This is a genomic window from Leptospira adleri (assembly GCF_002811985.1).
In the GTDB taxonomy this organism is placed as follows: Bacteria; Spirochaetota; Leptospiria; order Leptospirales; family Leptospiraceae; genus Leptospira; species Leptospira adleri.
Genome location: NZ_NPDU01000013.1, coordinates 1 through 57,671, shown reverse-complemented (window position 1 = coordinate 57,671; position 57,671 = coordinate 1). Strand labels below are relative to the sequence as shown.

Genomic DNA, 57,671 nt, shown 5'->3' with positions numbered 1-57,671 from the left:
ACGCGCTTTCGGTGGCGACGGAAGGAATCATTCATCTTTCCGGCGGAGGAGTTACGTTGTATTTAAAATTCTACAATGGCGCCTTGGAAGTGAACAGCGGCCCCAGTGATTTTAAAAGTAACGCCTATTCTACCAATGCGGCTCATGTTCTTACGATGCAGTTCTCCGGCACCGGAACCACTTTTTATTTGAACGGCAGTCTGCAGAAAAACACGACGAACGTATACAATGCGGCAGGTAATAATTTAACGTATTTGGGCGTGTATGCCGGAGGGGCCGGTCTTGACGGGAGGGTCTCCGAAGGTTTGATTTACAACCAAGGCTTGAGCGCGGCCGACCGTATTAAAACTGAATGCTATCTGAGTTTTAAATACGCGATTTCCGTTCCTCACGTATGTAATTAAAATTTAAGAATATTCTAAAAATTGAATATTCTTTTGTTCTATCCCTATCTATTGTAGACGTAAATCGCCCCGGAATCCGGTTTTAGTTCGTTCCAGCTCTGAAGCGGACCGTCCGTGTTTGCGGTTTGGCCGCCGTCTTCCTGAGGCGCGCCGGCTATTACCGTGTCATCCGAAATTGCGACACTGTATCCGAACCAATCGTTGGACTGGACGTTTTTGGCTTTTATGTAGGATTGTTGAGCCCAAGTAGTTCCGGTTCTTTGATAGACATAGACCGCGCCCGAACCGGGAAGGGAATTGTCCATCGATGCGGTAGTTCCGTTGAGTACGCGGTTTTCGTTCCCGTCTTCCCAATACGTTCCTACTGCGATCGTATCCCCGTAAATCGAAAGACTGAATCCGAAATAATTCACGACTCCCGGATTGGCGGCTCTAATTTCCGCTTCTCTGGTCCAAGCGCCCGCGTTGCGAACGAATACGTGGACCGCGCCTTCGTTCGATTGGGTCGCGCTCGCCGCGATCGTATCTCCATAGATCGATACTGTGATTCCTAATTGTTGGCCCGGGGTCGGAGGAACGCTTGCCGCCTTTAGATACGCCTCTTGAGCCCAGGCGCTTCCCGTTCGAACATATACATACGCAGCTCCCGAGTTCCCGTTCGAATTGTCCGCGCTCGCGGTGTTTCCGTTTGTGATCGTGGTTTGATTGCTGCTTTCCGAAGGCGCGCCTACTACCAACGTATTTCCGGACAAGGAAATGCTGTAACCGAATAAATCTCCAGCCTCGCCGTTGACCGCTTTGATAAAGGCTTCCTGATCCCAGTTGTTTCCGGTTCTTTTGTAAACATAGACCGCTCCGGAGTTCCCGTTCGAATTGTCTGCGCTCGAAGTGTTTCCGTTTGTGATGGTGGTCTGATTACTCGCTTCCGCATAGGCGCCGACCGCAATCGTATCGCCTTGGATTGCTACGCTGTATCCGAAAGAATCCCCGGCTTCCGCGTTAGACGCCTTTATGTAGGCTTCCTGGTCCCAGTTGTTTCCGGTTCTTTTGTAAACGTAAACCGCACCGGAGAAAGGAGCGGAATTGTCCGCGCTCGCGGTGTTTCCGTTTGTGATCGTAGTTTGACTGCTGCCTTCTCCGATCGCACCGATTACGATCGTGTCTCCTTGGATCGCCACACTATATCCGAAAGAATCCCAGGCTTCCGCGTTAGGCGCCTTTAGATAGGCCTCCTGAACCCAGCCCACTCCGTTTCTTCTATAAACGTAAGCGGCTCCCGATCCGTCGGCGGAATTGTCCGCACTCGCAGTGTTTCCGTTGGTGACCGTGGTTTGAGAACTGCTCTCCAGATATGCCCCGACTACGAGAGTATCTCCGTCCAAGGCTACGGCCCAACCTAAAGAATCCGACCTATCGGAATTGGACGCTTTCAGATAAGAACCCTCGTTCCAGAGAAAAAGTGTGGGCGACAAGGTGAACTTAGTCGAAGTAGATCCGCTCTCGTTCTTCGCGGTGATCGTATATTCGGTGGAAGGAATGCGGACTTTCGGGATTCCCGAAAGAGCTCCCGTCGTCGTATCCAAGGCGATACCGCTCGGTAATTCGGGAGTTATGGAGAATTCGGTCGCGGTCCCTTGTAAGGAAGGGCGAAACGTCGGAATTCTTGTGTGAGTGGTATATTGATAAGAAGAAACGGGATAACGCAGATCGGAAAGCGGCCCTTCTTTGAAGGAGAATAAATTGAGATAAGCCGGAGATCCAAAACTGCCTTGTAGACAAGCGGAAAAACTTGAAAAGAAGATCAAAAGTATTAAAGAATAAAATAATATTCTAAACCAATTTGAAAAAAGAGATTTTGCGCTGAAATTTCGAAGGGAAATGACATTCCGATCTTTCATATTTGAACGTGAAGAGTCGAACGTTTTATCTTTGGAACGCATAGGATGCTCCGGCTCGATACATGGAATCGTCCGCGCTTGCGGTCGGTCCGTTCGTGATCGTCGTTTGATTGCTTGCTTCTTGAGTGGCTCCAACCACGATTCTGGTTCCGTTCAAGGCTACGCTGAAACCGAATAAATCCCCGCTTCCCACGTTCGGGGCTTTGAAATAGGCGTATTCTCCCCAAAGTCCGGAAGATTTTTGAAACATATATACCGCGCCGGATTGGAAACACCTTTCGTCCCAAAGCGTTAACGGTCCGAAGGAGATCGTGGATAAGCCGCTCGATTCGTTGATTGCGCCTATCGCGATAATGTCCCCTTCGATCGCGACAGCCGCGCCGAATTGATCTCCCGCTTGAACGTTTTTCGCCTTGAGATACGCGGCTTGCGTCCAGTTCGTTCCCGTTCTTTCAAAGACGTAGGCGGCGCCCGAACCTCCCAACAAATTGGAGGAACTTGCGGTGGTTCCGTTGATGACGGAATCCTGAGCTCCGTCTTCAAGCGCCGCTCCTATGACGATCGTGTTCGCCGAAATGGAAACGGATCTTCCGAACTGATCGTTCGAATCCAAGTCGGAGGATTTTAAAAACGCTTCCTGGTTCCATTGTCCGGCCGTTCTTTGGAAAACGTAAGCGGCGCCCGATTCCGATTTGGAGTTATCCGCGCTGGCCGTAGTACCGTTAGACGTCACAGCTTGGCTGTCTTCCTTGTATGCCCCGACTACGATCGTTTCCCCCGATATCGAAACGTTCGAACCGAAGTAGTCGTTGTTATCCGGGTTCGGCGTTTTGAGATAGGCTTCTTGGGACCAAACTCCCGCGGCCCGTCGAAAGATATAAGCCGCTCCGGAATCCGATCTGGTGTTATCCGCGCTTGCCGTGTTTCCGTTCGTAACTGTATTTTGGGAACTGTCTTCCCATTCCGCACCGACCACGATTACGTCCCCGTCTATATCCACCGAAGAGCCGAAATGATCGCCCGCGCCGAAGTTCGATGCCTTGAGCCAGGCTTCTTGGGACCAGGTCGAACCATTTCTTACAAAAACGAAAGCGGAGCCTGAGCCGCCGTTTGTAGGAGCTCCTACCACAATTGTATCTCCGGAGATCGAAACACTCGCGCCGAAGTTGTCATTGGCAGAAGGATTTGAGGCTTTTAGATACGCTTCCTGGACCCAAGCTCCGGCAACTTTACGGTAGACAAAGGCTGCTCCGGAAGCGAAAAGGCTGATGTTGGAACTGGCAGGAGCCGAGCCGTTCGTAAGTCCGACTTGATTGCTGTTTTCACGGTATTCTCCGACGACGATCGTATCGCCCGAAACCGCGACGCTATTTCCATAAAAAGAATCTCCAATCACGAAAGATGGCTTAAAATAGGCCTCGTTCAGCCAATCCCCGCTTCCTGGAGCAGTCGGAGGATTTGTGACCGGAGGAGAATCGATTCCTCCTTCCGAAGGAGATCCGACACTCAAGCCGCTTCCGACTAACGCTAAAAAATTAAAATCGTCCTGTGGTTTGTATTGGCATTGAAAGAAGAATGGGAAAAGAACACATAATAAAAGAATCCGAACCGAGCAGTTTCCTGTTTGATTTTGTACAAGGGAAGAGTTTTGTTTTTGCCGGCGCTTCATAAAATTCTTCTTAGGCGAAGAAATCTATCCCGGATTTAGCCTTTCGTCGAATCTACTTATAAGAAGATATTTGTTAGTTATTAAACGCTTCTTTATTATGATTTTAGCAAGTTTTAGGGAAACGGTCCGGATTCGGATCGAGTTTCGGATGATTGCGGAGCGTCCTTGGATTTCTTTTTTTAAAGAAGAATCCTTTGTTTCGGTGTTTTAAAGGACATAAGAAGCCGAAAGATTTTATCGTTTAACAACGATTTTTTGGAAGTTCGAGTAAGGATCATTTTTTTCGGGGAGTTCCCGCAACGTTTCAAATCGAACTCTCGGAGTTGGCGCCTTCCATAGTTATTTACCTTTGTGCATGTCATCTTTTACAAACCGTGACTGGAATCGTATTTCGGACGCGCGGAAATATCGAACACTTTGATCGTTTCAAGAATAATTCGATTTAAAAGGGCTTCCAAGTCGACGTTTGTTCCATTTTGAAAGCCGTTATTTATGGATTATCGACTTTATATTGTGTTCGGTGATTTCGTAGATAGAGATCGTAAGACGACCCGGAGAAGGGGCAATGGAAATGGGAAATGATATTTTGATTTTGAACGATCTCAGATTCGAAATACATACAAGGTTTCGAATCTATCCATTGTGAAAATCGTTGAGGGAGAGGAGCAAATCAATTTTTTCAGAGTAATATTGAATTGTTTTCCGAAATATCCGCTCTTTTGAGTCTGCATCGGTTCGGATTTTTTTCCGAATCCTTCAATTCTTCTTCCTCTTCGCAGTGTTTCGAAGCGGAGCGATTTGCTCTTGGAGAAAAAGGAATCCTCGAAAGAATAAGGTGTGACTTACGTTATCGAGGGCCCGATTCCTTCCGGATTCAATTTAAAATAGCGCAAGTTCGGTATTGCCGATAAAGAGAGGAGTGAAAGGAGAATAGAAATTCTTCTTCGTCAGATACGAATCAAAATTCCTTTCCTGCATTTTTCAAGAATGGAATTCAGAAAATTTCTGTGGATTAGGAAAGTACTAGATCCGACTTCTTCCAAACTAGGAACCACGTTTTCGTTGATTTCGATACGAGAACTTCCCGTAGGAAACCGGATCGAATCCGTATAATTAGTTTCGGATTCGTTTTCGATAGGCTGAAGAATGTGGATCGTTTTCTGATTTTCCCAGTAAAGATAAAAATGAGAATCGAAGATTTCGGAAACATAAAAAACTTGGGTGAGTTTTTTCTTATTCTTCGTGATTTCTCGAAGGGATTTTGAAAGGAGAGAAATATTCGGATATCTGAATGGATTTGGTTTGCCCTCGGAAGAGGGGGATACTTGGTCAAAAACGGGGTTTGGGATCTGAGCACAGTAAGGACAAAGAAGAATCAAAACCAAAATCAAAATAAAAGCGGAGACGATTCTTAACAAATGTTCTTATTCTCAAGATCAAAGACGGAACCTAAACTCCTATTATTTTTGGAGCTTAGGCCGTATTCTTATACTCTTGCGAGTCGACCTTCCATCATTTCGATGATCTCGCTCATATTCTTTTTGTTGATCACGATTTCGTAGGCCGCGGCGAGGACCGGAGTTTCCGGCGTGATCTTCATCAGATTCGGCATTACCTTGAGTCCGTAAAAGCCGTTGGACATTCTTTCGGAAGGAGATCCGTAGGCGATATCGTATCCGGTCTTTCTGTCCTTCGCATCGGTTCCGAAACAGGAAAGCATAAAGTCCGTCAATCCGGAAAGTCCTTGGAACGTCTCCGGTTGTCCTCCCATCTTGGTTCCGATCTCCGTCATCTCGGAGAAAAAACGATTGGAAAGATGAAAGAGAGAATTGTCCACGTTTCCGCCCAGAGTCTGAGTGAAATAACCCTCCACGATTCCCATCGCAAGCGCGTAGATCGTTTTGAGAGCTCCGCCTAATTGAACGCCTTTGATGTCCGTCGGAATTTTCGCGGGTCTCGGAAATATATAACCGGTTGTGAAAAGTTTTTGTACCCTCGGAATCAGGGACGCGTTAGACGCAGCGATTTCAAAACCGGAGATCTTTCTTTCCATGATTTGATCCGGATAACACGCACCTGCGATCACTCCCAAACGATCGTCTTCCAATCCGAACGCGGTCTGCACCTCGTCCAAAATCAAACCCGTGCTCGTAAAACCTTTGACCACGTTGAAAAACGGAGCCTTGTTTTTGTTGAGGAAAGGCTGAATCTCCGGATAGACGTTGATCAATTCCCAAGGGTTCGTTCCCTGAATAAAAAGAGTCGCGGTCTTCAATACTTCCGGATCGGAAGTGAAGATCAAGTTCGGGGGAAGTTTATAAAGAGGATAATATTTTAATTCCCTTCTTTCGGTGTTACACTGTTCCGTATAAGTTTGATCCGGATGATAGAGATAAACCAAAACGTCTTTATTCGCAAGCAGGGTCGCGACCGCGATCGACATGCTGCTCGCTCCGATCACGACGATCTTTTCTTCCGGTTCTTTCGGAACCTTGATGAGAATATTCTTCCCAGTGACGTCGCCTTTGTAGAGATTCCTATAAGTTCCGTGTTGGTGTTTGTTTAAGTTCGAACCTACGAGAAGCGCAAGGTTATCGATGAGGAATTGTTTTTTGTCTCCGTGTTCCGGGAACTGAAGTTGTTCCACGTCTTTCGGAAACGTTTCCATGTGCTTTCTGGAAAGCTCCCCGACTAACACGGGTTTGCCGATCACGAGTTTTCCGTTCACTTGGTTGAACAACAAACTCGTAGTGGGAAGAATTTTGTCGGTCTTTTCCAGAGAGATCGGGATGATGACCTTGTTTGCAACGTAGTGATAGACCGTTTCCACGAAAGGCATGAGTCTTCCGTCTCTCGAACGGGTTCCTTCCGGAAAGATGGCTACGATCTTTCCGTCCGACTGAAGTTTTTGAGAATGTCGAAACGCTCTCATGTTGATCTTAGTCATCACGTCCGAAAGACTCGGGTTGTCCGCCATGTCCCTTTTCGAACAAACCAAAAGGGTTCCGAACATATAAAGACCGAGACGTGTGAAGTCCGGTTCATACGCGAGTCTTCCCGCGATGAATACCAATTGTTCCGCGATCGCTTTTCCTTCCGGAGAACAGTTATAGAGCTGATGAAAGATTGCGGGCGCGTCCAGGTGCGATAGGTGATTGGAAATCAGAGTGATCGGATATTTTCCGAGAAGAGGTTGGACCAATTTCAGATTGTCCACGCCTTCCACCGTAAACTGTTTCATGATCGGAGAAAGAAACTCCATCATGAATTCTCTCGATCTCTGTTCGGGAGAAGTGTAGACTCCGACCGTTTCAAGAAGATTCGGTTCTTTGAATACGTCCATTACCGGAGGCATGGGAGTTACGGAGGATAAGTATAAAAACTTCTGGAGAATCTTCTTGGCTTCTTCTTCCGTCATTCCGGAACGTTTGAACAAGTGAATGTTCTCGAAAAATTCTTTCTGCCATTTCCCAACGCTGGATTCTTTCTCAGCCATCAATCTTACTCCTGGTCTTTCGATATAAATTCGTTTTTTATCCGGTGTGTTCCCGTGGGAAGTCCGGCGGTTCGCATTCCGATATGATCTTTGAAAGAGAATCGGGGTCTAAAGTCGCTTTCGGTTAACTCCGAACGAAAAAGAAATTTCCGAGTCGGAATCGGATTCTTGCTGATCCCGGATTATAACCGAGAAAGGCCTTTTAGAAGGACTTGCCCAAATCGCCGATGGAAATCGTAAGATGGAGAGAATCCGCTGAATCGGATGATAATCATCCGTTTGGAATGGGAATTGTCATTCTATTTTTTTAAAAAGGTTTGAAATCTGACGTCTCGGTTTTGAACTGTATTTTGGAACTGAAGTCTTCCAAAAAATGAATCAAAAACTCCCAGAACCCAGCCAGAAAAAATGGATCCCCGACGGGTTTCACTTCCTTGGTCCAGAAGACAGCAAAGACAGACGCATCTTACTCGAGACCGTCTCGGGAGTTCTTAAAAAAAAAGGCTATTCCGAAGTATTCTTACCCGCATTTGATTACAGCTCGACCTTTCTTCAGACGGTCTCGGCTCCCGATTCTTCTTCTCTCTTTCGCATCCGAGATCTTTCCGGAAATGAAATTTCGCCGAGCATCGATTTAACGGTGCAAGCGGTAAAAGGGATGGCGGGGTTCTCGCACCAGAAGGAAAACCAGAATATCTTTTACGTGGGAAGAATTTTTCGTGAAACCGCCAAAGGGAGCGTATCGCGAAAAGAAGTTCTGCAGATCGGCGCGGAATCGATCGGCGCTTCGGGTAAGGAAAACACGCTTCGCATCTTGGAAGAATTGGACGAGATCGTTTCTCTTCTTCCCTTGGAAAACGAACTGACCCTGGTGCTCGGAAACGTAAACCTCTTTCACTCCATCGTTCAGGAATATTCTCTTACCCAGAATGAGATCGAAATTCTTTCCACTTTGTTATATCAGAAAAACGTAAACGAGATCGAAAGAATTTTCGGGGAAAAGAAGGATCGTTCGCATCTCATCCGTTTGTTGAACGCACTCGTTCTCAACTTCAGTTTGGATTCTTTGAAGAATTCTTTGAATCTGGATTCTCTTTCCGAAAATCTCAAAAGAAGTCTCGGGATCGTTTTGGAAGAAACTTCCTGGCTTTTGAAAGCCTGGGATTCCAAAAAAAGGAAGATCGATCTTTGTATCGACTTTTCCCTTTTGAGAGATTTGAATTATTATACAGGATTTGTCTTTCAAGGTTATCTTCAGGGTTCTCCCGATCCGGTTCTCACCGGAGGCGCTTACGATCATCTCTACGAAATGTTTTCCGGAGTTCAGAAGGACGCGAGCGGATACGCGCTCGTAGTCAACACGTTAGAGGCGTCTCTGAAATCCCCTCTCTCCGATCTTCGATCATGAAACGTAATTTTACCAAGCATCAATTTGAGGAAAAACTATGCCCGCATCGTTAGTAGTAGGAACCCAATGGGGTGATGAAGGAAAAGCGAAAGTAATCGACTTTCTCTCCAAGGACACGGACATCATCGTTCGTTATCAGGGCGGGGCGAACGCGGGTCATACCGTGGTGGTTCACGGAAAAAAATACGTCTTTCATCTGGTTCCTTCCGGAGTGATCTACGACCAGACAACCTGTGTGATCGGCAACGGCGTCGTTCTCGATCCTCTTTTTTTCATAGAAGAATGCGACCGTCTTCAGAAGGAAGGTTTTCCCGTTTACGACAAACTTTTGTTAAGCGACGCGTGTCATCTTTTGTTTCCCTATCATTCGCTGATCGATTCCGCGAGAGAAACCACTCTCAGCCAGGAACACAAGATCGGAACCACTAAAAAAGGAATCGGAGTCTGTTACGCGGACAAGATGATGAGAACCGGTTTGAGAGTAGGGGATCTTTTGGACGATTCTTACCAATCTCGCCTCAAACATCTCGTGGAGGAAAAAAACCGAGAGTTGGACAAACTCTACGGTATGGCTCCCGTTTCTTATAACGATATCAACGAAGGTTTGAAATTCTTTCTTTCCAAGGTGAAAAAGAATATTATAAATACTGCATATTATCTTGATAGCGAACTGAAAAAAGGAAAAAGAATCCTTTTGGAAGGAGCGCAAGGAACCGGTTTGGACGTAGACTTCGGAACGTACCCGTATGTGACGAGTTCTAATCCTACCACCGGAGGCGCTCTGATCGGCACCGGAATTTCTTTCCAGCATCTCAAACACGTTATCGGAATCACGAAGGCTTATACTACGAGAGTAGGGGAAGGTCCTTTTCCTACGGAGTTATTGGGAGAAGCCGGAGAAGCGCTTCGTCAAAAAGGCGGAGAATTCGGAGCCACTACGGGACGTCCGAGACGTTGCGGCTGGTTCGACGCGGAGATGTTGAAACATTCCGTTCGAATCAACGGGATCACTTCGATCGCTTTGACTAAGATTGATATTCTTTCCGATTACGATTCGATTCCGGTTGCGGTCGGATACAAGCTCAACGGAAAAACCTTGGATTGTTTTCCGTCTCAGTGTTTGGAAAAAGTGGAAGTCGTCTACGAAGAGTTTCCAGGTTGGAAGACCGACATTTCCGGGATCAGTGAATTTCAAAAACTTCCCGAAAAGTGTAAGGATTATATTTCCACTTTGGAAAAACTCATCGGTGTAAAGATCAATCTCGTGTCTACGGGCCCGGATCGTAAGGATACGATTCACGGAGATTCTTTTTAAGGAATCGGGGCTTTTTTTCAGCGTTTTTGATTGACCCATGACACTCGAAAAATATCGTGTATTTCGTAACGCTTCGAGTCGTTAGCTCAGCTGGTAGAGCAATTCCCTTTTAAGGAATGGGTCCGGGGTTCGAATCCCCGACGACTCAAAAGAACGTTCTGATAAGCCGCCATCGTCTAGTGGTTAGGACACAAGATTTTCATTCTTGGAACAGGGGTTCAATTCCCCTTGGCGGTACCACTCTTAAACTTTCCGCTTCGTTTTAAAAATTTTACCCGATTCTTGTTCTTCTCCTTTATCAAAAATCATATTAGGTTTTTATTTTGTTTTCTTGCGATTCCTCTTTCGAATCGTTTCCTTTTTAGGGAATAAGTTTGTGATAATATCTTGTTAAATAGCTGACAAGAAATGGCCGAAGGCTACGTTCGTAATAAATTTAACAATAAGGTTCTTTAATATAACATGAAAAATTGTCTCGCAGCGTTTACTCTCATTCTTATCTTAAACGTTTCCTGTGCCGCTTTTTACGATACTACCGGTCTGGATTCGATGACGGGGCCCGAGGCCGCGGTAAAAATTGATGAAGCGGTTTTGATCGGAATGACAGCGGTTTTAGCGACTACAAGCAGCCGAACCAGTTCCACCACAAGCACTCGTTCCAGTTCGGGATCGCTTTTCTCGCTCGCATATATCAGCTCTACGGCAGGAATCGATGATGAAGACAGTAAAGCTCTTTACGAAAGCAAAAAGGTGAAAGCCTGTGCAGATTCGATTTTGTCTACGATTGTCTTAACTCAAAACACGGATTCCGGTTTGATCGCAGCATCCGCTTGTAAACTGAAAAAACTTCCTTAATCGCTTAAGGCCTGTTCCGCCGCCCGGGTCGCTCCGGGCTATTTCCCCGTAAACCTTGCACATCGGTTTGATTCTCGATTCCTCCTCGCTATAACTTGAACCAAGTTCCTCTCGGATCGGATTTGACCTTCCTTCTTTAGGATTCAACTTACAGCGCGTCCCAAAACCTTATTTTATTTTGGAGGAAATTATGAAATCAAGAAGAAGGTTTATCAAGCTCGTCGTTTTGTTTGCGATCGTAGCATCCACTCTATCTTTTTGCTCCGTCTATTATCGGTTAGAAGATAAAGATACTATGACTTCCGCGGAAGCCAGCGCTGAAATCAATATGGCGGCTTTTTTTGCGGTCGTCGCACTCCCAAGTTCGCTCGCTCATTCAAGAAGTATTCTTACGTTGCCTTTGATGACGATAGCCGCGGGGTTGCCCGAACCGAAAGTCGACGAAGCGATCGCACCGTCGTTGTATTTTAAGACGGATGTCAAGAGGTGCGCCGACTCGATCTTTTCTTCGATTCTTCTTACCGATAATCTCGATTCGGGTCTGATCGCTGCAGGTTCTTGTAAGTTGAAGAAACTTTAACGATTCCGATTTTTTAAAGTTCGGGTTTTATAAACGGAGCAGATCGTATTTATCTGACATTCTTCGCAGAGTTCGGTCATATACTTTGATTTGCACCGTCTTAAAATTCCCAGTCGGCTCAAAGCAAAGTCTCCACGAGTCGGATCTTCCGGAAAAATTCTTCGAAAGAATGCGGTGATCTCTTCCGCTTTTTTCCAGTCCGGCGTTTTGCGGGAACTGATTTCAAGGACGCTTGCAACTCTTTGAATGTGTATATCGAGAGGATATAAAAGTTCTTCCGGAGCGACGGAAGTATAGATTCCAAAATCGGGGAAATCCTTTCGGACCATCCATCGAAGATACATCGAATATCTTTTGATTGAAGACGTGTGAATGCCTTGGCCGACTAAAAATCTATATCCGTAAGAATTCACACCTTTGGAATCCATCTTTTTAGAAATCGCTCTGAATCGGATTTGAAACGAGAGAATTCTCTGACGAAGACTTCCTCCTTGAAGAAAGAGTTTTTGTTCTCTCGGAGCCAGATTGAATTCTTTTTCCCGCGATAAAGAGAAGAGGGATTCCAGGCTTTGTGCGGGATCGTTTTGAAGATGTTCTTGGATCGTTCTGAAAAAAAGGAGGATGTCGGCGGATTTTTGAAAGCGGTAGGGTTTGATTTCTTTTCGTATTCGGGAAAGATCTTCCTTGAGAAAAAATTCGTGCGGGGAGTTCCCGCAAAATTCAAAAAGATGTCCCAGATAATTTTTGATCGCTCGGACGTTCCCGTAAGAAAAGAGCGCGGAAATAAATCCGGATATTTCCTGGTCGTTTGGGTTTGAATACGAATGGGGGAACTCTATCGGATCGCTGGAAAGGAATTCGGGAGATTCGTATTTCTCGAAGATTTTTTCCAGCGTCCTTTTTAGTTTTTGGTCGGCGGTATTTTGGTTCAAACTTCTCTTTTTTTCTTTGTCGCTAAGTAGGTTCTGGATTGAAGATCTCTTGCGATTGCCTTTTCCATAAACGCGGAAGCCTCCCAAAGAAGACCTGGATCGATCCCCGTATGAACTCCCGATTTTTCGAGAAAGTAAACAAGATCGTCAGTTGCCAAATTTCCGGCCGCGCCTTTTGCGTAAGGGCAACCTCCTAATCCTCCTGAGGAAGAATCAAAGGAGCGTATTCCCATGGAGAACGCTTTTTCCACGTTCGCGATCGCCATTCCGTACGTGTCGTGAAAGTGTCCCGCCAATCGGTTTGCTGGGATTTCTTTCAGAAGAATTTCCAGCAAACGTTCCACTTCCGCGGGAACTCCCGTGCCGATCGTCTCGCCGAGAGAAATTTCGTAAGCTCCGAGTTCGAAAAGAACTTTAGAAACTTCTAATACTTTTTTAGGATCCACTTTTCCTTCATAGGGACAATCGATCACGGTGGAAACGTATCCGCGGACTTTGATTCCGTCTTTTTTTGCTTGTTCGAAGATTTCCTTAAAGCCTTCGATCGATTCCGAAATGGTCCGATTGATATTTTTTTTCGTAAATGATTCGGAGGCCGCGGTGAAAACGGCGACTTCTTTATAACCCGCGTTCTTTGCCGCTTCGTATCCTTTTAAATTCGGAGTTAAGGCTGAATACTGGATCCCGTTCTTAAAATCCAAAAGGGAGGAAAGTTCGGTCGCGTCCGCCAGTTGCGGAATCGATTCTTTTTTTACGAATGAGGTCGCTTCGATGTTCTTCAAACCCGCTTTCACGAGGAGTTGAATGTATTCGAATTTATCCTTTGTTGGGACGGGGGTTTTCTCGTTTTGGAGTCCGTCTCTTGGACCGACTTCTGTGATTTTTACTTCCATTCTCTTCTCAGCTTCTTTTTTCAACGGAATCGGGCAAGTAATAATAAGCCTCCTTCTTTCTTCAAAAAGGCTTCTCTTGCTCGTTCTATTCTCCTTTTCTTAGACGTTTTCCGTTCGTTCGATTTCGTTTCTTTTGAGAAGATTGGAAAAAGCGAAACGTGCGCCCTCCCGGCGGGCCTCTATTTCTTTTTGCATTTGATTTAGAGCCTTTCCCAAAACCTCAAAGAACGAAAAGTTTTGGTCTCTAGATTCTAATCTTTGTGTGAGTTCCCACATTTGCAATCCATTCGATTTTTTGGGGATTCTAAATCGCTCCTTCCTTTCAAGAAAGTATGAGTTCCCACATTTTTAGGTTTTAAGAATGGCCATGAGTTTTGTGGCTGTTTGTTTCATTCTTCTTAGCTTTTAAGATTTAAACGGAAGAATTTTTTACAAGAGTTGGAGATCCGGGGCGATTGATAACCTGAAGAATAGGTTATAAGCAGGGTTGTCCTCAGTTATAGGTGGGGATGCCGTTTGACCTTTTCTGCATTAGATTTCTTAGCAGTTACATCCACTTGTACATAGATAGATGTTGTTGGGGGTTCTATGAAGAATGGCGCTATAAAGAAACAACATTTGAAAAAGACTTTTTATGCTAATTATTTTTGCTTAGTCCTAATTTTTTTTACGATCGGATGTTTGAACAAGGGCAAAAAGGCTCCTCTGCTTTTTACATTTTCCGGAATTGATTTGCCGAGATCGAATTTGATCCAAGCTCCGGAAACCGGCAAAATCAACCTGAGTTCGGCCTCCAGATTCTTCGTAAGTGCGAACGCAGGAGCGATCAATTCTAAGGACGTCACCTGGTCGTCGAGTATGGATTCTTATTATAGGCTTCGTTTGAACGCCACGAACTGCCAGGACGGAACGGTGATTTCGGAAGGTGCCGTTACAAAGTCGACTTCCGTTTCGAACCGAATCGATGCAAATGACGCGACAAATCCCCTTACGGTAGGAGCGAATCGGATCATACTTTGTTTAGATTCTTCCGAAAGCGGATCGAATTGGGACAAAGTGGAATTAGACGTGATTCGAGACGATACTCCTCCCACTATGAATACGTTTGCCCCGACTACGGGAGTTTACGGATCCGCGATTCCCGATATTTCTTTGACTTGTTCCGATTTGGGCGGATCCGGCTGCAACAAGATCGCCTATCGAGTCGGCGGTTCCGATCCGGGAATTTTACCGGACGGAACTCCCGATGCGAATTCCATTTTGTTTTCGAATGCGTTCTCGGTTCCGGATAACGCGATCACTACCGTGAAAGCGATCGCGGTCGACGCAGCTGGAAATGTCGGAGCAGTGAGCGCTCCTTCGGTTTACACCGTTTTTACCGGGAATCCGACAATTACGATTACATCCCAGAGCGCTCAATATCTGAAGTCTACTTCCTCGAGTACGATCAAATGGAAAAGCGATATTACAGGATCATTTAGCATCAGAAGGAACAGCAATACTTGTTCGGATGGAACGCAGCTTACGAGCGGAACCGTAACCGCGAACGTGGTGAAAACAAGCGGAGTGTCCGCTGTGTCCCTTCCTTCCGATGGAAGTTATACGATTCGGATCTGCGTCACTTCCTCTTTGACCAGTAACGTAGGTTATACGACGTTCAATCTGGTGAAAGACACTGTGATTCCCGTGATGACAGCGTCTCCGGCGGGAAACAATTTTAATCTGCCGGTCAATCAAAGATATTTCACGTTTACTTTTGATAAGGACATGGACACGAATGCAACCGTAGGTCCGAGTTTGATTATTTTTACTAGTCCTACTTTAGCAGGATCAACAAGTAAGCCTTTAAAGGGAACTACTGGGCAGTGGTTAGATGCAAGAACTTACCGATTGGACCTACAGAGCAAGCTGCCTGAATTATTTTTCGTTCAGTTGTCCGTTTTTGGCTTTAAGGATTTTGCGGGAAACACCCCTGCGCCTATTTCCACTAGTTTATCATTTGCAACCGGTGTGGAATCTTCACCTCAAACAGTGGCGGACACGGGACAAACGGATTGTTCGGATTCGAACGGGGATCCCGCTGCTTGCGTCGGCTCAGGACAAGACGGCGAGATCGTTAACGTAAGTTCAGGATTGACTCTTCCTTTCGCACTGAACGCGTCCTATCCCAATGATATCGTCTCTGTCGATACGATTACGGGAAAGGTTTGGAAAACTTGCGTTGAAGGTTTTTCTTGGAACGGGACTACCTGTGTACAGGTTTGTCCCCAAGATTCTAAATGGGACGGAGTTACTTGTTTGGCGACCGTTGGATATCCTTATATGGATCAGTTTTCCGCAATCGATTGTAATGCCTTGAATTCGATCAACTCCGGAAACGGATACGCGGGAAAGAAAACGTGGAGAATTCCATACCTATCAGAATATTATGGAATTCTAAATTACGGAGGGAGCGCTGGAAATGACACTATTCCGGAGGCGAATTTCCCGGGACTTCCAAGAAATGACTACCAAAGATATTGGACCGGAACGCATTCACTGAGCATCAATGCCGCGACCGTGACCGGTACTATCGACTCGCTTTCGAACGGTCCGGGTGATCCGTTGAATCCTGCCAGTTATTATTCCCAGGGAGCATGGGCGATCTCCGTTTTCGGTGGGGTTACGCAGCCCGGGCCAAACAGACTGAGCTACCTTTCAAATTATGCGGGCCAGAGGTATTATTATACAAGTCTTTGTCTTGCGGATTAAGGAGAATTTTATGAAGAAAATCATCATTTTAGTTTTTATCTTTCTGATTCATTTTCATTCGTCTTCGCTGTCTGCGATCGGAGGTCCGTATGTCGACAATGGAGACGGAACCGTCAGGGACGCGTTAAACGGATTTTATTGGCAGAAATGTTCTTTTGGTCAGGCCTCCTTGGATTGTTCCGGATCCGCAACGATCATGGATTGGAACTCCGCGATTTTTTCCTGTCAGAATCTCAATCTGGCCGGAAGAGTTTGGAGAGTGCCTAACGTGAAAGAGCTTGCGAGCCTTATCGATTACCGTAGAAGCACTTATCCGATCATCGACGTTTCGATTTTTCAAAATACGATCGGAGGATATTATTGGAGTTCCACAAGCGGAATCGCCGCGGGATCCAGTCCCGATGCCACGGCGGTGAATGATTTTAATTCGGATCCGGCCTCCTACGTGGCGACGCCGGCTTCAATCCGAAGAGCCTATTCCATTCCGAGGAACACGCGATATCGGTCCATGGCTTATATCGCAGATTATCGAATGGGAGGAACAATCGAGTTCCCAAAGGCGAATAACGCGTATCTGCGATGTATCTCCGGGCCTTAAGCTGATTTGGGATCGAGTATAAACGAAACGATATTCAGATTGGCGATTCGAAAACGGTTTCAGGTCCGGAAATGGAAAACCTTCGTTAAAAGCCGGTCCCAAAATCTAAAAAGTAGGAACTCATACTTTTTTTGGAGACAAAGAAGGATTCAAAATCTTCGACAAAACCGCATCTATCGTAATTTGTGGGAACTCACACAAGGGTTTCCATTTTACAAAATGGATTTTTCTCGATCTTTCGCGCTACGCATAATCTTGTCCTCCAATTGGAAAGTGATTTTTAATCAAGAATCGAAAGAAGAATTTTTGTTGGAGTTCCTACAAAAGTCTGCGGGAGATTTACGCTTGACAATATGCAATTTCTGTGATAGAGAAAAATCTCCCGAGATTTCCCGCTAACCCGCCTCCTCCACCCAAGAAACTCAGCGCGGCACTCTCTACGGATCGCGCCGCAGGGTGGGGCGCGCGTTTCACGGTAGAGCTGTCGTTGTTACGACAAATTTTTCCGAGGATTCGAACAACTTGCGAGGAGATGTTCCGAAACTTTAGGACAAGTTCTAAAATTTCATTTTGAAGGATCGACATTGATTTCCGGATTCAAAACCGCGATTTAAGAATTCTTGTCCTCGTTGCGCGAGTTGCGTATTTTGGAAAAATGCCAGATTCTAATCTTGCCCTTGAAATTAGAAGACTCAATTTGCAGTTGGAAGAGAGAGTCGTATTGGATTCCATTTCTTTCGAAGTCGCACCGGGGACCGTCCTCGGAATTCTCGGTCGTTCCGGTTCCGGAAAAACTTCTCTTTTTCGTTCGATTTTGGGAGTTCCCACATTCAAGAATGTGAAACAAAGCGGATCCGTTTTCTTTTTCGGAAAGAATCGAAGTGAAATTCCGATTCATCATCTTCAACCCGTTTTTCAAGACCCGGTCGGCAGCTTCAATCCAGCTTGGACTTTGGAAAAAGCGCTGAAAGAACCTCTTCGTATTCTTGGGGGAGAAATCGCGGAACGCGGGGAAACGTCCTTCGGGGAGTTCCTGCATTCGTTTCAGCTTTCGGGAAAGGATCTCAACCGAAACGTGCTGTCCTTTTCCGGAGGAGAACTTCAAAGGGCTTCGCTTCTTCGCGCGCTTCTTACGGAACCGAAAATTCTTTTTTTGGACGAAGCGTTAGGCGCGCTTGATCCGATTCTTTTGAACGAGATTTTGATTCTCCTAAAAAAAATCGCTATAGAAAGAAAACTCACGATTCTTCTTATCACTCACAACTTGAGAACGGCGAGAAAATTCTGCGATCAAATAGGAATCTTGGAAAAAGGAAAACTTTTGGATTTTGGGAAAACGGAAGAGGTTTTTAAGAATTATAAAAGCGCTTTTACGGGGGAACTCATCCGTGCGACCGATCTGAGCTCCCTCCGCGTTTGATCAGATATCGATCTGATAGAGATTCTTTCTATCTTTTTTGTCTTTATACAAAGCGATCATGATATCGATCCGGTAAATCGAAGATCTGAGGCTCGACTCTAAAAGTCGAAGCGCTTTGATCTGATTTTCCAGGGAGATATCTCCCACTTTCGTATTCTCTATTTTGTCGAATCTTTCGAGTTTGACCTGAGATGCCAATACGTCCGGAGGAGAAAAAATCAGTCTCTTGTTTTCAAAAGCAAATTCATACTGAATTCTTTTTTTCTCAGAGGCGAGTTCAACTTCCTTGATTTTGCCGCCCTCAAATTTGAAACGAACGTACTTGAGCAAGTTGCTCTCATACCCTTCGTCAAATGTAAAAGGGATGTCTTCCGTGACGATTGTTTGCACCTTTTCGAGTTCCGGTCTCAGAATTACGAGAAGAGAATGTTTCTTCTCTAAATCCGTGAGTCTCTCATTGATCGTAGCTTCCAGATCTCTGACGATTTTCTGAAGGGATTTTGTGTAGGAACTCCCATGTTCGGAAAATACATCGGAACGACTCAGGTCGTCCTGCCCTCTCTCTTTGGACTGCGCGAACGCAGAAACGTTAAGGAGGAAAAGCAGGATTGTGAGCCAGGTGATTTTTTTCATAGATTCCTCCAAGGTTCAAGATAACGGAAGAAAATTGAAAAAAGCAAACCCTTTTTCAGTCGTTTTTGTTTTCCTCTTCGAGGGACTTGATCTCCGCAAAACGTTTTGCGAGGTCTTTTCTTCTTTCGATCACCTTGTAGGAGAATTCCGAAAAGAAAGGATCGTTCGGGAATTTAAGAAGCTGCTCGTATTGATCCGCCGCGGTGACATAATCGCCGACCTTGCTTGCAGTTTCCGCGAAGAAGAAATGAAACTTCTTGTTGTATTGTTTTTTTCGTCCTAGATCGTCGACGAGTTCCGTATTCTTAAAAATTCGATACGCGTAGAGATCTTTGGAGGATAAGAGTTCGATCCTCGCTTTTCCCATTCTCGCGTCCGGACTTTGTTCGTCGATTCGGGCCGCTTCCTTTATGTAAAGAAGGGCCCGGTTTTTCAGATCGGTTCGTATGTAGTGATCCGCCAAAAGAAGAAGCGCTTCCGTATGAAACGGGTTTAGGGAAACCGCCTTTCTCCAAAGAATCGTAGCGTTGATCGGTTCTCTCACGGTTTCATACAACGTTCCCAAATGGATGTAGGTTCTGTAATATTCCGGAATTTCGGAACTCGCGTATTCGAACTGAATGATCGCCTTCTGGTATTTTTTTTCCAAGTGAAAGGCTCTTCCGAGATTGTATCGAAAGGGAAAAAACTTAGGATCGAAACGAACCCCTTCCTCCAACATGGAAATCGCCTTTGTCCGTTCTTCGATTTTTCCTTTTTCCAAAAGAAGGACCGCCTCGTTGTTGAAAAGTCCGCAGTTGAGAATTTCCTTTCCTTCAAAGATAAAACTTCCCTTCGATGGGGGAGGGTCTCCTTTCCAGTTTCTTCCCGCGCTCAAAATGAAATCCTGTTCCGATCTTAGAAAGGATCCGTCGTTGTAGTATTCGGGAGAAAGAATTTCGTTTTCTCCCCAGAGAAGTCCCGAGTAGTATTGTCCTCCGATATTCAGTTGGGCCCGAATCGGAGAGTTTGAGAGAATAAAAAGAAAAAAACTAAGAATGGGGACGGAAACCTTTTTTAGGAATGTAGGAACTCCTCCGTAACGAGCGGAAAAAACGCATTGTAAATTCTGTTTCCGAGGAGAGTCTGACATCATAGGAAGAATCGGTTTGCCATCTCAAGAACAAGCGCTTCTCGTCTGCAAAGATCTATCTTATTCTATCGGAAAAAAACAGATTCTCAAACAGATATCCTTTTCCCTTTTCCGGGGAGAATTGATTCTTCTTCGCGGAGACAACGGCGCCGGAAAGACCACCCTTCTTCGGAGTATTCTCAACCACTCGCATCATAAGGAATCGTTTTCCTTTTCGGATTCGAATTCTAAAAAGCCGCAGATTTCCTACTTGGGTCACGAGCTCGGGCTTTACACTTCTCTGAGTTTGGAGGAGAATCTTCGTTATTTTCTCTCCATCGCAGAAATCGAGTTCCCGAGGGAAAAGATGGAGTTCCTACTTCGTTCCTTCAAACTCTGGACGAGAAGAGAGGATCCGATCTTTACATTCTCCAGAGGAATGAAACAAAAGGCCGGCTTGACACGTGCGCTCCTGACGGGGGGAGATTTGATTCTTCTGGACGAACCGTTTACGGCCCTCGACAGAACCGGTTTGGAAATCGCCGTTCGCCTTCTGGAAGAATATTCCAAAAATGCCGCGGTTCTGATGGTAACTCACGATCCGGGAATTCCTTTTTCTCAAAAGACTTCGACTTGGAATCTCAAGGAGGGAAAAATTGAAACTTCTGCTTTCTCTTCTTTATAAGGAGTTCCTACTTTTAGGAAAGGCTTTGAACGGAATTCTTTCCGTCGTGGTCCTCATCACTTCGATCGTATTCATTTTTAATTATGCTCTGGAACAGACGGGAAAACTGGATCGACAAACCTTGATCGGAATCAAATGGTCGGTTCTCTTTCTCACTTCCTATGTTTTTATCGGTCAGTCCGCCTGGGAAGAAAGGGAAAGCGGGGGAGGAAGAATCAGTTCTCTCTTTCTTCCGATTTGGATGCGATTTCTTGCAAAATCTCTCGCGGTCTTTTTCGGTCTTTCGATCGCGGCGTTCTACTTAATGATTTTATTATCCGTTTTTTTTCAGGCCTTTCCTTTGGGAATCCGGGATCTGACCGTAAATTTGATTTTTCTGCTTCCGGGAGTTCTTTGTATTTCCTTCCTCGGAGTTTCTCTGAGTCATATCAGCGATTCTTCCCGTTTGAAGGAGATCCTACTTCCGCTTCTTATGATTCCTTTTACGATTCCGATTCTTCTTTTTGGGATGGAAGCCGAGAGAAAACTGGAACGACTTCCGGTCTTTGATCCGATTCCGGGACTCGCGATCCTGCTTTCGTTCTGCGCTTTTTATGCGGGAATCGGAATTCTACTTTTAGAACTTTCGGGCGACGAACCCTGAAGAATCTTCTTGATTCTGCCGGCATTCTCTCGAATACTCTCTTTCGTATGAAGATCCGAATCGCACATCCCGTTTTCGACTGGATTTTATCCGCAATCTTTCTCGTCGGTTTTCCGGCGGCGGTTTTGATTTCTCTCAATTATCCGAACGTGATTCTTCAACAAGGAATCGCTCATAGAATTTTTTACTTTCACGTTCCGGTCGCTTGGGTCGCTCTTTACGGTCCGGTCTTTTCTCTCTTCTTCGCGGTTCTTTATCTCTGGAAAAAAGAATCCAAGTGGGATCTACTTTCTCTTGCCGCAAATCAGATTTCTCTTCTCTTTGCGATCGGTGTCATCTTTTCCGGAAGAATCTGGGCTTACAGCGCGTGGGGAGTTTCCTGGGACAAAACCGACGCGAGACTTCAATCCTTCACCGTTCTTTTTATCAGTTTGATCGCTTATTTCGTTTTTAGAATTCTCATCACCGATTCTTCTAAGAAGAAAATTTTCTCTTCCTTCTTGAGCATTCTCTGCGCCGTCAACGCGGTGATCACTTGGGGAGCGATTCGTTGGATGGACAATCCCGGAAATCATCCCGAGTCCGTCCTTGGAAAAGGGGGAATGGATTCCGACATCCGTCAGAGTTTTTGGCTGGGAGTTCTCGCGTATCACATTTTATTTTTAGTTCTCTTTCGTTTTGCGTATCGTCTCGCAAAGATCGGCGATCTCCGAGAAAGTTTACCGGAAAGGGAAGAGTAATCCAACCTTGTCCTCTGCCCCGGATTACAGTCAGCATACGGTCCTCGCGGTCGACGATTCCGAGATCAATCTAAAGCTGATCGTACATACTCTCAAACCTCTCGGCTTTCAACTTTTTACGGCTGAGTCCGCGGCCGAAGCGAGAAACATTCTTCTTACGAATCGGATCGACATTCTCCTCCTGGACGTGAGTATGCCCGGACAAGACGGATTTTCCTTCTGCAGAGAATTGCGCGAGATCGAACGTTTCAAACTTCTTCCCATTCTTTTTATAACCGCGATCAGCAGAGAACTCGGTTTCGACGAAGCGATCTCTCACGGAGGAGACGACTTCATTCACAAACCGTTTCAACCTCGGGAATTGATCGCGAAAATCCGCGCTTTTATAAGAATCAAAATTCTTCAGGACGAACTTTTCGAACAGAAAAGAAACTATGAAAAAGAATTGATCATGGCTCGCAAGGTGCAACAGGAACTTCTTCCCGAAAAGGATCTTGTTTGGAAGGGAGTCGGTTTGAGTACGATCTTTCAACCTCTGATGCAGATCGGCGGGGATTACACGGACGCTTGGGTGGAAAACAATTCCCTTCATATCTTCATCGCGGATTGTTCCGGACACGGTCCTTCCGCGGCGCTTCTTGCGGCGATGTTGAAGATGCAAGTTTCCAGTCTTTCTCCGGATCAGAACCTCAGAGAGAAAGTGAAAACGCTTCGTCACAATTTGGAAAAAATTCTTCCGGAAGAATTTTCGATCACGTTCTTTTACGGAATTCTTCACGAAGATCTTATATTCGAATATTCTAATGGAGGTCATCCGGCGCCCATGCTCTACCAAAACGGAAAAGTCACGACTCTTCCGGGGATGGGACCTCTGATCATTCCGATCGAACTCAACGTAAGCGAGGAATTCAAAACGATTCAATTTGAGAAGGGCGCTTATCTTCTTCTTTATACGGACGGCGCGACGGAAATCGCGGACAAGAGCATGAATATCTTAGGAGAGGAACGGCTCAAAAAAATCTTTGAAGAAGAAGTCGTGAAGAACGGCGATATTCTCGGATCGATGATGGATTCCATTCTTGCGCATTCCGAGAGACGTACAAATGATGACGATATCGCGATGATGGTGTTGAAATTATGAATTTACCGAATCCTTCCTACAGAGGAAAAGTCCGAGACATCTACGACCTCGGCGACAAATTGATCTTGAGTTCTTCCGATCGAATTTCCGCGTTCGACGTTGTTTTTCCTCAAACCGTTCCGGACAAAGGAAAAGTTCTCAATCGGATTTCCGTTTCTTGGTTCGAATATTTCAAAGACGTTCCCAATCATATTCTCGAAACGGATGTGAAGAATTTTCCGGCTCCTTTTCAAAATCATCCCGATTTGGAAGGAAGAGCCGTTCTCGTAAAAAAATGCAAACGGATCGACTACGAGTGTGTGGTTCGAGGTTATATCTCGGGTTCCGGTTGGAAAGAATACAAGGATGCGGGAACTCTCGCGGGAGTGACTCTTCCCAAAGGTTTGAAAGAATCTCAGAAATTGCCGGAACCCGTTTTTACTCCGGCGGTGAAAAACGACGAAGGTCACGACGAGAACATCTCCGAGAAGGAGATGGAAAATCGAATCGGAAAAGAACTCTTCGGAATTCTCAGAGAAAAATCGATTTCCATTTTCTTGCGCGCCTCTGAAGTGGTAGATAGGGCGGGAATCATTCTCTGTGATACCAAGTTTGAGTTTGGAATCTTGGACGGACAGGTCATTCTGATCGACGAGCTCCTCACTCCGGATTCTTCCCGGTATTGGTCTGCGGAAACTTATTCTGTAGGAATTTCTCCTCCGAGTTTGGACAAGCAGATCCTCCGGAATTATCTCGAAACTACGAACTGGAACAAGATGCCTCCGGCTCCCGATCTCCCGGAAAAACTCATTTCCGAGTTGAGAGAAAAATACCAGAAGATAGAGGATCTCATACTTTCATGTACATCGCAAAAATCCAGGTAGTCCTCAAAGAATCCGTTCTGGACCCGCAAGGGAGCACGGTGAAAAAAGTTCTCTCCGAAGTGGGTGAAAAATCGGTTCAAGACGTGAGAGTCGGTAAATACATCGAACTCAAGATCGACGCTCCGAACGAAGAAACGGCGAGAAAGGACGTGGAAAGACTCTGCGACAAAATTCTCGTGAACCACGTAATCGAAACATATTCCGCTAATATTCAAAAAATATGAAAGTTGCCGTAATCACCTTTCCCGGTTCCAACTGCGACGCCGACATCTACAGAGTTCTGAGAGATCAGTATAAAGCCGAAGTGGATCGTATTTGGCACAGGGATCAGCTCGAAAAAAAATACGAACTCGTGATTCTTCCGGGAGGTTTTTCCTACGGGGATTATCTTCGTTCCGGTGCGATGGCGGGTTTTTCTCCTGTGATGAAATCGGTGAAGGAACACGTCGACAAAGGCGGAAAACTTTTCGGAATCTGCAACGGTTTTCAGATTCTTACCGAGGCGGAATTTTTGCCCGGCGCTCTGACAAGAAACAAAACGCTGAAATATATCTGTAAAACCGTGACCTTGAAAAAAGGTTCTTCTGGAAATCCGGTGACTTCCTCTTTGGATCCTCAGAAAGAATTGAGAATTCCGATCGCGCACGCGGACGGTTGTTATTTTGCGACTTCGGATGTTTTGAAACAACTCGAAGACGAGGGACGAGTTCTCTTTCGTTATTTTGGGGAGAATCCGAACGGTTCTCTGGACGCGATTGCGGGAATTACGTCGAAGAATTTTAAGATCGCGGGAATGATGCCTCACCCTGAACGAGCGATGAACCCTGTTACCGGAGAAGAAGACGGAAAAGTCGTCCTGGATCTGATCCTAGGAGCCTGAGTTTTTGGGGAGTTCCCGCGTTGCGGGGTGTCTCAAAGTGATTATCCGTTTCCCCGTGGAAGACGAAAGTGGGAGTTCCTACTTTTTCAGCGATTACTGGGCGGCCTTTTTTTCAAGTAGAATCTCATTCTCCTAAAACGATCGTCATCGATCCAATCGACCGATTCTAAAAAATGCGGGAACTCCCGCATTTTTTAGAAAATCTCCTTTGAAACCAAAAGTAGGAACTCCCACTTTCGTCTTCGAAGAGGATTCGCTTGGAAGACCCAAGCAAAGTAGGAACTCCTATGTTTTTATCCAAAAGGACGATTTCCGATTTTTAAAAGTAGGAACTCATACGTTCCCTTTTCTGAAAGATTCGCCTTAGAGCGAAAGGCGGCCTCGATCGATCGTCCGGAGTTTTCAAAGGTCGGAACTCCGACCTCAATCCGAAAAAACATTGATAAATGTTAACTTCGGGAAGCGACGAGATTCCTTATAAATTATTTCATTCTCAAGCCTATTCCTTAAGATAGGGAAACCTGGGGATTCTCTCTTGAGAGAAAAATCTCGGAGTTAAAAGCGCATTTCAAGGGAGCAAAGAAGAATACAATGAGCATGTTTCACGTAGACAACAAACTACGAATCTTCTGGGACATCTTGATCTTCATCTGCATTCTTTATGCTTCGATAGAATCTCCTCTTCGAGTGGTTCTTTCTTACAAACAGGGATTCGTAGTAACCGGTCTCTATATTCTCGTGGATATCCTTTTTTTCGGAGATATTCTTGTGAATATATTCCCTCCCGAATACGTTCAAGGGAAATGGATTCACATTCAAAAAAAAGGAATCGTAAAATATTTCAAAACGTGGTTCGTCTTTGATTTTCTAGCGGCGTTTCCGTTTGAACTCGCGGCCGAAGGCATTTTTAATACCGATCTTTCCTTACATCCGTTTTTATATCTCCTCTTCGGAATCACCCGCATCTTAAAGGTCGTTCGTATTCCGGGGATTCTCTATCGATTGAATCTCGCGTTCAAACCGGCTCCCGGAATTCTAAGATTGGTCCTGCTTATGTTCTGGATCAGCGTCGTCGCTCATTGGTGCGCGATCGGTTGGTTGTATATAGATAATCTGGATTCGATCGATACGGGTTTGGATCAATACGTGCAGGCGCTCTACTGGACGATCACAACTTTGACGACGGTGGGATACGGAGACATCGTTCCTACCACGACTCATCAGAGGATCTATACGATCTGCGTTATGCTCACCGGAGCGCTTGTCTACGCCACCGTGATCGGTAACGTCGCGAGTATTCTCGCAAACTTGGATTTGGTCCGAGCCACCAAACTGCAAAGAATGGCTCAAGTGGATTCCTTTTTGAGGGCGAGAAAACTTCCTTTCTGGCTCCGAAGAAAAATTCGAGATTATTATATGTATATCATCGAACGAGGATGGGGAGAAAACGAAAAAGAATTGTTAAGCGACCTTCCCGTTTCCCTTCAGAGGGACGTAAGAATTCATCTTCATAGAGAATTTTTAGAGAAGGTTCCATTTCTAAAAGGAGCGGATCCTTCGCTCGTGACGAGCTTGATTTTTTCTTTAAAACATCACGTTTTTCTTCCGGGGGATATCATCTTTCACAGAGGAGATATCGGACACAATCTCTATGTTCTGAGCGAAGGGCACGTCGACGTATTGGCTCCCGACGATTCTAAAGTGATCGTGACTCTTGGGGACGGACAATTTTTCGGAGAATTGGCCTTGGTTACCGCGGAACCGCGCTCTGCGACGATTCGTTGCACTTCGATCTGCGAGATCTACAGGCTGAGTAAAGAAGATTTTTTGGAAGCCTTGAGCCTGTATCCCGGATTTCGAGACGCGATGCAGGAAAGCCTTCGTAAACTCAACGTCAAGATGGACCTCAGCAGAACGTTTCAGAAAAGCAGGGATTCTCATTCTTAAATAAAGAACGGACCGAACGACCCAAGCGCCCAATATCGGAATCGAAATCACTTCTAAAATCGGGTAATCTCGAAATAAGGCTGAGGTGTTCCCGCAAAAGAAGTTCTTCTCGAGGTTCGCGAACGGTTTCACGGATCTATTTTACGGAGTCTTGTTGGGGAGATCCGCGCTTTCGGGCGGATTCGAAATTCTTTTTAAAGGATTTTTAGAAAGAGTCGTTCTTGCGTCCGTTCGGAAAAATGGATCCGAAAAATAGAATATTTAAAAACTGAATATTTCTCTTTCAACGGAATTCTTCGTTTCGACAAACCGTCCGAACCAAAAAAGATCGCAAACGGACAAAAAGCCTCTTTGGGATACGATATCGGAAGAATTCTAAATTTCTAAGATCGCAAAGCCTTTTTTGATCGATTCTTTCTTGTTTCCGAAGCGGATCTTTCCGGAAATTTTACCTTCGATTCGTTCCATCGGAATTTTTTTTCCCAAAAAGCCGGGAATGATCTGAGAAGTGGTACGAACCGGAGTTACGGTGAGTTCGATTTGATCGGAAGGATCGTGAAGAACGTAAGACAAGGATTCTTTTTTAAAAGTAGCGGATTCTAAAAACGCGGGAACTCCGTTTCTCCAGAGAAGAATCCCGGTGTTCTCGTTGAGATTGAGACGAAAAGAATTCTTCGCGCTCGCGCTTCCGTAAATCCGGGATTCAGGAATGAAAGACTGGTTGCTGAAACCGGAAGTGATGCCGTAAGAAAGTCTTTCGGAAGAATCCAAATTCCAAGTTTCTTCGTCCAAGGCCAGTTGACCCCGCACGGAAAGGTCCGGAGAAATCAGACGAAAGAGCCAGTCCTTTCCGGAAGATTCGAGAGAAGAAACCGGTTTGTGAGTCTTTTCCGCGGTGCTGACAAGAGCGTCCAATTGAAGATTCAAATCGCTCGCGAGAATGGAAGAATGCGTATATCCCTGTTGAATCGTGTCGTCCAGACGAAAGTTGAATCTCTGATTCCCTTTGGTGAAACTCCAATAGCCGTTTCGAAACGTTCCTCTGGATAAAAATTCCTTACCCGCGCTTCCGGCCCATTCAAAATCCTTAAATTTACCTTCCTCGGTAAACCAGAGGTTGAGAATCGCGCCGCAAGCGCCCGGGCCTCGAAAAATTCGAAGCGCTAAAAGAAAATCGTCTGTAATCAAATCGACTAAAACGGAGTCTATTTTTTTCCAGGAAGAAAAAAAAGAAGACTTATACTCTCTGGAGTTATCGATTCCGAGAGTTCCTAAATAGAGACCGAGATTGGGTTCTAGTGTAGAAGGGTTGAGAAGATGGCCGATCGCCTCTTTCATGCAAGAATACCTTTAGAATTGTCAGTTTTTTCGAACGTTAATAAAAAAAAAGAAGAATGTGTTCTTCTCTTCCTCTTAATTTGAACCTTTTTGTACGGAATTTTGCTTGCCGGACCGGTCTTTGCGGAATCCAGTTAAAGAGAATCTAAACGATCATGTTATACAGCCAGGATACAAGCAACATTCTCTCCTATGGGGAGAATTACTATCAGCCCCACTATCAACCGATCCTGGAAGTCACGAATTGTAATATCGTAGGATATGAAGTTTTGGGAAGATTCTATTCTCCCGAAAAAAACGAATACCGTTCGTTAGGATATCAATTTCACAATCCGGAATTGGACACGATCCGTTTGATTCAGATCGATCGATTGATCCGGGAAAAAGCGATTCGGCATCTGAAAGATACGGGACTACGAACCAAACTCTTTCTGAATATGATGCCTAATTTTCTTTCCATGATTCACACGGGCGACGTATTGGATCTGAAAAGATTACACGTTCTCAATCTTATAGAAAAATACGAGATCTCTCCCGCCGATGTAGTTCTTGAAATCACCGAAGATAAGTTCGATGGGAGTATAGAAAAACTTCTTTCGATCGTAAACGTTTTTAAGGACTACGGTTTTAAGATCGCCGTGGACGATCTCGGAGTCGGATTCTCCAACTTGGAAAGAATCGGTTATATTCATCCGGATATTATGAAAGTGGATATCAAGATCATGAGGGAAAGTTTAAACCGAAGATCTTTTAAGAACGTTCTGAGTGCGATCGCGGACATGTCCCAAAAACTCGGATCCGATCTTCTTTTTGAAGGAATCGAGACCGAAGAAGAATTGCACCTCGCTCTTTCGATGGGCGCGAATCTTCTGCAAGGTTTTTATTTTTCAAGACCTCAGGTCGAATTTCAAGACAAGAAACAGTTCAATCGAACTCTGAGAGACACTCTCGAAAAATTCTCCGGCTTAAGATTTATGGAACTCTTGGAAGAATTTCAAAAAGGCCAAGCGGTGATCGACGCTCTGGGAGAAAAGTTGGAATCTCTGAGACACAACGGCAAGGAAGATCTTCCCGTTGTTTTACATCTGATGCTTCCGCATCTTCCGTCCGAAATTCTTTCCGTTTTTGCCTGCGACATCTTCGGTTATCAAATTACTCCTACGTATTTTCGTTCTCATCCCGGAGAGGATTGGGATTCCGATCTGACCGAGATCGGAAATAATTATGCGTGGAGACCGTTCTTCATCCGACACAAAGCGAAGGTCGTTCAGAGCCGCGCGAAGTGGACCGTTACCGAACCCGTTTACGATATGGATCTTCATAAGCAAGTCGTGATTTTCACTTATACTCTGAGGGACAATTACATTCTCGTGATCAAGATGGATTGGGAACGGGTCTGACCGTTTTTCCAAAATTTCACTAAAGCTGGATCCTGGTCTCGAATTCGATCGCGAGAATTTACAGCGCGTCCCAAAACCTTATTTTATTTTGTCGGAAAGATCAAGCTGCAAGGTTCTGTCCCAGTTTTGGGGCAGGTTCTTATCAATCGACTTCGATTCTTTCTAAAACTCTCAAAAAGTAGGAACTCCTATGACCCGAGCGTTTATCCCTTTTCACCCGGGGAAGAGCCGCCAAGAACGCAGGAAAGATTCGGAACTTCTTCGAGTGTAGGAACTCATACATCCTCGGAAATTTGTTCTTCTCAAGGGAAAAAGGTAACTCCTCAAGAAAGTAGGCACTCCTATGCAAAAAAAGAATCATTCACTTCCGAAGAATCCGAATTCTTCTCCCGACCTTTTGCGACAACCCGAGAAGAAAACGAAAATGCGGGAACTCTCCGAACACCCCTCAAGACCTATTTTCTCTTTCCTATTGATCTCTCCTTACGGAAAAAAACACTGGTAGAATAGGGATCAGAGGAAAGAATCGGGAGCGACTTTCTCATCAGAGCCTTTCTTTTTCGGAAGGAATCTTTCTTCTTTTCGCGAACGATCGCGCCGAAGACAAACTCCCAAATCCCATATCCGCTGATAAAGGTGCTTTTGTGACCGAGATTTTAAAGATCCAGGACCTCAGGGCAGGAATTCATACCGGAGATTCCGGAGAAATCAAAGAAATCGTAAAGGGCGTCAATCTCACGATTCGGCCCGGAGAAGTGCACGCGATCATGGGCCCGAACGGATCCGGAAAGAGCACGCTCTCCAACGTAATTATGGGTCATCCGAAGTATCAGGTTCTTTCGGGAGACATTCTCTTTGAAGGAAAATCCATTCTCGGACTTCCGACCGACGAACGCGCGCGGCTCGGAATTTTTCTCTGCTTCCAATATCCGACGAGCATCCCCGGGGTCACGATCGGAAATTTCTTAAAGACGATCGTAAAATCCGTTCGTGGAAAAGATCTTCCCGTAAAGGAATTCCGAAAAGAACTCAAAGAAGGAATGGCGGATCTCGACATTCCTGAATCGTTTATCTCGCGTTATGTGAACGACGGATTCTCCGGAGGGGAAAAGAAAAGGAACGAAATCCTTCAGATGAGTCTTCTCAAACCGAAACTCTCCGTTCTCGACGAGACCGATTCCGGACTCGATATCGACGCTCTTCGAATCGTAAGCGAGGGAATCAATCGAAACAAAACCGCGGAGCGTTCGATTCTTCTTATAACACATTATCAAAGAATGCTAAACTACATCACGCCGGACTTCGTTCACGTTTTTGCAAAAGGAAGAATTTTGAAAACCGGAACGAGAGAACTCGCTCTGGAACTCGAAGAGAAAGGATATGACTGGATCCTTGCGGAATCCGGAGATTGAAAACAAAGTGTCCTTAGAAACTCAGTTTGCAAATCTTCTCTCAAAGAGCAAGGAACCCCAGGAACTTCAAAACTTTCGGAAAAAAGTTTTTTCCAAGTTCTCCTCGCTTTCGATTCCAAGAACCGAAAACGAATCCTGGCGCAAGGTTCCTCTTTCCAATTTTCATCCGGAAGAATTTTCTGATTTTCCCGACGAAAACGCGGTTTCGATTCGCGCTCCGAAAGAAGTGAAAGTTATCGGATCGGAAAATCTTTCAGACAAAGAGCTCGAATATTTTTTAAACACGCTTGAAAACACATTCCAAAAACAGAATGAAGAATGGTTCACTCTTCTCAGTCTTTCCTCTTTCACACACGGGATCTATCTCGAAGTCGGTGCGGACCAAATTCTTACCGAAGAGATCGAAATCAAATTTAGATTGGAAAAAGAGGCGAGAATTCTTCCTCTCGTCGTGGCGAATTTCGGAAATCACAGCAAGGCCTTTTTAGCGGAACGTTACGAATGTGCGGAAGAGGAAGACTTCAAATTCTTCCAAGGGCTTACGATTCTTCGGAGCGGGGCCGGAACAAAACTTTCCTATGCGGGAATCGAATCCTTCGGTTCGAGTATATTTCATTTTCAGAATCTATTCTCCGATCAAAAAGAGGATTCCGACGTGAAGATCGCAAAAGTGACGCCGGGCGGTTACAAAGGTAAAAACATTCTCCAAGTGGAATTGTCCGGAAAAGGCGCTCGCGCTCGGGTGCTCGGTTTGGCGCCGATGGCCGAAAGAGAATTTCAGGATTCGGAAGTGAAGATCGTTCACAAAGAAAGCCACACTGAAAGTTCAATTCTTTATCGGGGCGCGTTCCGAGACAAAGCGCATCATATCTTTACGGGGAATCTTCAGATTCCGAACACTTGCAAGGATGTGAACGCGATTCAGATCAACAACAACCTTCTTCTGGACCGGACCGCGAGAGCGGAGTCGATTCCCAAATTGGAAGTATATGCTGAAAACGTAAAGTGCGAACACGGAGCCACCGTCGGAGAGATCGACGAAGACCAATTGTTTTATCTCGCTTCCCGGGGGATCGACGAGGACGAGGCGAGAAGAATGATCGTAGACGGTTTCCTTGGACAAGTCATCGGTGAAATTGAATCGGAAACTATACGAGAAGAACTATTCGCACTCATCGCGAGGAAGGTGGAGGGAGAATTATGAGCTTTCGAAAACTCGCAAATCTTTCCGAAATCGAAAACGGGAAAGTCAAAGTAGTGGAAACCAGATATAATAGAATCGGGATCACGAGCTTGGACGGGAACCTTTACGCTTTCGAGGACGTCTGCACACACGACGGAGAAGCCATCTCCGAAGGCGAACTCTGTGGAGACGTAATCACTTGTCCGAGACACGAGGCGCAATTCTCCGTAAAAACCGGCAAAGCGCTTTGTATGCCCGCGGTAGAGGATCTCCCCGTTTATCCGGTGAGAATCGTAGGTGACTCGATCGAGGTGGATCTGGAGGATTGACATATATGAGCTTCTCTTCTGAAAGAATAAGGACCGATTTTCCGATCTTGGGAACGATGATGAACGGCAAACCGCTCGTCTTTTTGGACAGCGCGGCGAGTTCCCAGAAACCGTTTACGGTTATCGATCGGATCGAAAAGTACTACAGAGAAGAAAACGCAAACATCCACCGTGGGATCTACTACCTCTCGCAAAAAGCCACGGAAAAATACGAACTCAGCAGAATTCATCTTTCACGTTTTATCGGAGCTCAGTGCGCGAAGGTTTGTATCTTCACAAGAAACGCGACCGAGTCCATCAACTTAGTCGCACAGACCTGGGGAAGAACTCAGATCAAAGAGGGGGACGAGATCGTTCTTAACGAACTCGAACATCATTCCAATATCGTACCTTGGCAGATGTTGGCTCAGGAAAAAAAGGCGATTCTAAAATTCATACCGTTGAACGAAGATGCAACCCTCGATCTTACGACAATCAACGAAATCATAACCAACAAAACGAAGTTAGTCGCCGTTTCCCAGATGTCGAACGTGACCGGAACGATTCACGATCTCGCACCGATCCAAAAAAGGGCGAAGGAAGTCGGAGCGAAGGTTCTCGTGGATGGAGCGCAGGGCGTATGTCATCTTCCGGTGAACATGAGAGAGATGGACTTTGATTTTTACGTATTCTCCGCTCACAAGATGCTCGGACCGACGGGGGTCGGAGTTCTTTACGCAAAAGAGGAAATCTTAGAGGAAATGCCTCCTTGGATGGGAGGAGGGGATATGATTTCTCAGGTATTCAAGGAGAGATCCACGTATGCGGAACTTCCTTCCCGTTTGGAAGCGGGAACACCGAACATCGCAGGGGTGATCGGATTCGGGGCCGCGGTCGAATATTTGGAAACGATCGGGATGCAGGAAATCCGAAATCACGAACTCGAACTTTTAACTTACGCGCTCGATCGATTGGATGATTTCGGAGGATTAGAACTCTACGGACCGACGGATCTTTCCAAGAGGGGCGGAGTGATTTCCTTCAACTTTCCGGGGGTGCATCCTCACGACGTGGGAACGATTCTGGACGAAGAGGGAATTGCGATCCGGGTTGGACATCACTGTGCACAACCGTTTATGGCGTTCAAAAACATACCCGGAACTTGTCGAGCGAGCCTTTACCTTTACAATACAAAAGACGATATCGATCGGCTGATCGACGGTCTAATTAAGGTAAAGGAGATTTTCTCCCGTGTCCTTAAGCGATAGTCTTTACAAAGAAGTTATCTTAGATCACTATCAAAATCCGAGGTTTCGAGGAAAACTCGAACCTTCGGACGTGTACGAGCACGGAGTCAATCCTCTTTGCGGGGACGAGCTCGAGCTGACGCTCAATTTGGAAGGGGACAGGATCTCGGAAGTACGGGTAAATGGAAAAGGATGTTCCATATCGCAGGCGTCCGGGTCGATGATGGCGGAATCGATAAAGGGAAAGACCGTGGCTGAGGCGAAACGAATTCTATCCCGATTCAAAGAAATGGTTTTGGAGGACAAGGATCCGAAGTTTGAAGAGGACTTGGAGGAATTGGAATCCATGGAGTCCGTGAAAAAGATCCCCGCGAGGATCAAATGCGCGGTGCTTCCTTGGAATACGCTGGAAAGGGCGCTGACAAGAATTCCAAACTAAATCGAATTTTCCGTGAAAGGTTTGAATTTTTAGGAGTTCCCGCGAAGGTTCCCAAAAGAAACCGGTTAAAAGTTCAAAGAGAAAAAAACTACTTTGGGGCGGTTTTCCGTGAAGCGAAGCGGACCGGGCTCGCGGCTCCAGTCAATAAATTGAATCTTCTCCGTTCAAAGAAAATGAGATCGAACATCAATTTATTGATTCTGCATCGCGACCCATAGGAGAAGTGAGCATTGAGTTGTTTCCTGGATACCAACTGTGGAGAAAAACGGGATCTCATTCTGGACAAGAAGGTTTCGGATTCTGAAAGTGAAAAGAGAGGGAGATCCCGCAAAAGTTTATCCGGAAAACAGAAAGAACCCGGGAAAAGAAGAAAAAGAAGGGCCAAGAAAATGTTAGAAGCTCCTACAAACTCATTAGAAGAACAAATCTACGAAGAAGTCAAAAAGGTGGAAGATCCCGAAATCGGAATTTCGATCGCGGAACTCGGACTCATCTATAGAATCAAGGTAGTAGGCTCGAAAGCGAAGATCGACATGACTTACACTTCCATGGCTTGCCCCGCCGGGCCTCAGATGAAACAGGACGTCATCAATCATACTTTACGCGTGGACGGGATCACGGAAGCGGAAGTGGAAGTCGTTTGGATTCCTAAATGGGACCCTCGAGAAATGGCGTCCGAAGACGCAAAGATGGACCTGGGTATTTTCGATTGAGAGTTCTACCTTTTTACGAAAGGCTCGGAAAACGATCCAAAAATAAGCGATTCTTAGAATATTCAAGAATTTTAATTTTATAAATTCGATTCGATCGAAAGCTGTTCGAGTCGGCCGATGGGTGCGCGAAAGAATGGAGAAATCAAAGAAAACATATCTTATGAAATATCGATGGATTCTAATATTCTTATTTCTCCTTTCCTGTTCCAAGGGATATCACTACAAATACTGGATTTTCCCCTACTACGAAGATCAAAAGATCGATACGAGCGAGAGGAAGAATTTTAAGATCGTCGACAAAGATTTCGCAAAGGACGACCAGAGTGTATATTATAAGGAAACAAAATTGCCGGAGGTGGATCCGGAGAGTTTCAGAATATTAGGAAAAAATTATGTTTCCGATTTAAGGAACGTCTACTTTGTCACGGCGAATCTGAACATCAAAACGAATTCTCCGAAGGCTTGGTTGATCGTGATTCCGCTCGATCTGAAGATTTGGACTGAGAAAGAGATCGTGTTTTCGGTTTTAGAAAAAGCAAAACCGGAAAGTTTCCGAATCCTCGGTCGAGAAGGAATCCCGACAGATTACGGCTTCGATGAAAAACGGCTCTATTATCTCGGCGGCATTTTAGAGGAGAACGCGGAGTCCCCCGAGTTCTTACGATCTTTCTATTACGACGTTCTAAAAACGAAGAATTCGATTTATTATAACGGCAACCGCGTGCGAGACGCCGATCCGAACACCTTCGAACTTTTTGATCGTTACGCAAAGGATCGAAAACGGTGTTATTATTTGAATTCTCAAGATGTGAAAACTTTCACCTGCGCAACGGAAAATTTTTTGGTGCTGAAATATCCAAATCCTCTGGACGCGAAGATCTCCATGGATTCGGATTACGCAAAGGATTTTCGTTTTGTCTATTGGCAAGGGGAAGCGATTCCCGGAGCGGATCCCGGTTCCTTTCGGCTGATTTCTGAAAATTCAGAATGTCCTTATTCCGGAGCTTGTGCGAGGGATCGAAACCGCGAATACAGAAGCGGAGAAGTTTTTTAGAGAAACTCGGACGAATCATTTCTCCTTTTCACAATGAAATTTTTCCCGTCTACGAAAAAAGTTATTTCCATTGCGCGATAAAATTTAGGAAAAAACGAAAGAGTGAAATGCAGAGAAACAGACAATGTTTTCTCCAATGGAAGATTTTTAGGTCCGATTAGAAACAAAAAAAGGTAAGATGAAAAAAAACACTTTAGAATACTGTTATATCTTTTTGTTTTGTTTGTCCCTTCTTTTCGGCTGTAAGAAGTTGTCCGAAGATAAAAAGCAGAGCGACGAGGATCTCCGCGATGCAGTCTTAGGAGCGGCTCTTCTTGATTTTATCCAATGCGGACAGACTTCTCTTCCTCCTCGGGTGGATACATACAACGGACTTACAAGAATTTTTGTCCTTCCGAGTTACGGCGCGAGTTGCATTCTAAGATACAACGATCCCCATTTGACGTATCTTCCTTCCGGAACTGCGAAAAATTTACTCTCAGTTTTTTTACCCGGTTCGGGTTCCAATCCGATTTCCGTTTCTAAAATTTTAGAGGAAGGCGCGCTCCGCGGATATCATAGTATCGGGCTTATGTATCCGAACTCGGAGCCGATCAACGTTATCTGCAACACGGCGCCCAATAATTCTGCTTCTTGTTTCGGAAATACGAGAGAGGAAATTCTAACGGGCGTAGATAAGACGGGCGCGGTTTCCGTGGATTTTATCAATTCGGTCGACGGAAGACTTTTGAAACTGCTCCAATATCTCGTTGCAAAAAGACCGAACGACGGTTGGGGACAATTTTTAAACGGAGATTCGGTCAATTGGAGCAAGGTTTATCTGGGAGGACATTCTCAGGGGAGCGGGCACGCGGCGTATCAAGGAAAGATAAAGTCTCTCGGAAGAGTTTCCATTTACAGCGGCGTTTCCGATTATCACGTCGCTTCCGCAAGTAACGCTCCGTGGTTGAACGCTGCGGGTTTGACTTCGGCGAATTCTTATTTTGGATTGATTCACGTAGGCGATTCCGTGGCGAACTTCTCCGGAAATCCGAATCAAGTTACGGACGTTTGGTTGAATTCTTTCGGAATGACGGGAACTCTTACCGACGCGGATGCGGGCGCTGCTCCTTTCGGGAATTCGCACCGTCTGACCACCAATCTTTGTGCGAGCGGAGATGAAAATGCAAAACACAATTGTACGATGTCTCCGAGTCAACAGGCAGCCTGGGATTATATTAGTTATCCTTAATGTGTTTACGGTTTGAAAAATTAGAATCAAAATGTGCGATCGATTAGGGATCCATTTCTGCGGAATTTTTGCGATACAAGCCCGGTTCGATCAAGTTAGGAAATCGATCCAAGTTTCGGATTCATTCCTGCGCAACGAATCCATTGGATTTGAATCGGATTTTCATCCTGTCTTCAAAGATTGTTTTCGTTACGCCGTTTGACGAGGGCGCTATTACTTACCTACGGAAATGCTGATCACGATTCCTAATGCGTTGTATATTCCATTTACGGCTTCCGTTGGAACGGAAAAACCCGCGTACTGATAGGACGGCTTTGCGTCCGGTCCGAGTAGATAGCTGGGATAGGGTTGACTCAGGTTTAAATACGCCGGAAGTTTTCGAACGGAAGGGTCGTAGATTTGACCGTAAAAAACTCCAAAATGAACGTTGCCGGATAAAACGACGCCTAACGAAATTCCGTAGGCGAGGGAATAGCCGAGACCGGAGTTTTTACCTTCATTCAATCCGACCGTAATACCGACAAAGAATGGACTTATTTTTTCAGGCGACCAATAACCCGTAACCGTCGGAAACAAACGTGTGATATTTCGAAGTTTTTCATTGGCGACAATGAATCCGAAAGAATCCACACTAGCTCCTGAAAGATATTCTCCTCTTCCTTGACCGGAAAGATACATGATTCCGGGAGAAATTCCGAATCTAGGTTTGAAGTTGTATTCTTCAGAAGCGATCTGTTCCCTTTTTCGAATGTATTCCGCCTTGATTTGTTGTAATTTTGTTTTTACCTTCTCGACCTCATTGAAGGCGGTTTTGTCCGCCTTTGCTTCCTTTATGAAATCTTCCGAATCTTTTTTTAGCTCCTCGAAGGTGCGTCCTATTTCGCCCTCGGGTTTCAGATCTCTTTCACGCATCGGATACGAAAGTTGTTCGATGAATTGATTGGCGCGTTCGACGATCTCCGCTCCTTTTTGGGAGTTTTTGGAGGATTCGGCTATTAGAATATTAAAAATTAGAAAAGTAGAAAATGCCAAAATATAGTTTTTCATTTTAATTTCTCCGAGAATCGATCGGATAATATGTCAAAAAAAAATATGTAAATAATTAATTGAATAAAATTATAAAATCTGAATGTGATTTTCGTTTTCTTTCGTTGACTATGTCTCTTCAATCTTTGTTGTAGGAACTCTTACGGATTTAGGTCGGCTATCATTCGCTTCATGCTACAGGAGCGCAGGCGTCGATAATTTCTCGCTGGAAAACGTCGATTCCAAACGAAGAAAGGGAACGCCGACACTTGTAAGAAGAATTGTAAAAGTAGGAACTCCCTCGCGTAAGATTCTACTTTTACCTTCGAGTGGAAATGAGGAAGTCGCTCCGGCCGTTTCGGAAATCGGATGCTTTGTCGTCCCATTTGAAAAACGATTCGTAAAGTCCGAAAGATAGGAGTTCCTACTTTTCCGGGGCCGGCCGGGAAGGCGATTTTGCGGGAACTCCCAAAATTCTTATCCAAAAATTGAATCATAGGAGTTCCTACTTTTGATTCTCCAAAAGAAAAATGGTAATTACGACGACTCGTTTCCAGCAAGCAAGGTTTGTCGGAGAAAATAAAAAATGGATTGTCGGCGTTTCTTTATGAGCTTTTAGTCTTTCTGAAAAAACTGATTTAGGGCAAGAAGGGAGGTAAAACCCCAAGCGCCTAAGAACCCGTAGAACTTCCAACTAAAAACGTAATCCACTTCCCTCAAAAAACTCACAAAGAAAACTTCCGGAAAAAAGATGCCGGCGAGTGCGCCTAAGCCGAGCAGGAATTGAACGCTCAAAAGAAGGGAACCCAGCCAATGGGATCTCCAGAACGAACCGAAAAAGAAAACCGCAGTAGAAAGGATGATAAAATAAAAGTTAGACGAAACACGAAGGCCTTCGGTTTCTTCCCCGCCGAGACGGATCGTGTATTCGATCCAAGTCGAAAGACTGAAAAAAAGTTGAAGAGTCACCGCGACAAAAAGAATTTTTTCGGTTCCCGATTTCTCTTTCCAGAAATCGGTGAATCTTCCGCTAAAGGAAAGATAGAACGTCGACCATTCTTTTGCAAGAAGGGGAATCGTTCTTATGCTCCATTGAATGTCTCTCCAGAGATTACGAAACATCTGCGACCTGAAACGTAACCTCGATTTCCACGGGTGCGTTCAAAGGAAGAGAAGGAACGCCGACCGCAAAGCGCGCGTGACGTCCCGCTTCTCCGAAAACCGAAAGAAGAAAATTGCTACCGTGGTTTGCGACGAGATGGTGTTCCGTAAAATTCGGACTGCAGGCGACAAAAACTCCGATCTTTACGATCTTCACGATTTTATCCGGGCCTCCGCAGATCGCGGAAGCGGCGGCGATCGCGTTCAAGCCGGCTTGGATCGTAGCTTCTTTTACGTCTTCGATGGAAAGTCCTTCGCCCAATTTTCCGGTGAGCATCAGTTGTCCGTCTTTGAGAGGAAGTTGACCGGAAGTAAAAACTAAATTCCCGCTCTGATTCGCGGGGATGTAAGCCGCGATCGCTTGCGGAGGAGGGGGAAGTTTGTAACCCAGAGATTCGATTTTATTTTGGATGCTCATTCGTTTTGATTCTTAAAAATTTTGGAAAGATCCTTCCAAGAAGATTCCCTTCCTCGATTTTTCAAGCAGTTTCGAAAAAAGGAATTTTCTTTCTTTTCCCTTTCCGATTCTCTAGATCCAGAAAATGTTTCCCAAACTCGAGCTCATTCCCCATCCGCGCTTTCCGGATCAATATCGGATCTGCAAACGCACCGGGGTTTGTTATTATAAGCCGGCCCAAACTCGGGAATACAAAGATTCTTATTTCCTGGACGAATACAAAAATCAGTATCAAAAGACGTATTACGAAGACGAAGAATCCCTCCGTGGACTCGCGAGAAAACGTCTCGAGATGATCGGGCGATTTCAGAATCCAAAAGATTCTTCTCTTTTTGAATTGGGCTCGGCCGCCGGATTTTTCCTGGACGAAGCCAGAAAAAAAGGATACCGGGTTTCCGGTCTTGAAATCTCTCCCGCGGAAGTCGAATATTCCCGGAAGACCTTGGGCCTCGACGTTCTCTGTGCTTCTTTTTTGGAGGAGAATGTTCTGAAAGGAGCTTCTTTTGACGCTGTGGCGGCTTTCTTTGTGGTCGAACATTTCCCTGATGCGGACTTTGTCTTTGAAAAGTTAACCGGTCTTGTCAAACCGGGGGGCTTTTTGTTCCTCGGACTTCCGTCTCTCAACGGTCCCACATTTCAAACCAATCCGGAAGAATGGTTCCGTACACATCCAAAGGACCATTTTTGGGATTACAGCCCAGCCTCCTTGAAAAAAATGTTGAAAGGATACGGTTTTACAACTGAGTATAAGAAGCCGATGTCCTACCACCCGTCCCGAGATAGGGGTTGGCGAGGAAAAATCCTGAGTCACAGACTTTTTGCACGTCTCTCGGACCTCACCTGCTACGGGGATACATTCCACTTAATCGCTCAGAAGCAGCACACATGAAATTCGAAGAACTTTCCATACATCCCAAATTGCTTTCCGCCATTCAAGATATCGGTTATACCGAACTGACTCCGATCCAAGAGAAATCGATCCCACACGGATTGGAAGGAAAAGACATTACGGGTCTCGCGCAAACCGGAACCGGAAAAACCGTGGCCTTTTTGGTTCCCGTGATTCACACGATTCTTACAAAAGAGATTCAAGGAGTTTCCGCTCTCGTTTTGGCTCCCACAAGAGAATTGACGATGCAGATCTCCGACGAAGCCAAAAAACTTCTCAAACACGCGGACGGAGTTCGTGCGGTTCCGATCATCGGGGGAACCGATTACAAGTCTCAGAACAAAGACTTGGAAGGTCTGAAGGGAATCATCGTCGCGACTCCCGGTCGATTGATCGATATGATCAAGTCCGGTTCCATCGATATTACAAATGTTGAATTCTTCGTCCTAGACGAAGCGGATCGAATGCTTGACATGGGTTTTATCCAAGACATTCGTTGGCTTCTTCATAAATGTAAGAATCGAAAACAGACCTTGCTCTTCTCCGCGACTCTTTCCGTCGAAGTGATGCGTCTCGCCTATCGATTCTTAAACGAACCCGTCGAGATCCAGATCAACCCGGAAAAGATCATCACGGAAAGAATCGATCAGAAGATCGTTCATTTGGGAAGAGAGGAAAAAATTCCTTATATGACAAATCTGATTCTCAACTCGAAGGACGAAGGTCAGGGAATCATATTCACGAATTATAAAGCGAATATTCCGAAGATCGTACATACTCTTAGAAGATTCGGAGTTCCGGTCACCGGGATTTCTTCCGAGCTGGATCAGAAAAAAAGACTCAGACTTCTAAGAGATTTTAAATCCGGCAAATATCGTTATATGGTCGCGACCGACGTCGCTTCCCGAGGAATCGACGTCGAGAATATCGACATCGTCTACAACTACGACCTTCCGCAGGACACGGAAAACTACGTTCATAGGATCGGAAGAACGGCGAGGGCGGGAAGAAAAGGAAAGGCGATCGGTTTTTGTTCCGAATCCGATTACGTGGAATTGGAGAAGATCGAAAAGTATCTCAAACAAAAGATCGAAGTCCTCGAAGTCGACGAAGAGTTTATTCAATTTCCTAAGGGAGAATTTCAGGCTTTTGTGGGCGGAGATTCTTACGACAAGGAAAAAGAAACTCATTTCAAACAGAACGGAAGACGTCCTCACGAAAGGGAACGGGGTGGAACCCGTTCGCACGGAGGCCGCGATAAAAGAGGGGACAAACGTCCGGCTCACGCAGGTCACTCGCATCCGCGCGACGGACAAAAGAAAAAGCCGGCCGCTGCGATCCAGGAAGCGGAAGCGTTTTTGCAGAAAGCGGATTCCGTTTTGTCCTCGGAGCCTAAGCAAAATAAACAAGGCAACAAGCAGAACAAATTCCAAGGGAACAAAGACAAACAGCGCCAACCGCAACAGGGACAACGCAATCAAAACCAGAACCGAAATCAGCAACAGTCCAACAAACAATACGACAAAAGCAAACGGAATCTGTTCGATATCAACGATACAAGAAGAGAAGATTCTCAAAAGAAAAAAGGTTCGATTTGGCAAAAAATCAAATCTATCTTTGGGGGCTGATTCTATTCTCCCTTAACGTGTGGGAACTAGAGGCGAAGGTCGTCATTCCCACACAATCCTCCGAACGTTATGTGCGCTTCGAGGACGTTCAAAAAGAATTTCCGGCCCTCAAATCCTATTTCAATCCGGCTACCTTTGTGGGTTCCATTAGACATCCTTCCGGAGAAATCCGATTTAGAGTCGGTTCTTCGTTTTACACGTTCAATCAGACGATCGAAAAAATCTCCTCTCCGGTCCTTTATAAGGAAAAGGATTTTCTCGTTCCTCCGGAGATCGTAGAGGCCCTCTTTGTTCAGTTGATGTCCGAGGACGTTCGTTATGAATATAAGGAAAACGTGTTGGAGTTGGAGGTTCTTCCGGGCGCCGAAAAGCTCGGGATCAAGACGATTCTCATCGACGCCGGTCACGGAGGAAAGGATCCCGGAACGGCTTCCGATTCCGGCACTCACGAGAAAGATATTTCCCTTCAGGTGGCGAAGATTCTTAAAAAATTCTTCGAGAAGGTTTATCCGGAAATCAACGTGATCCTCACGAGACCGGACGATACTTTCGTGGAGTTGGAGCGTCGTTCCGAGATCGCGAACAGGGAACTCAAAAAAACGGGAAGTTCCCTTTTTATCAGTCTTCATTGCAATTCTTCCATCAACGCGGACGTGAACGGTTTCGAGATCTATTATCTTTCTCAAACCCCTTCCACGGAATCGGCGCGGGAAACCGCTCTTCTGGAAAATAGGATTCTTAAACCCCGGGGAAACTCGGCGGTGAAAAAAGTTCAGGCGGGAATGATGTCCTCTTTGATTCAAAGAAGGAGCAGAATCTTGGCAAGGGCCTTGGAATCGGAGATGAAAAAAAAGCTCCAACCTCAAATCCTGTCCAGGGGAGTGAAAAAGGCCGATTTTTCAGTCCTGAGAGGAAGCCTCATGCCTGCGGTTCTCGTGGAAATGGGTTATCTCTCGCATGAAAAAGAATCCAAACTTTTGCAGAGCAAGGGTTTGCAAGTTAAGTTAGCGAAAAGTATCGTAGAGGGAATCCGGGGATATGAATTGGCAAAAAATTAAAGAATCTGCAATCGCGATCAAAGACGCGGCATGGGAAGCGATCAAGGCTGCGGGAGTAAAAATCAATCTCGGTTATCTCTGGTTGTTTCGCACGGCGACCGAAGACGGAGTTTCTCGAAGAACCTTGTTTCTCACTTACGCATGGATCGGAGTCGTCTTATTCTTCACTTCTTTTATACTCGCGGGTCACAATCCATTCATCACCCTTGTCCCTTTTTCTCTCTACGAAGTGGGAAACAGAGATCCGAGAACCGAGATCACGATCTACGGTTCGGACGGAGAAAGACAGATTTTTCCGGTTCGTAGAAAAGTTCTCTTGGAAGAGGACGAGTTCCGTCACAAAACGATGACTCTCATCGGAGAGATCAGCGAATCTTCCTATTTCGACAAGGCGTTCGCTTCCGGTAAAGGAGAACATTATAAAAATCTAAAACGTCTTCCCGAGATCCAATACGCGGTGAAAGCGATATGGAAAAATGGAAACACTCTGATTCTTGATTTCAGAAAGTCGACTTTGCAGGAGATTCTTTCCGGAATGAAGTTTAGAATCGATTACACCTACGTGCAGCAGCAGATGAAGGAAGAGGACAAACAAAAGGAAATCGCGCGAAAGAAGATGGCTCTTTTGGATTCCACTTTTATCGCCTTGGAAAAAACCGTTTTTGAAAACTTTTCGGACATTCAATCCGTGGAATATAGGCTCGACGGTCTTTCCGAAACGATTCCTGGAATGGAATATTCTCTCAGTTTAACCCATAAAAGAAACTGAATTCCCTCATTCCGTCGCTCTAAAAGCCGATACTAGAAACAAGATGAAATCCAATTTTATGGATCGCTTGTTTCCGGCCGGAAAGAACTTACCGGTTTTATTATGTTCGCTCTGCCTTTTGGGAGGAGCGCTTTGGTCTTCCTCCGATCTGCAAATTTCTCCCGATATTCAGAACATCACCGAGTTTCGAACCGATCGCCTTGCGTTTCACTTTGTTCAGTTGGTCGACAAGGAAGGAAAGGCCCTTCCGGATCGAAACCCGAATCGCGATTCTTCGGAAGCGACTCTGATGATCATCTACAAGGGGCAGTTGACCCTTTTAAAAGACGGATACGACGATCCCAACGGAGTAAAAGAGAAAGAGAAAGAATATCTCGTAAAAATTTCCAATTACGCGAGACTCCGAGAATTGGAATCGGATTATTACAGGCTTCCGGAATCCGAAAGAAGCGTAAACGGCTCGAAAACTTCCGAGAATAAGTCCGGCTCTCCCGATCCGAACGTTTCCAAAGAATCGAATAAAAACGAAACCTCGCCTAACAACGCCGAGGTGAAACAGGCTTCTGCGGAGCCGATCAAAAAATCCAAAGAGATGGATCTCCTCATGAAATACGACGAGGACCTTCTTAAGAATTATTCTTCCGAAAGAGCGGTGAGCGCCGAACTCGAACGATCCGAAAGATTTTACGGAAAAGAATCTCCGAAGACCAGTTCTCTTCGTTTTCGAGCCGAAGAACTCAGAAAAAAAGTGAACGAGAGAAGAGATCAGCTTCTGGCATTTCTGAAAAATCCCGGCGCCGAAACCAATCCATATCCCGGCGATAGAAAGGATCAGTCGTTTTATATCAATACGGTGAACGGAATTCCGGACTATTATCTTCATTCTACAACTCCGAGAGAACTCGACGGTCAGATGAAAGGCGAAGAAGAAGTCGGAAAAAAATACGGAGAATTGTATAAGACCGCGAGAGATCGTCTGATCGATTCCCAAATTAGAAAATTATACTATTATCTTTGGAATCGGGAGATGACTAATACTCGGGTAAAAGCCGATAAGGTCAAAAAAGGAAAGAAGGCGGTCGTCGTTACCGGAGACTCCACCGTTTTTACGATGATCGATAAGGAAGGAGACGGAATCACCGAATCTTTTTTTGTGGAAAGTCCCGGAATCCGTTTTTCTTGGGGAAGAGATCTTCCGAACATCATTTCAATTTCCAATTGCACGGATGAAACTATATTAGCAAAAATTAAAAATCTCACGGAAGACGTTCTTGCGGGAAGAATTCCGGAAAAAGTCGAAAAGATCGATTTGACCGTTCCAGAAGAACAGCTTGTCATCGAATTGGGTCCGAAGATTCCTCAGTGAACTTCGGATCCTAAGATTTTTTTTAGAATTTATTTTCCGTCTTTTGAAAGCCCTATCGCAAACCTCGAAAGAGGCAAAGAATTCCGGTTTATAAAATTCGATTTTTTTGTGTGAGTTCCTACATTTTACAACTTAATTGGCTTCTGGGCGATATGGAATCGTTCTTGTCATTTCCGAGAAGTATGAGTTCCTACATTTTAGGCTTAGGCTCTCAAGTAAAACTGAGAATCTTTTATAGAAACGAATCGGAACATAAATTGATCTTTCGACTTCTTTTTACGATTGGCTCCGTCAACTTTTTAATCTTTGATTCGATTGTTCCGACAAATCAATTCCTTCGAAAAAAGATTGTTTCGGACTTAAAGTCCGTTCTCACTTAAAACGAGGTGAACTTTGTTCACGAGTTTTGACTTCGGAATTTCAAAGGACTTCTGCCTTCTTTTTTCTATGGCTTCTAAGAAATATGCAACGTAGAAGATTTTGTGTTTGGACGAAGGATTTCCGTTTTCGCTCAAGATGCGCTGACAAAAAAAATCGGAGTTTTGTTTCCTGAATTTGAATTCAACGATAAAAACTCCGATTTTCGATTGTTACGATTCTTTCGATTACGTATTCGTCGTGTTATCGGTCGGAGGGGGATTTTCTTTTTCTCCAAAAAAGAATTTTCTGATAACGCCGAATCCGCCGATGGCGGCTAACGCGATCACTTTCCAGAATTTAAGAAGAAGAGCGAAAATCCCCGCTTTTGCGAGCACTTTTCCAGCGATCAAACCCCCGATTCCATAGGCGGCGACCGTATCCAGTCCGGGATTAAAATCCGAATAACGATTTCCGTCATTGAACTCGGTTGAATTTACGATCGAGTCCAATTCCTGATTTACCTGCGGAAGTTTATCGATGTCGGCGATGACGTTTAAAACTAAAACTCCTTTCCTTCCTAACATTCTGATATTGTAATTGAGCGTATCCACTTCCGCTCCCTCGAATTTTAGAGTTTTCGCCCAGTGTAATTTTTTTGTCTTTTCGTCGTAGAAAGGAGGGGAGGCCCAGCCGACGAGTTCAACGGTTTGATAACCTTGTTTTTTTCTCTCTTCGTTTGACTCTTTCGTATCGTCCTTCATCTCGTCCAAAAGATCGTCGTAGTTCATATCCTTTGCGTCGTCGTCCTTGATATAACCTTCTTCCGAAAATGAGATCGTGATCGCAAAAGTAAAGTTGGGACTCGTGGGAGTTTCATTTTTTAAGAATAACATTCCAAGAGGTTCCGGGCCAGGCGGATTTCCCCAGACGTTTTCTAAAACCAGCTTGCTCTGTTTTCCGTCGATATATCTGAAATGCGATGGTACCGTCAATGTCGCCAGGTTATCGCCCAGGACGATTTTTCCGGTTTTGTATTTTAGATTCTTAACGATTTGATCCGCGTCTTCGTTTTGCTGCGGATACAGAGCAAAAGAGAAGAGGATCAAAAAAGTTACGATGATTTTATTCTTCATAAAGATCTCCTGTTGTTTGGTTTAGCGTGAATTCTATTTTTAAAAGCTATTTAACCGAAAAATCACTCCAACTGTTTGAGTTTATCCAGAGTTTCCTGCAAATATTTATATTTTTGAATATTCTCTCCGAAAATCTTTTCAAGTACGAGCAATCTTTCGTATAAATCCGGGTGTTGTTTTTGAAGATCATATTTGGATTGATCCACGATCTTATCATGAACGGTATCCACGTTCCGAATGGCCTGCGGAGCGAACTGAAGAAAGGAATAAATGGGAACGACTTGCCGATACTGATTCCAGAGATCCGATTTTTCTTCCATTTGCGTCGCTATAAGCTGATTTAAAGTATTATCGATCAGTTTAATTTTCTCTTCGTAAGAAAGTTTAAAACCGGAAACGTTATAGAGATAAGCTGCGAGGGATATATCGTGACCCAGCGCCGCGTATGAAAAATAGTTTAAATTATCCTTTTCAAAACTGTTGGAGAGAAGCACTTCAAAAGGAGTAAGTTTGTACTTCGGATTCTTCTTCAAATATTTAAGAATGAATTGCGACTCTCTGTTGTAGGAGTCCAACTCGTATAAATATTTTTCAAGCGCGCTCGTGGAACCCAAGTCCACAAAACGTTCCGGGTCGTCGAAATAACTTTTAGAATGCTGACATTCGTGAACGAAAGCTGACAAAACGATTGAGGGATGCGTTTGATAGAGTTCTAAAAGATAGGGGCTTAGATAGATGCTCGGGTCCGGATCTTCTTTCGATCGGATCGAGAACGCCGCCGAACCGAAGATATCGCGATCCATGTCTTCCCGAATTCCGACTCTCAAAACGCCGCTTCTGAGTTTTGCGATCGATTCCTTCATCAAAAGATATACGTCGTCGTTTTCATTTTTTGATTTTTTAAGAACCAAGTGATCGAGGTCGTCTATGATCGTATGGACAAGAGTCACGAGTTTTAACTGTTCTTTGGAAAGGGATTCCGCGAAGTGGGAGGAAGAGCTGAGAAAGACGAACGTGATTAAGAGCGGATATAAAATTCTTCCATTGCATTGAAGATTTTTTCGAGAAAACAAGCTCGATGATTTATAAAATCGAATCTTCGGATCGAGTCGATTGAATTTGGAAATGATTGCAGCGCTTCCTTTTCTGAGAAACTGTGCGGAAGAAAATTTTCCAAACAAAGTTTGAATCAAACGATATAAGCTAAAGATTCGCATTTCCGATCCTATGTCTGGAATTGAAAAGAATTTCGATTCGAACGCCTCTAAAAAATCTTAAAAAAAGAAACAGTCAAGAATTTCTTTCCGCCTTGTTTGGTTGTATTCGAGTTAAGTTTTAATTTCTGTTTTGTTCCGTTTATCGGAAGATTCGTTTTGTAGTTGTTTTAACCGTTGTATTCCGAACTGTTCGAATCTCAGACGTTCTTTGAAAAAAAATGAAAGTCGAAATCGCATTTTGTCGCGGGATCATGTTATTTGGCGATTGAATTTCAGAAAAGGTTCGGACCTTTGTCTGCGTTTAGGGTTCTTCTATTTCAACGTTTTCTAATGTATCGAAGAAACCTGTCTGGAGAAGAGGGGCGAAATCCACCATGTCTTCCGCGTTTAATTTTAGTCCGTTTTCCATCGAATATGCCTGCAGGAGAGACGCGCAGGCCAAATGACTTTCCCCGAGTTGAGCGTGCGCTCTTGCCTTGATGATCAAAATATCGGAATCCGATTCTCCGAAGTATTGAATATAAAGATCGATGAACTTTAACGCGTTTTTATGATCGGCGACTTTCAGATAACACTGCGCGATCATGTCGTAGTGAAGAAAATTCTCGTCATTGTCCATTCTCATGGAAGTTTTGAGAGATACGAGAGCGGAGTTATAATCTCCTCTTTGATAGTAAAGATGTCCGAGTTCCGCCCAGATGTCTTTGCGAAGAATTCCCCTTCCTCTGGAAAGCTTTTCCTGCGCAAGCGCTTGTTTTAAAACGGCGATCGCTTCGTTGGAGCGATCCGTGTCTTTGAGAAGAGATGCGAGGGTAAGATAAAGTTCCAACTGATCCGGATAGAGATCGATTCCCTTCGTCAAAATCTTCTTAGCTTGTTTGAAGTTGCTTACTTTGATTAGATAATTAGAATAGTAGAGATAACTTCCGGGTTCGTCCGGATATTGAGTTATGATTTCGTGAAAGAGATTTAGGGTTTCTCTCGTGTTTCCAATATGATATTGGCACCAAGCCTGACGATTTCTAATTTTAAGAATCGTCTTGGGACTTTTTGTAAAAGAGAGGGCTTCTTTGTAGAGGTTGAACGCCTTGGTGAATTCTCTTTGATTCTCCCTCTGAATCGCAGATCTGATCAGTGTAGGGAAACTCACAGTTTGGACAGGGTAAAAATTTTCAAAAAATAATCAAGTTTTCTATTTATCAACCGAGAATAGAATTGGGGGAAAAAGAGAGAAAAACCCCAAATTCTCATCAAGAGGGAATTTATGAATATCAACGGAAACGCCAACCAGAGTTTACTTTTGGAGAGGGTAGCCAATCTGCCCCGAGAAATTTTTCAGGCGCAGAGCGACCTGAATCGGAAGATGCTCAATCTCGCCGTAGAGGCAGGAGTCCAGAACTCGAAAGAAGAAGGACAAAGAAGAATCCTGGACCTTTACGCCTAATCAGTTTTGATTGTAGAGGGGACGCTTGCGTTCCTTAAAAGATTGCAACGCTCCTCTAAAGTCCGCCGAATCTAAGAAGCTCGAGTTCCAAAGAGCCACGTAGTTCAGACCCGCTTCCAAGGGTTTTCCTTCCGAATAGCGCATCACGTCTTTTACTCCGGAAACCACCAACTTCGGATTCTCGGCGATTTCTTTTGCAGTTGCTAATGCGACTTTCATCATTTCTTCTTCCGTTTGGAAGACCTTCGTTACGAGGCCGATTCGTTCCGCTTCGGGGCCGTCGATGTCTTTTCCGGTAAGGGCCAATTCTCGCGTATGTCCTTGACCGATGATCGAAGGAAGACGATTGATGGAACCCATGTCGGCGACGATCGCGACCTTTGCTTCTCGAAGGGAAATGGACGCGTCGACGGTCGCATAACGTATATCGCAAGCCGAGATAAGATCCAAACCTCCACCGATGCAATGTTTTTGAACCGCGGCGATCGAAGGTTTCGAGGAATTATAAACGGCGTTGATTCCCTTTTGCATTCTTAAAATAAGATCGAAAAATTTTCTCCGATCGTCTCCGAGAGGAGCTTGGATCGAACTTCCGAACTGCTCGAAGAAGGATTCTAAATCCAATCCGATGGAAAATGACTTTCCGCGGGCGGCGATTACGAAGGCGTGAATCTGAGGATTGGAATTAATTTCTTCCACCGCGTCCGGCAGATCTCTCCAAAAAGGCCAGTTCATCGCGTTTCTTTTTTCGGGGCGGTTTAAATAGAGAATTGCGGTTTTGTCTTCAGGTCTTTCGACAATTTCAAAAAATTCGAATTTCGTTTTCATCTCGGTCAGTTTGGGAGGGAAAAAAATTCTTACAAGTCATTCCTGGATCTAAGAAATGCTGGACAGTTTTTTAAATATGAGAATGATTCTCAATATCTAATGGAGAATTACAAATGATCATTAGTTGGGATAAAATTCGGCACCAGCATCCTAAGGAAGAATGGAAAGAACTTCTTTGTAAGGTGGATTCTGCTCCGGAAGAGGGGAATCGCGGGAGTTCCCGCGTTTTTTTCGGAAGGACTTCGTTGAGAAGGGAGATTTCTCCTAGAAAAAAGAAGGAGTTCCTACTTTTACGGAGATTGCAGGCTCTTGGCAGAAAATTGTCGTCCTAAGGTTTGTTTGCCCTGTAAAAGAAAGTAGGAACTCCTTCTTTTTTCGTTCTAGAGCGGGATGAAAAACCGAAGGTGGGTTTTCAGAGGGAAGCGGGGAAACGCAGTTTTACGCAGGCGCCATCTTGATTGAGGAAATCCACTTTTCCACCGATTTGTTTCGCGAGAGAATCGACCAAGGAAAGCCCCAAGGAACTCGGATTTCGGTTTCGCAAAGATTCTTCCGGAAGCCCGTTTCCGTTGTCCGCGACTTCCAGCGTGAGCATGTCGTTTTCCCTTGTGAAATGGATTCGGATCGAACCCGTTTTGGAATCGGCGAGCCCGTGTTTTAAGGAATTTGTGATGAGTTCGTTGATGATCAGAGCCAAGTTCATACCGATTTCGGCTTTTACTTTCGATTCTTGAATGTTCAATTCGAGACGGATTCTTTCTCGATTCACCTGATAGATTTCGAAGAGTGCGTCCGTTAGTTTTTTTACATAGAGCTCAAAACTGATCGAGGAAAGATCCTTACTTTCATAAAGAATCTCATGAAGAAGCGCCACGGCTCTCAGACGATTCTGACTTTCCCGAAGGACGTCGTTGGATTCTCCGTTTGTTTGTCCGGACCGAAGGCTAAAGATCGAAGAGATAATGGTAAGATTGTTTTTGATTCTATGATGAATTTCTTTGAGGTAAGTGTCTTTTTCTCCGGCGGTACTGTTCTGTTCTTTGGTTCTAAGAATGTTGAAGGTGCCGGTAAGTTTTTCCTCGGTTCCTAAAATCGGAGAACTCTGAAGAAGGACTTCCTGAAGAGTTCCGTTTTTGGAGATTAAAATGAGATTTCCGTTTTCTTTCGGAAGGCGGGAGAGAATCACTTCTTCCACTAAATTTTCGGCAATCCCTCCGTTTCCATTTTTAAAATGCAACACTTCCTGGACCGGCTTTCCCAGATGCTCGTCGTATTTGCAGCCGGTCAGTTTTTCCGCCGCAGGATTCATAAAAAGAAGAAGTCCGTTTTCATCGGTCGTTACGATTCCCGCTCCGAGTTGATCCAGCGCGCCTTTGAGTTTTTCCTCGGTTTGTTTCGATCTCTGCTCTATTTCATTTTTATAAAGTGCAACTTCGATGGAGGAACGAAGTTGATCCGACTCAAACGGTTTTACGATATAACCCAGAGGTTGGGTCTTTTTCGCGCGATCCAGTGTATTCTCGTCGGCATAGGCGGTAAGATAAATAACAGGGGTGTGAAAACGATTTCGAAGGACTTCTGCGGTTTCGATTCCGTCGAGATTTCCTTCTATGTTGATATCCATCAGGACGAGATCGGGGTGATTTTCTTCAGCCTTTTGAATTGCCTCTTCTCCAGAGGAAGTAATTCCGACCAATTCGTAACCCAGCTTTTTTAGTTTTTGGCCTAGGTTGACTGCAACGATGATTTCGTCCTCAACGACCAAAATTTTGGGTTTCTGAAGCATATTCATTACTTACTAAGAATTACCCCGAATTCAACAAGATAATTTGTCAAAATACGGAAAAAGTTATGGTAAAATTGTGTTTTTGCATTTGAGGAATCCCTCGTGCCTTTCCCACTCTTTCCAGGGCGCTTTCCGGGAAAACAAAAAAAGGACGGTGAAAAATTGCGCTCCATTTTATCTTAGACGAACATTTGAGAATTGAAATCCGGCTCGGTTCTTTGATTTTCCGAAAAGTTCCCAAAATGTTTTAGCACTTTCGTGATCGGCTTTCTATAAAAAAATAAAAACGAATCGAAGAATCGCGCCTTTGGCGCGAATATTCATTCCCCGCTGGAACTAGACTCATTGTAGGCGAGTCCACCGAACACATCGCAATTCATATTACGGAAAATCGGAATTGCTACCGTGATTTCTTTGGTTCTAAATTTTGTTTTCAAGCCATTGATCGCTGAATCAATGAAAAGATATCGTTTCGATGATAGATTCAAAAGTTTGAATCTATTTGTTCGAACTAGTCGATCGATTTTATACAATCCGAATCATGGAAGCGGTTCTTAATTTCTGAGAACGTAGTTCTCGTTTCCGGACGACTTTCGGATAAAAAGGCGTTTTTCCGCCCTGACTCCTAAAAGAATCTGATATAAATCGGTCAATAGCGGCTTGGAAGAATAGTATCCGTGTCCCAGAGAGATAAAGGAAGAGTCGATCGGATTTACGTTGATCACGTCGATCCCGGGAATTCGAGTGCAAGATCCCAACCGAGTTCCTTCGTTCACCGAGGAAGAGGCCTGCAAAGCGCTGTCTCCCGGAGAACAATACAGAGTGGTTCTTTTAGCCGCTTTGTTCAGTGAATCGGCGATCAGTCTGAATTCTCCTGAATCGAAATCGGGAGCGTTCAAGATCAATTCCTTCAAGACGGGTTCTTTGGAATTTCTTCCAATTTCGGCTAACGCAGGTAGAACGACTTGATGTCCCATGGAGTGGACGATCAAATGTATTTTCTTGCCGAGGGATTGTAAGGACTTTATGAAATTCTTAAATTCTTCTCTTGAATTCCTTGCGGACAAAAGATTTTTTTCGTAAGTGCCTTTTACGAATACCTGATTTAAAATTCCTCCCTCGTTTCCTGCGGGCCAGGTAAAGACCACGATTTTTCCCGGAAATTTCAGATCGTATCGGATTTGTCCTCCTCTTAGGATCGCTTCTTCAAAACGTACGTTGAATCCGTGTACGAAAACTAAAACTTCGTCGAAAGGATCCTTGTTTAGATCTTCTAGAAAGTTTTCCCGTTTTTCAAAGGTTTTGTGTCCGAGAAACTGAAACATCGTTTCCCGGCTCCCGAGTCCGTTCGGAAGAGCTCCCACTTCGTGGTCTGCGGGAACGTTTACGATACAATATCCGGTCTTGAGTTCTTTGCTTCCGTTTGTTAGAAAATAAGAATCGTTGCATCCTACCTGAGCGTTCGGGTTCTGGGTTCTTAAAGTTGCATAGTATAAATTCAGGGTTTCGGTTTGATCGTAGGATTTGATCAGCCTCTGATCGATCAGCTCTTCTATCGTCGGCGTCTTACAGTTTTCGAAAATCAGAATGAGAAATACGAATAACGTGATTGCGGTTTTCATTTAGGAAATCATCGGCGTTTCTTTTACTTTGAAAATCAATTTCTTTCCTTTTTCGAAAGAAATTGATTTTTCGACGTGCAGGTTTTTTTCGAAGTCGGAAGTTTTTCAGGTTCGGTTTCCGTAAAAGGGCAAAAAGATTTCGAAAACCATAAGAACCTGTCCCAAAACCGGGACAGGTTCTTGCAGCTTGATCTTTCCGACAAAATAAAATAAGGTTTTGGGACGCGCTGTAAATTTGATTTTGAATATTTTTCACTTTTGAAATGTCATCGGTTCGAATGTGGAAACTCTTTCGATTCTCCATCGTCTCGATTCTGCCGGAGATACACTTTCATTCGCAGGTAAGAGTGGTTCTTCTTTTTTAGGTTGTCGGAGTTCCGACAACGAGTCCTTCGAAAAATACTTGGAACGGACTTAAAGTCCGTTTCGGATACTTTACGGAGAAATCTTTTCTCTTTAAAATTTGTAGAGAGAGGTTTGAGTTTTATTCTTCTTGTTTTGAGAAAAAAAAGTAGGAACACCCACTTTTCCAGAATATTCGGTCGGACCTAGTGAGTAGGGCCGCCCTTTCTAAAGGTGAGTCCTTTGAGATATTTGGAAGGATTTACCGGTTGTCCGTTTTTGATGACTTCGAAGTGAAGGTGAGGACCGAAGGAATAACCGGTGGATCCGGATCTTGCGATTTTTTTCCCGGCCAAAACGTAATCTCCTCTTTGTACGAAAAGTTTGGAATTGTGAGCGTAAAGAGTTTTGAAATCGTCCGTATGTTCGATCACGACCACGTTTCCGTAACCTCCCATCCAACCCGCGTAGATGACTTTTCCGTTTCTTGCGGCGGCGATCGGTTCGTAGAAGGCTTTTAAGTCGAGGCCCTCGTGAAATTTTCTTCTTGGAAAGGTTCTGAATCCGAAATTGGAAGTTACGATTCTCGAAGCGACCGGAATCACCCATTTCGGAGTCGGATCCGGAATGACCGCACCCGGCAAGAATATCTTTTGACCGGGTCTTAGAATATCAAGATCTTCTAATTTGTTTTCCAGCATGATCTCGTCTAAGTTGACTTTGTAAAGACTTGCGACCTTCGCCATCGTCTCTCCGGTTTTCATCTTATAGAGCAATCCTTGTTTGTTAGGAATGCTTAATATTTGCCCAGGATACAACGTGTCGTCGATTCTGATGTTGGAGGAACCGGCGATCGATTCCATAGAAACCTTAAATCGAGTTGCAATTTCGGCTAACGTTTCGTTTCTTTTGACTCGATAGGTCGTTACCTTCAGTTGTTTCTTTTTTTCGGAAGGATTCTTGAGTTCCTTCGCCATTAGGATGGTAAGTTTTGCCTTTTCGGATTCTTCTAAGAATTTTTCGTCTCCGGATTTTGCCTTCAGATCCTCGGAATCATTTTCCGTAATTTCATGACCTGTAGAATCCATCATCGCGCTGCTTGGGTTCATTCCGAATCCTAAGAATGCGACGAAGAGCGCGATCGATGCGACGATCGGAATCAGTCTGAATTTCTTTCTTCTGAAATCCAAATTTCCGTGGTAGAGATTTCCTCTAAAATAGAATGAATAGTGAAAGTGAAAAGCGCCCAGATAGATCAGGGTGAAATTATCTGTCCGAAGGATTTCTTTTCCCGCGGTCAGTTGTCTGGGCTTTTTAAAGATCATACAGGAAGATTATCGGCCGGAGTCCGGCCTTTCCTATAGTAAAGAAAAAGGACTTATTCGTCCTTTCCGTTGTCCAGGGTGCGGGTTCCACCGAAAGATTCTTCCACGATTTTTTTCACGTCTTTCTTTTGTCCGCCGGTGATCGTGATGTTTCCTTTTGCAACCACGCCTTTAGCCAGATGAAGAGCAGGAGCGGTGATATCGCCTAAAAGTCTTCCGGTTTCTTCGAGACGAACTTCGTTTTCCGCTTTGATGTTTCCGATCATCGTTCCGGAAACGGTCACTTCGCGGGCCGCGATATTCGTTCTTACTTTACCGGTTTCTCCGATGTAGAGAGTGTCATCGGTTTTGATCTCTCCCTCGAATTTTCCGTCAATGCGGAGAGAACCTGCGATATAAAATTTCCCTTCAAAAATGGACCCGGGACCGATTACGCTGTTATTATTTTCCTTGCCGATGGCCATCTAAAACTCCTGATAACGATATTTCTATTTGTGTAAGCAATCCCAAAACGACAAGTATTTTTGTTCGGAATTACCGAATCAGATCATCGTCGCCCTGGAAAATATTGGTTTTCTGCTTCTTTTTGACTTTTGTCTGGCTGGGAGCCGGCGTCGGATCCGGTTCCGGAGTATAGCCCGCTCCTCGGTGATCGTCGCAGACCTCTTTCGGAACCGTATCTTTCGTAAAGTATTCTTCTTCCGTTTGATTGCAATGAGAACCTGGAAGTTTCCCGGAGATCGCACAAATCTGTCTTCGAACTACGCCCGATTCTCCAAAATGTAAACCCTTGGATTTTTCCTTCGATAGCGCGTTGGACATAAATCTTCCCCAGATCGGAGCCGCGACGACCCCGCCGGACATTCCTTTTCCCATCGAAAGAGTTCCCGTATCGTAGCCGATCCAAACTACGCCGACGAGTTCCCCCGTGTAACCCGCAAACCATGCGTCCCGAAAGTTATTCGTCGTTCCTGTTTTACCCGCGGCCGGTCGGGAAAGTCCGTAAGAAGAAGCTCCGGTTCCGGTTCCTTTTTTGATCACGTCTTCCATCATCGAAGTAAGAATAAAACATACCTCGGGAGAAAGGACTTGTTTTCTTTCGATCTTGCTCGCTTCTTCTCTGAAGTCTCGGATGATCGTTCCCGATCCGTCTTCTACATAAAGAACACTCAAAGGAAATACTTGTTTTCCTCCGGATGCAAGAACCGCATACGCCTTCGCCAGCTCGTAAGGAGAGACTTCGAACGTACCCAAGGAGATCGAATAGTTTCTAGGGATCGATCTGTTTTCGATCTGAAGAATTTTTTCCAAGAACGGCATCAGATTGCTGATGCCCGTGTGTTCCAAAACCCGAACCGCGACGCTGTTCCTGGAAAGTTCCAAGGCTTCACGGAGTCTTATAAATCCTGAATATTCTCCCGTGTAATTGGAAGGGTTCCATTCATCACCGTCTTCTAATACGTATTGAAGAGGAGAATCGGAAAAGAGAGAAGCCGCGGTTACGTTCTTTTTCGGATCCGGATGTTGGTTGTAGTATTCCATCGCCGCCGCATAGACGAGAGGTTTGAACGCGGAGCCGGGTTGTCTGTACGCTTGGAACGCGCGGATCTGTTGGTTGTCCGATCGAAAACCGGAACCCCCGACCATCGCGGTGATATAACCCGTGTCCGGCCTCATCGAAATCAAAGCGCCTTCGACCGGAAGAAGAAAGTCTTCCGTTTGTTGACTTCTGTAACTCCACTCGATCGCTTCTCCCAGACTTTCCGTTCCGCTCAAAAGATTGAGAGTACTGAGCTCGTCTCTGAGGTCTTCCTGCCAAGCGCGATTGAAAGTTCGGATCGATCTCGAAATCTTAAACTTAAATTCGGGAACGTCGTGGATCATCGCAAGGACGTCGTAGATCTCTCCATAAGCGTCGTCGAACGCATCGATCTTCGTGAACGTTCTCTGATTGGATTGTGCGGTTTGATATTTTAATCCAGCATACAACGCCTTCTCCGCTTGGGTTTGGTGCTGAATGTTTAATGTAGAATAGATCTTGAGGCCGCCGCTGTAGAGGGTCGTTTTCGGAAT

The 57,671-nt window shown here is 44.9% G+C and carries 53 protein-coding genes, 2 tRNA genes and 1 pseudogene (1 of these 56 running past the window's edge); 35 read left to right on the top strand and 21 right to left on the bottom strand.

From position 1 onward, the window contains the following. Positions 1-404 carry the end of a LamG-like jellyroll fold domain-containing protein gene (locus CH376_RS06890; protein WP_100784900.1) on the top strand. 754 nt of this gene lie to the left of the window's left edge, so the window shows 404 of its 1,158 coding nt (coding positions 755-1,158); the start codon falls outside the window, past its left edge; its stop codon occupies positions 402-404. Positions 405-448: 44 nt separating this feature from the next. On the opposite strand, the gene CH376_RS06885 is transcribed toward CH376_RS06890, so the two are convergent. The 4 genes from CH376_RS06885 to CH376_RS06865 form a co-directional block, all read right to left on the bottom strand. Beyond that, complete coding sequence (locus CH376_RS06885; RefSeq protein WP_243398243.1) at positions 449-2,344, bottom strand: putative Ig domain-containing protein; 1,896 nt, start codon at positions 2,342-2,344, stop codon at positions 449-451. Continuing rightward, positions 2,328-3,971, bottom strand: a complete 1,644-nt coding sequence (locus tag CH376_RS06880) for an FG-GAP repeat protein (RefSeq protein WP_100784901.1) — start codon at positions 3,969-3,971, stop codon at positions 2,328-2,330. Before CH376_RS06880 ends, CH376_RS06885 begins: the two co-directional genes overlap by 17 nt. Before the next feature lie 947 nt (positions 3,972-4,918). Next, a complete protein-coding gene (locus CH376_RS06870) occupies positions 4,919-5,389 on the bottom strand; it encodes a hypothetical protein (RefSeq protein WP_100784903.1) in 471 nt (156 codons plus the stop codon). A 68-nt stretch (positions 5,390-5,457) separates the two neighbouring features. Beyond that, positions 5,458-7,467: a 1-acyl-sn-glycerol-3-phosphate acyltransferase gene (locus tag CH376_RS06865; RefSeq protein ID WP_100784904.1), complete on the bottom strand. Its 2,010-nt coding sequence runs from the start codon at positions 7,465-7,467 to the stop codon at positions 5,458-5,460. 373 nt (positions 7,468-7,840) lie between these two features. Between CH376_RS06865 and CH376_RS06860 the strand changes: the two genes are divergently transcribed. The 6 genes from CH376_RS06860 to CH376_RS06835 all read left to right on the top strand — a co-directional run bounded on the left by CH376_RS06860 (position 7,841) and on the right by CH376_RS06835 (position 11,625). Further along, entirely contained in the window at positions 7,841-8,875 is a 1,035-nt protein-coding gene (locus tag CH376_RS06860) for an ATP phosphoribosyltransferase regulatory subunit (RefSeq protein ID WP_100784905.1), read from the top strand. 37 nt (positions 8,876-8,912) lie between these two features. Next, positions 8,913-10,190: an adenylosuccinate synthase gene (locus CH376_RS06855; RefSeq protein ID WP_100784906.1), complete on the top strand. Its 1,278-nt coding sequence runs from the start codon at positions 8,913-8,915 to the stop codon at positions 10,188-10,190. A gap of 75 nt (positions 10,191-10,265) precedes the next feature. Beyond that, a tRNA-Lys gene (locus CH376_RS06850) sits at positions 10,266-10,338 on the top strand. Positions 10,339-10,355: 17 nt separating this feature from the next. Beyond that, positions 10,356-10,430 (top strand) — tRNA-Glu (locus CH376_RS06845). A 222-nt stretch (positions 10,431-10,652) separates the two neighbouring features. Further along, positions 10,653-11,045: a TIGR04452 family lipoprotein gene (locus CH376_RS06840; RefSeq protein WP_100784907.1), complete on the top strand. Its 393-nt coding sequence runs from the start codon at positions 10,653-10,655 to the stop codon at positions 11,043-11,045. Positions 11,046-11,235: 190 nt separating this feature from the next. Further along, entirely contained in the window at positions 11,236-11,625 is a 390-nt protein-coding gene (locus CH376_RS06835; protein WP_100784908.1) for a hypothetical protein, read from the top strand. On the opposite strand, the gene CH376_RS06830 is transcribed toward CH376_RS06835, so the two are convergent. Together CH376_RS06830 and CH376_RS06825 are read right to left on the bottom strand one after the other, a co-directional pair. Beyond that, positions 11,622-12,557 carry a TIGR02757 family protein gene (locus CH376_RS06830; protein WP_100784909.1) on the bottom strand — a complete coding sequence of 312 codons (936 nt, stop codon included), beginning with the start codon at positions 12,555-12,557 and terminating at the stop codon, positions 11,622-11,624. The two genes, CH376_RS06835 and CH376_RS06830, sit on opposite strands and share 4 nt — an antisense overlap. After that, the gene (locus tag CH376_RS06825) at positions 12,554-13,450 is read right to left on the bottom strand and encodes a hydroxymethylglutaryl-CoA lyase (protein ID WP_100785039.1); all 897 of its coding nucleotides are present in this window, start codon (positions 13,448-13,450) and stop codon (positions 12,554-12,556) included. Before CH376_RS06825 ends, CH376_RS06830 begins: the two co-directional genes overlap by 4 nt. 732 nt (positions 13,451-14,182) lie before the next feature. Between CH376_RS06825 and CH376_RS06820 the strand changes: the two genes are divergently transcribed. The 3 genes from CH376_RS06820 (at position 14,183) to CH376_RS06805 (ending at position 18,219) form a co-directional block, all read left to right on the top strand. Continuing rightward, positions 14,183-16,201 (top strand): chitobiase/beta-hexosaminidase C-terminal domain-containing protein, encoded by a 2,019-nt coding sequence (locus tag CH376_RS06820; RefSeq protein WP_165781715.1) that lies wholly within the window; start codon positions 14,183-14,185, stop codon positions 16,199-16,201. Positions 16,202-16,211: 10 nt separating this feature from the next. Continuing rightward, on the top strand, positions 16,212-16,799 hold the full coding sequence (locus tag CH376_RS06815) for an Lcl C-terminal domain-containing protein (RefSeq protein WP_165781716.1): 588 nt from the start codon (positions 16,212-16,214) through the stop codon (positions 16,797-16,799). A gap of 655 nt (positions 16,800-17,454) precedes the next feature. Beyond that, positions 17,455-18,219, top strand: a complete 765-nt coding sequence (locus CH376_RS06805; protein WP_100784913.1) for an ABC transporter ATP-binding protein — start codon at positions 17,455-17,457, stop codon at positions 18,217-18,219. On the opposite strand, the pseudogene CH376_RS06800 reads toward CH376_RS06805, so the two are convergent. Both CH376_RS06800 and CH376_RS06795 read right to left on the bottom strand, forming a co-directional pair. Continuing rightward, positions 18,220-18,874, bottom strand: a pseudogene (locus CH376_RS06800) (hypothetical protein). A gap of 33 nt (positions 18,875-18,907) precedes the next feature. Beyond that, positions 18,908-19,891 carry a tetratricopeptide repeat protein gene (locus tag CH376_RS06795; RefSeq protein WP_420843528.1) on the bottom strand — a complete coding sequence of 328 codons (984 nt, stop codon included), beginning with the start codon at positions 19,889-19,891 and terminating at the stop codon, positions 18,908-18,910. Between the two features lie 109 nt (positions 19,892-20,000). Between CH376_RS06795 and CH376_RS06790 the strand changes: the two genes are divergently transcribed. From CH376_RS06790 to CH376_RS06755, 8 genes are all read left to right on the top strand, one after another. Continuing rightward, positions 20,001-20,648 (top strand): ABC transporter ATP-binding protein, encoded by a 648-nt coding sequence (locus CH376_RS06790; protein ID WP_100784915.1) that lies wholly within the window; start codon positions 20,001-20,003, stop codon positions 20,646-20,648. Further along, positions 20,620-21,291, top strand: a complete 672-nt coding sequence (locus CH376_RS06785) for a heme exporter protein CcmB (protein ID WP_100784916.1) — start codon at positions 20,620-20,622, stop codon at positions 21,289-21,291. The genes CH376_RS06790 and CH376_RS06785 overlap by 29 nt, the downstream gene beginning before the upstream one ends. 47 nt (positions 21,292-21,338) lie before the next feature. Further along, complete coding sequence (gene ccsA / locus CH376_RS06780; RefSeq protein ID WP_100784917.1) at positions 21,339-22,031, top strand: cytochrome c biogenesis protein CcsA; 693 nt, start codon at positions 21,339-21,341, stop codon at positions 22,029-22,031. A gap of 7 nt (positions 22,032-22,038) precedes the next feature. Then, on the top strand, positions 22,039-23,172 hold the full coding sequence (locus tag CH376_RS06775) for a PP2C family protein-serine/threonine phosphatase (protein WP_100784918.1): 1,134 nt from the start codon (positions 22,039-22,041) through the stop codon (positions 23,170-23,172). After that, entirely contained in the window at positions 23,169-24,035 is an 867-nt protein-coding gene (locus tag CH376_RS06770) for a phosphoribosylaminoimidazolesuccinocarboxamide synthase (RefSeq protein WP_100784919.1), read from the top strand. The genes CH376_RS06775 and CH376_RS06770 overlap by 4 nt, the downstream gene beginning before the upstream one ends. Next, on the top strand, positions 24,011-24,259 hold the full coding sequence (gene purS / locus CH376_RS06765) for a phosphoribosylformylglycinamidine synthase subunit PurS (protein WP_002725069.1): 249 nt from the start codon (positions 24,011-24,013) through the stop codon (positions 24,257-24,259). The genes CH376_RS06770 and purS overlap by 25 nt, the downstream gene beginning before the upstream one ends. Then, the gene (gene purQ / locus CH376_RS06760; RefSeq protein WP_100784920.1) at positions 24,256-24,915 is read left to right on the top strand and encodes a phosphoribosylformylglycinamidine synthase subunit PurQ; all 660 of its coding nucleotides are present in this window, start codon (positions 24,256-24,258) and stop codon (positions 24,913-24,915) included. Before purS ends, purQ begins: the two co-directional genes overlap by 4 nt. A 591-nt stretch (positions 24,916-25,506) precedes the next feature. After that, positions 25,507-26,862, top strand: coding sequence for an ion transporter (locus tag CH376_RS06755; RefSeq protein WP_207769134.1), 1,356 nt, complete (start codon positions 25,507-25,509; stop codon positions 26,860-26,862). A gap of 375 nt (positions 26,863-27,237) precedes the next feature. On the opposite strand, the gene CH376_RS06750 is transcribed toward CH376_RS06755, so the two are convergent. Then, the gene (locus CH376_RS06750; protein WP_100784922.1) at positions 27,238-28,200 is read right to left on the bottom strand and encodes a hypothetical protein; all 963 of its coding nucleotides are present in this window, start codon (positions 28,198-28,200) and stop codon (positions 27,238-27,240) included. Between the two features lie 155 nt (positions 28,201-28,355). On the opposite strand from CH376_RS06750, the gene CH376_RS06745 reads away from it, so the two are divergent. The 9 genes from CH376_RS06745 to CH376_RS06695 all read left to right on the top strand — a co-directional run bounded on the left by CH376_RS06745 (position 28,356) and on the right by CH376_RS06695 (position 37,187). Beyond that, positions 28,356-29,600 (top strand): EAL domain-containing protein, encoded by a 1,245-nt coding sequence (locus tag CH376_RS06745; RefSeq protein ID WP_100784923.1) that lies wholly within the window; start codon positions 28,356-28,358, stop codon positions 29,598-29,600. 644 nt (positions 29,601-30,244) lie between these two features. Continuing rightward, positions 30,245-31,012, top strand: a complete 768-nt coding sequence (gene sufC / locus CH376_RS06735; RefSeq protein WP_100784925.1) for a Fe-S cluster assembly ATPase SufC — start codon at positions 30,245-30,247, stop codon at positions 31,010-31,012. Beyond that, positions 30,981-32,216, top strand: a complete 1,236-nt coding sequence (gene sufD, locus CH376_RS06730) for a Fe-S cluster assembly protein SufD (protein ID WP_100784926.1) — start codon at positions 30,981-30,983, stop codon at positions 32,214-32,216. The genes sufC and sufD overlap by 32 nt, the downstream gene beginning before the upstream one ends. Further along, entirely contained in the window at positions 32,213-32,524 is a 312-nt protein-coding gene (locus CH376_RS06725; RefSeq protein WP_100784927.1) for a non-heme iron oxygenase ferredoxin subunit, read from the top strand. Before sufD ends, CH376_RS06725 begins: the two co-directional genes overlap by 4 nt. Before the next feature lie 5 nt (positions 32,525-32,529). Beyond that, entirely contained in the window at positions 32,530-33,771 is a 1,242-nt protein-coding gene (locus CH376_RS06720) for a cysteine desulfurase (RefSeq protein WP_100784928.1), read from the top strand. Next, a complete protein-coding gene (sufU, locus tag CH376_RS06715) occupies positions 33,755-34,189 on the top strand; it encodes a Fe-S cluster assembly sulfur transfer protein SufU (RefSeq protein WP_100784929.1) in 435 nt (144 codons plus the stop codon). The genes CH376_RS06720 and sufU overlap by 17 nt, the downstream gene beginning before the upstream one ends. Positions 34,190-34,578: 389 nt before the next feature. Beyond that, a complete protein-coding gene (locus CH376_RS06705) occupies positions 34,579-34,902 on the top strand; it encodes a metal-sulfur cluster assembly factor (RefSeq protein ID WP_100785040.1) in 324 nt (107 codons plus the stop codon). 160 nt (positions 34,903-35,062) lie between these two features. After that, positions 35,063-35,956: a DKNYY domain-containing protein gene (locus CH376_RS06700; RefSeq protein ID WP_165781717.1), complete on the top strand. Its 894-nt coding sequence runs from the start codon at positions 35,063-35,065 to the stop codon at positions 35,954-35,956. A 178-nt stretch (positions 35,957-36,134) separates the two neighbouring features. Further along, on the top strand, positions 36,135-37,187 hold the full coding sequence (locus tag CH376_RS06695) for a BPSS1187 family protein (protein ID WP_100784932.1): 1,053 nt from the start codon (positions 36,135-36,137) through the stop codon (positions 37,185-37,187). Between the two features lie 213 nt (positions 37,188-37,400). Here the strand turns inward: CH376_RS06695 and CH376_RS06690 are convergent, their stop codons facing one another. The 3 genes from CH376_RS06690 to CH376_RS06675 form a co-directional block, all read right to left on the bottom strand. Next, positions 37,401-38,234, bottom strand: a complete 834-nt coding sequence (locus tag CH376_RS06690; RefSeq protein ID WP_100784933.1) for a hypothetical protein — start codon at positions 38,232-38,234, stop codon at positions 37,401-37,403. Between the two features lie 594 nt (positions 38,235-38,828). Further along, positions 38,829-39,335, bottom strand: coding sequence for a hypothetical protein (locus tag CH376_RS06680; RefSeq protein ID WP_100784935.1), 507 nt, complete (start codon positions 39,333-39,335; stop codon positions 38,829-38,831). Continuing rightward, positions 39,325-39,792, bottom strand: a complete 468-nt coding sequence (locus CH376_RS06675) for a RidA family protein (protein WP_100784936.1) — start codon at positions 39,790-39,792, stop codon at positions 39,325-39,327. Before CH376_RS06675 ends, CH376_RS06680 begins: the two co-directional genes overlap by 11 nt. 124 nt (positions 39,793-39,916) lie before the next feature. Between CH376_RS06675 and CH376_RS06665 the strand changes: the two genes are divergently transcribed. From CH376_RS06665 to CH376_RS24200, 6 genes are all read left to right on the top strand, one after another. Then, positions 39,917-40,720: a class I SAM-dependent methyltransferase gene (locus tag CH376_RS06665; protein ID WP_100784937.1), complete on the top strand. Its 804-nt coding sequence runs from the start codon at positions 39,917-39,919 to the stop codon at positions 40,718-40,720. Beyond that, positions 40,717-42,348 (top strand): DEAD/DEAH box helicase, encoded by a 1,632-nt coding sequence (locus CH376_RS06660; RefSeq protein ID WP_100784938.1) that lies wholly within the window; start codon positions 40,717-40,719, stop codon positions 42,346-42,348. Before CH376_RS06665 ends, CH376_RS06660 begins: the two co-directional genes overlap by 4 nt. Next, complete coding sequence (locus CH376_RS06655) at positions 42,315-43,406, top strand: N-acetylmuramoyl-L-alanine amidase family protein (protein ID WP_100784939.1); 1,092 nt, start codon at positions 42,315-42,317, stop codon at positions 43,404-43,406. The genes CH376_RS06660 and CH376_RS06655 overlap by 34 nt, the downstream gene beginning before the upstream one ends. Continuing rightward, positions 43,387-44,175, top strand: coding sequence for an LIC_10740 family protein (locus CH376_RS06650; RefSeq protein WP_100784940.1), 789 nt, complete (start codon positions 43,387-43,389; stop codon positions 44,173-44,175). Before CH376_RS06655 ends, CH376_RS06650 begins: the two co-directional genes overlap by 20 nt. 43 nt (positions 44,176-44,218) lie before the next feature. After that, the gene (locus tag CH376_RS06645) at positions 44,219-45,541 is read left to right on the top strand and encodes a hypothetical protein (RefSeq protein ID WP_100784941.1); all 1,323 of its coding nucleotides are present in this window, start codon (positions 44,219-44,221) and stop codon (positions 45,539-45,541) included. Positions 45,542-45,723: 182 nt separating this feature from the next. After that, complete coding sequence (locus tag CH376_RS24200) at positions 45,724-45,921, top strand: hypothetical protein (RefSeq protein WP_100784942.1); 198 nt, start codon at positions 45,724-45,726, stop codon at positions 45,919-45,921. A gap of 225 nt (positions 45,922-46,146) precedes the next feature. On the opposite strand, the gene CH376_RS06635 is transcribed toward CH376_RS24200, so the two are convergent. The 3 genes from CH376_RS06635 to CH376_RS06625 form a co-directional block, all read right to left on the bottom strand. Then, positions 46,147-47,034 (bottom strand): DUF2167 domain-containing protein, encoded by an 888-nt coding sequence (locus tag CH376_RS06635; protein WP_100784943.1) that lies wholly within the window; start codon positions 47,032-47,034, stop codon positions 46,147-46,149. Between the two features lie 62 nt (positions 47,035-47,096). After that, positions 47,097-48,251, bottom strand: a complete 1,155-nt coding sequence (locus tag CH376_RS06630) for a hypothetical protein (RefSeq protein ID WP_100784944.1) — start codon at positions 48,249-48,251, stop codon at positions 47,097-47,099. A 301-nt stretch (positions 48,252-48,552) separates the two neighbouring features. Further along, on the bottom strand, positions 48,553-49,401 hold the full coding sequence (locus tag CH376_RS06625) for a tetratricopeptide repeat protein (RefSeq protein ID WP_069608323.1): 849 nt from the start codon (positions 49,399-49,401) through the stop codon (positions 48,553-48,555). Between the two features lie 114 nt (positions 49,402-49,515). On the opposite strand from CH376_RS06625, the gene CH376_RS06620 reads away from it, so the two are divergent. Beyond that, positions 49,516-49,695 carry a hypothetical protein gene (locus CH376_RS06620; protein ID WP_100784945.1) on the top strand — a complete coding sequence of 60 codons (180 nt, stop codon included), beginning with the start codon at positions 49,516-49,518 and terminating at the stop codon, positions 49,693-49,695. Here CH376_RS06620 and CH376_RS06615 read toward each other — a convergent pair whose 3' ends face one another. Then, complete coding sequence (locus CH376_RS06615; RefSeq protein WP_100784946.1) at positions 49,696-50,523, bottom strand: crotonase/enoyl-CoA hydratase family protein; 828 nt, start codon at positions 50,521-50,523, stop codon at positions 49,696-49,698. It lies immediately after the preceding gene. Between the two features lie 113 nt (positions 50,524-50,636). On the opposite strand from CH376_RS06615, the gene CH376_RS06610 reads away from it, so the two are divergent. Beyond that, a complete protein-coding gene (locus tag CH376_RS06610) occupies positions 50,637-50,855 on the top strand; it encodes an LIC12628 family protein (protein ID WP_100784947.1) in 219 nt (72 codons plus the stop codon). A gap of 80 nt (positions 50,856-50,935) precedes the next feature. Here the strand turns inward: CH376_RS06610 and CH376_RS06605 are convergent, their stop codons facing one another. From CH376_RS06605 to CH376_RS06570, 5 genes are all read right to left on the bottom strand, one after another. Beyond that, positions 50,936-52,315 carry a histidine kinase dimerization/phosphoacceptor domain -containing protein gene (locus CH376_RS06605; protein WP_100784948.1) on the bottom strand — a complete coding sequence of 460 codons (1,380 nt, stop codon included), beginning with the start codon at positions 52,313-52,315 and terminating at the stop codon, positions 50,936-50,938. 548 nt (positions 52,316-52,863) lie between these two features. Then, the gene (locus tag CH376_RS06595; protein ID WP_100784950.1) at positions 52,864-53,931 is read right to left on the bottom strand and encodes an alpha/beta hydrolase; all 1,068 of its coding nucleotides are present in this window, start codon (positions 53,929-53,931) and stop codon (positions 52,864-52,866) included. A gap of 548 nt (positions 53,932-54,479) precedes the next feature. Continuing rightward, positions 54,480-55,598, bottom strand: coding sequence for a peptidoglycan DD-metalloendopeptidase family protein (locus CH376_RS06580; RefSeq protein WP_100784953.1), 1,119 nt, complete (start codon positions 55,596-55,598; stop codon positions 54,480-54,482). A 53-nt stretch (positions 55,599-55,651) separates the two neighbouring features. Further along, a complete protein-coding gene (locus CH376_RS06575) occupies positions 55,652-56,062 on the bottom strand; it encodes a bactofilin family protein (RefSeq protein ID WP_100784954.1) in 411 nt (136 codons plus the stop codon). 70 nt (positions 56,063-56,132) lie between these two features. Next, a partial coding sequence (locus CH376_RS06570) for a penicillin-binding transpeptidase domain-containing protein (RefSeq protein WP_276329217.1) occupies positions 56,133-57,671 on the bottom strand: 1,539 nt, incomplete at its 5' end.

Excerpts from the sequence above, each read along its gene's own strand:
- CH376_RS06885 (WP_243398243.1), bottom strand. The coding sequence starts at position 2,344 with ATGCGTTCCAAAGATAAAACGTTCGACTCTTCACGTTCAAATATGAAA.
- CH376_RS06880 (WP_100784901.1), bottom strand. The coding sequence starts at position 3,971 with ATGAAGCGCCGGCAAAAACAAAACTCTTCCCTTGTACAAAATCAAACA.
- CH376_RS06865 (WP_100784904.1), bottom strand. The coding sequence starts at position 7,467 with ATGGCTGAGAAAGAATCCAGCGTTGGGAAATGGCAGAAAGAATTTTTC.
- CH376_RS06860 (WP_100784905.1), top strand. The coding sequence starts at position 7,841 with ATGAATCAAAAACTCCCAGAACCCAGCCAGAAAAAATGGATCCCCGAC.
- CH376_RS06855 (WP_100784906.1), top strand. The coding sequence starts at position 8,913 with ATGCCCGCATCGTTAGTAGTAGGAACCCAATGGGGTGATGAAGGAAAA.
- CH376_RS06840 (WP_100784907.1), top strand. The coding sequence starts at position 10,653 with ATGAAAAATTGTCTCGCAGCGTTTACTCTCATTCTTATCTTAAACGTT.
- CH376_RS06835 (WP_100784908.1), top strand. The coding sequence starts at position 11,236 with ATGAAATCAAGAAGAAGGTTTATCAAGCTCGTCGTTTTGTTTGCGATC.
- CH376_RS06825 (WP_100785039.1), bottom strand. The coding sequence starts at position 13,450 with ATGGAAGTAAAAATCACAGAAGTCGGTCCAAGAGACGGACTCCAAAAC.
- CH376_RS06815 (WP_165781716.1), top strand. The coding sequence starts at position 16,212 with ATGAAGAAAATCATCATTTTAGTTTTTATCTTTCTGATTCATTTTCAT.
- CH376_RS06805 (WP_100784913.1), top strand. The coding sequence starts at position 17,455 with ATGCCAGATTCTAATCTTGCCCTTGAAATTAGAAGACTCAATTTGCAG.
- ccsA (WP_100784917.1), top strand. The coding sequence starts at position 21,339 with ATGAAGATCCGAATCGCACATCCCGTTTTCGACTGGATTTTATCCGCA.
- CH376_RS06770 (WP_100784919.1), top strand. The coding sequence starts at position 23,169 with ATGAATTTACCGAATCCTTCCTACAGAGGAAAAGTCCGAGACATCTAC.
- purS (WP_002725069.1), top strand. The coding sequence starts at position 24,011 with ATGTACATCGCAAAAATCCAGGTAGTCCTCAAAGAATCCGTTCTGGAC.
- purQ (WP_100784920.1), top strand. The coding sequence starts at position 24,256 with ATGAAAGTTGCCGTAATCACCTTTCCCGGTTCCAACTGCGACGCCGAC.
- CH376_RS06755 (WP_207769134.1), top strand. The coding sequence starts at position 25,507 with ATGAGCATGTTTCACGTAGACAACAAACTACGAATCTTCTGGGACATC.
- CH376_RS06750 (WP_100784922.1), bottom strand. The coding sequence starts at position 28,200 with ATGAAAGAGGCGATCGGCCATCTTCTCAACCCTTCTACACTAGAACCC.
- CH376_RS06745 (WP_100784923.1), top strand. The coding sequence starts at position 28,356 with ATGTTATACAGCCAGGATACAAGCAACATTCTCTCCTATGGGGAGAAT.
- sufD (WP_100784926.1), top strand. The coding sequence starts at position 30,981 with ATGACTGGATCCTTGCGGAATCCGGAGATTGAAAACAAAGTGTCCTTA.
- CH376_RS06725 (WP_100784927.1), top strand. The coding sequence starts at position 32,213 with ATGAGCTTTCGAAAACTCGCAAATCTTTCCGAAATCGAAAACGGGAAA.
- CH376_RS06720 (WP_100784928.1), top strand. The coding sequence starts at position 32,530 with ATGAGCTTCTCTTCTGAAAGAATAAGGACCGATTTTCCGATCTTGGGA.
- CH376_RS06705 (WP_100785040.1), top strand. The coding sequence starts at position 34,579 with ATGTTAGAAGCTCCTACAAACTCATTAGAAGAACAAATCTACGAAGAA.
- CH376_RS06700 (WP_165781717.1), top strand. The coding sequence starts at position 35,063 with ATGAAATATCGATGGATTCTAATATTCTTATTTCTCCTTTCCTGTTCC.
- CH376_RS06695 (WP_100784932.1), top strand. The coding sequence starts at position 36,135 with ATGAAAAAAAACACTTTAGAATACTGTTATATCTTTTTGTTTTGTTTG.
- CH376_RS06690 (WP_100784933.1), bottom strand. The coding sequence starts at position 38,234 with ATGAAAAACTATATTTTGGCATTTTCTACTTTTCTAATTTTTAATATT.
- CH376_RS06680 (WP_100784935.1), bottom strand. The coding sequence starts at position 39,335 with ATGTTTCGTAATCTCTGGAGAGACATTCAATGGAGCATAAGAACGATT.
- CH376_RS06675 (WP_100784936.1), bottom strand. The coding sequence starts at position 39,792 with ATGAGCATCCAAAATAAAATCGAATCTCTGGGTTACAAACTTCCCCCT.
- CH376_RS06665 (WP_100784937.1), top strand. The coding sequence starts at position 39,917 with ATGTTTCCCAAACTCGAGCTCATTCCCCATCCGCGCTTTCCGGATCAA.
- CH376_RS06660 (WP_100784938.1), top strand. The coding sequence starts at position 40,717 with ATGAAATTCGAAGAACTTTCCATACATCCCAAATTGCTTTCCGCCATT.
- CH376_RS06650 (WP_100784940.1), top strand. The coding sequence starts at position 43,387 with ATGAATTGGCAAAAAATTAAAGAATCTGCAATCGCGATCAAAGACGCG.
- CH376_RS06645 (WP_100784941.1), top strand. The coding sequence starts at position 44,219 with ATGAAATCCAATTTTATGGATCGCTTGTTTCCGGCCGGAAAGAACTTA.
- CH376_RS24200 (WP_100784942.1), top strand. The coding sequence starts at position 45,724 with ATGAGTTCCTACATTTTAGGCTTAGGCTCTCAAGTAAAACTGAGAATC.
- CH376_RS06635 (WP_100784943.1), bottom strand. The coding sequence starts at position 47,034 with ATGAAGAATAAAATCATCGTAACTTTTTTGATCCTCTTCTCTTTTGCT.
- CH376_RS06630 (WP_100784944.1), bottom strand. The coding sequence starts at position 48,251 with ATGCGAATCTTTAGCTTATATCGTTTGATTCAAACTTTGTTTGGAAAA.
- CH376_RS06620 (WP_100784945.1), top strand. The coding sequence starts at position 49,516 with ATGAATATCAACGGAAACGCCAACCAGAGTTTACTTTTGGAGAGGGTA.
- CH376_RS06615 (WP_100784946.1), bottom strand. The coding sequence starts at position 50,523 with ATGAAAACGAAATTCGAATTTTTTGAAATTGTCGAAAGACCTGAAGAC.
- CH376_RS06610 (WP_100784947.1), top strand. The coding sequence starts at position 50,637 with ATGATCATTAGTTGGGATAAAATTCGGCACCAGCATCCTAAGGAAGAA.
- CH376_RS06605 (WP_100784948.1), bottom strand. The coding sequence starts at position 52,315 with ATGAATATGCTTCAGAAACCCAAAATTTTGGTCGTTGAGGACGAAATC.
- CH376_RS06595 (WP_100784950.1), bottom strand. The coding sequence starts at position 53,931 with ATGAAAACCGCAATCACGTTATTCGTATTTCTCATTCTGATTTTCGAA.
- CH376_RS06580 (WP_100784953.1), bottom strand. The coding sequence starts at position 55,598 with ATGATCTTTAAAAAGCCCAGACAACTGACCGCGGGAAAAGAAATCCTT.
- CH376_RS06575 (WP_100784954.1), bottom strand. The coding sequence starts at position 56,062 with ATGGCCATCGGCAAGGAAAATAATAACAGCGTAATCGGTCCCGGGTCC.